The sequence below is a fragment of the Stenotrophomonas sp. YJH_SMC_21 genome (assembly GCF_059369555.1).
The window spans coordinates 1-54,402 of sequence record NZ_JCAFSU010000014.1; the positions used below are offsets into that span (position 1 = coordinate 1).

A 54,402-nucleotide genomic window follows, 5' to 3' on the forward strand; every position below is an offset into this window, starting at 1 on the left:
CCGCTGCCAAGGGATGCCGGTACCGCGCCAGCGTCATGCCCGGTACTGGCCGGCCACCACTAAACGCCGCGCCCGGCAGCTCCGGGCCAGCGGCAACACCGTCAACCAGATCAGCGCCGCGCTGGGTGTCCCGTTCGGGACGGTGCGCAGCTGGGTCTACGAAGGAGCAGCAGCATGACCAGCATCCACGTGAAGCCCGTCTTCAGTGGCGCGACCGACCGCGAAAAGGACCAGGCCCGGCAGAAGCTGGCGAGTGACATCGCACGCTTCAAGGCCGCCGGCGGCAAGGTCGAAATCTCGGGCACAAGCGGCATCGACAAGAGCACGATCAGCCGCAGGCAGGTGGTTGAGGCTCGACACGGTCGCCGCGGTGGTAAGAAGGCAGCAAAGGCATGAGCCGCCACATCGAACGCCGCGCGCCCAAGGAGACGCTGGGCTTCGCTTGGGGCCGGTTCCCAACCGTCGACGGCAGCGCAATCACCTGGCGCCTGTACCGCCGCGACCACCGCCGTGCGCTGCACATGCACGCAGAGACCTTCTTTGCCCAATAAGACCGCGCAGTGATCGCCAGGCACCTGCGCCGCGCGCGCCGCCACCTTCGCGACCAGGTGGATGAGATCGACCTAGTTGCGATGGGGCTGGCAGAGTAAGCAATTTAAGCGACCGGGATTCTTTCCTGTCCCTCGGTGCGCTCGCTTTCGCTGAGAACCTCCTCGCGGAAGCGATCGACCAGATCAGGAGCGATGCTAGCCACGAATTGAAGTTGCTGCCGCAGCACCTCCAAAGCCATCCGCCTGCCGGTGTACGAGACGCTGATACGTGTAGCCATGATCGTCGGTATCGGCTGGTGCTCGTGGATGTGCGCGGCGATGTGGCAGGCAGCCGCGTTGATATCCCTGCTGTGGCTGATCATCGTCGCCAGGTCCGCGCCGAGATCTACGGACAGGTAGTGGATCCGCTCGGCGATGGCTTCCGCGCTGGGCAACAAAGGTTCGGCGAGGCGCTCAACTGCGTTTTTCACGGCGCGCCAATCTTTGACCCTGCTCGGGTCGAGTGTGGGCAATGCGTCAAGTTCAGCCGCGTAGGTCTGGATCTTCTTCGGCACAGCGGTCACTTCGTGAAGCAAAAGGCGTCCAACGATTCGGGCTTGTGCCTTCCACAGAACCTGAGAGTCCAGGTGTTGCCTCGCAGCGATAGTTGCGGCTTGCCGGGATGTGCGCCACGCAAGGAAAGCAACCAGAACAGTCACCAGACCCACGGCTGCGGTGGCGATGGCTCCCCACCCCGCCCAGAACGTCGCGCACTCCGCCTTCATCGAAAGGCATTCACCAAATCCCAGAGCCATCCCATGGTCCCCCTCTCTGTGCTGGAGCCGATTCTGCCATGACCTTCATCCATCGGAACGAGCGGGTCTAAGTGTAGGAACGGCTCTGACGAACTACCGTCGTCTGGAGCGAGACCAGCAACCGCGACATGATCCTGACCGACCGCCGCGGCGCGCGATCATGCGATCCAATCAATGCTGATCGCTGAACCACAGACACTCAACTCCCTTGTTCGTGGCCTCCAAGGTCAATACCGGTGAGCTTCTTTATCGCGAGCAAGACGTTCTGGGCGGCGAGCTCCACGTTGTCAAGAGCCGTCGTGTAATCAGAGAGTCTATGAAAAGGATGATTACCATACATATCAATCTCCTCGCCGGCGTCCAGAAAGGCATTCAGCACATCAAGGCTGGACTGCAAATTGGAGACACCAATAGAGATCATTTCCAGGCCATCAGAGAGGATGACAAATGGAACTTGCCCCTTAACCCTCAGAAGACCTGAGACAGTCTTGGCGTCGGCCCCAGCGGCCAAGGCCTTCGGTATTTCAGGCAGGATCTTGTTCTTAATCGTCTTAGTTTGATCCCGCACGTCGAGGATTTTCGGAAGAAGACGATTGATTTCGATAAACGAGATCTGACGCTCTCGCGTGGCACGCCTCTCGTTATCCACCTTGTAGTTGCGAGCGGGAACGTACACCGCGAGAAATGTGGCAATGGCAGCAGCCCAACCACCGATAGCAGACACGGCCGTCCAGTCAAGTCGACAGGTGGGCGCGAAATTGAAGCAAGGAACCATGACTTCAGCAACGATCATCTGGCCATTTCCATATGGTGGAGACGCCATTCTGCCATGGAGAGCCGCCGTGTCTGACACGGCGCTCAGCGCTAAACCAGATAACGGCGCGCTTTCGGCGACGGGCAACCATCGGAATCTGCACATTGGGGCTGCCCACTGCTCCATCCTGCCTAGTAATCCATTTGCCACGACTGCGCGTCTCTCGGAGATTGCCCATGACTGACCAGCTGCTCACCGCCGCAATGGTCCACGTGTTCGCCCTGGCCGGGTTTGCGGCCGGCATCGCCACCCTGTGGGCGATCAGCCGCGCATGCCTTGCCGCGCGCGCCGGGCTGCGCTGGTGCTGGCGGAGGTGAGCTCATGGCCAATAAGTTTGGAAACGCCGACGGCGGCGGCTTCAACAAGGAAACGTGGCTCACGCCGCCACACATCCTCGCCGCGCTCGGTCCCTTCGACCTCGACCCCTGCGCAGCCCCTTCGCCACGCCCTTGGCCGTCGGCCGCCAGGCACATCGAGTTGCCCGGGGACGGCCTGACGGCGGAGTGGCAAGGTCGGGTGTGGTGCAATCCGCCATATGGGGCCCAAGCCGTTCGCTGGCTTCAGCGGATGGCGGAACATGGGAACGGTGTGGCTCTGGTTTTTGCACGAACCGAGACGACCATGTTCCAGGATCAGGTCTGGCCACGGGCCCACGCAGTTCTGTTCTTGCGCGGCCGCATCGCGTTCTGTTCACCAGACGGCAAACCAGCAATGAGCGACGGGCACCGTCCGTCCTCATAGCCTACGGGGAATCCAACGCGCGGCAGCTGGCCGCCTGTGGGCTCGAAGGGTATTGCATGAAGCTCGAACCGGCATTTCGAAAGAACGATGACCTGTTCGGGGCTGCCGCATGAACGCCCAGCTCTTCCCCCGCGAACCGCGCCGCATGAGGCAGCCGGCCAAGGACGTGCTGCGCGAGCAGCTGGTGGTCGCGGCCGATGAAGTGATCTGCCTTCGCGCAGAGGTTCTGCGCATGCGCGATGCAGCAACCCAGGCCACCGAGCAGCTGCGCGCTGCGCTGGCCGCGAACTGAAGGAGGACTCGATGGGAGCTGCTGAAAAGCTAGACATCGTCGGAAAGGACTGGCTCACCGTGGACGAGGCCGCGCACTACTGCGGGGTTTCACGAAGCCAGTTCGATTCGAACATCGCCGACTACGGCATCGAACCACGAAATTTCATGGGCAAGAAGCTCTACGAGAAGGCTGCCCTCTACTCTGCAATCTACGGCTCCAAGCAATGGTCAAGGTCACAATCTTCTGGCGCGATGTCGCCGCGTACCTCAACTGGCGGGAAGGCGGCAAGCGAAGCCGTGTCGCCATTGGTCGCGTCAGCCCACGCGAGGCTGAGCGCGTACGAGCAGCGAAAGAAGCGGAACTGACCCATGGTGTGCGCATCCTCCCCCGGCTGCCCACTGTCAGGGATTTCCTGGAGGCGTACCTGGACTGGTACAAGGTGGAAGACCCGACTACGCACGGCAAGGCAAAGAGCGAAGTCCGACTGTTCATTGCTCGCCTCGGCCATCGACCGATCGACACCCTGCGCCCGATGGAAATGGAGTCATACAAGACAGATCGCCTGACCAAGGACAAGGTGGCACCAGAGACCGTGGGCAAGGAGGTGCGTAGGCTGCAGGCCGCGTTCCGGCGTGGCGTGAAGTGGAAGGAACTGGACTTCAACCCGCTGGAGGAAACCCAGGCACGCGCGGCGTCCGCAGCGTAGCGGTGCGGTTCTACGACCGGGCCGCGATGCGCAAGCTGTACCGGGCGAACCCGGCCCGGGCACCCCTGTGGCTGTTCATGGCCCACACGGGTCTGCGTCTCGGCGAGGTGGTTGGAATGGGCAAGGATGCGGTGGCCGGGTGCAGGCTCAGGATCGAAAGCGATCCAGACGAAGATGGCCAGGGACGCACGAAGTCGGGCAAGTGGCGCGAGGTGCCGCTGAATCGGTATGCACGCTGGGCGCTTCGCCACCTACCCGATCCGCTGGTGGCCGTGCACAGGGACACGCTGTCCGACTGGTTCGCCTCAGATGCCAAACGTGCGGGAATCGGTGGCAGCCTCCACCGGCTGCGGCACACCTTCTGCGCCCACATGGTGATCGCCGGGGTTCCGTTGCGACGGGTGCAGATTCTGGCCGGGCACGCTGATTACGCCACGACCGAGAAGTTCTACGCTCACCTAACTCCTGAGGGCGACGACGGCGCCGTAGCGAAGCTCAAGTACTGATCCGCGGCGCTGGGACCACTGGGACCAAATCCTGTGGATATGCAGGAAACAGTGGGAAATGCTCGCTACTGAGTCTTCCTAAGTTATTGATTCTGGTGACCCCGGCCCGATTCGAACGGGCGACCTTCCCCTTAGGAGGGGGACGCTCTATCCAGCTGAGCTACGGGGCCATGCAGCCGGGAAGTTTACAGGCAACACACCCTGCCCTCCAAGCATTCGTGCTCCACACGGCGGCGCTGGCGCGTTGCACCATGGCCGGACAGGCCGCTCTGCTACCATCGGCGATTCAGTTCATCGCACCCCCCACCTGCCCGCGATGGCACCAAACAACGTAACGAAACACAGGAGTCTGCATGTCTTCCGAGCTGCTCAAGTCCCTTGGCCTGGACGCGATCAACGCTGGCACGTACCTGGGCAACGGGGAGTGGTCGAGCGCGACCAGCGGTGAGCTGATCACCCCGGTCAACCCGACCACCGGCGAGCCGATCGCGCAGGTCCGCGCGACCACCGAGGCCGAGTACGAGACCGTCGTCGCCCGCGCCCAGGAAGCCTTCAAGATCTGGCGTACCACGCCGGCCCCGCGTCGCGGCGAAGCCGTGCGCCTGTGCGGCGAAGCACTGCGCAAGCACAAGGACGCCCTGGGTTCGCTGGTGGCGCTGGAAATGGGCAAGAGCAAGCCGGAAGGCGACGGCGAAGTGCAGGAGATGATCGACATCGCCGATTTCGCCGTGGGCCAGAGCCGCATGCTGTACGGCTACACCATGCATTCCGAGCGCCCCGGCCACCGCATGTACGAGCAGTACCACCCGCTGGGCCTGGTCGGCATCATCTCTGCCTTCAACTTCCCGGTCGCGGTGTGGAGCTGGAACTCGTTCCTGGCCGCCATCTGTGGCGACGTGTGCATCTGGAAGCCGTCCAACAAGACGCCGCTGACCGCCATCGCCTCGCTGAAGATCTGCAACGACGCCCTGCGCGAAGCCGGTTTCCCGGACATCTTCTTCCTGATCAACGATGCGGGCACCGCGCTGTCGGAAAAGATGGTCGATGACCGTCGCGTGCCGCTGATCAGCTTCACCGGCTCGACCCAGGTCGGCCGCACCGTCAACGAGAAGGTCGCGCGTCGCCTCGGCCGCTGCCTGCTGGAACTGGGCGGCAACAACGCCATCATCCTGGACGAAACCGCCGACCTGAAGCTGGCCGTGCCGGGCATCGTGTTCGGCGCTGTCGGCACCGCCGGCCAGCGCTGCACCACCACCCGCCGCCTGATCGTGCACCGCTCGATCTACGCCGACGTGCTGGCCACCCTGGTCAAGGCCTACAAGCAGGTCGAAGGCAAGATCGGCGACCCGACCGATGCGGCCAACCTGATGGGCCCACTGAACAGCGATGGCGCCGTGCAGCAGTTCCTCGATGCCATCGCCCAGGCCAAGGCGGCCGGCGGCACCATCGAAACCGGCGGCACCCGCATCGACCGCGCCGGCAACTTCGTGCTGCCGGCGATTGTCTCCGGCCTGAAGAACAGCGATGCCGTGGTCCAGCACGAGACCTTCGCGCCGATCCTGTACGTGATGCCGTACGACACCCTCGATGAAGCCATCGACATGCAGAATGGCGTGCCGCAGGGCCTGTCGTCCTCGATCTTCACCCAGAACCTGAAGACTGCCGAGAAGTTCCTGTCGGCCGCTGGCAGCGACTGCGGCATCGCCAACATCAACATCGGCACGTCCGGTGCGGAGATCGGTGGCGCCTTCGGTGGCGAGAAGGACACCGGCGGTGGCCGCGAGTCCGGTTCGGACGCCTGGAAGGTCTACATGCGCCGCCAGACCAACACCATCAACTATTCGGACTCGCTGCCGCTGGCCCAGGGCATCAAGTTCGATCTGTGATGGCAGACGTTTCTGCCATGGCTGCGGGTCAGAGCCCCTCCGGGGATCTGACCCCTGCCCAGGGCCGGATCCCCAATGGGGCTCCGACCCTCGACTTCACCGGTCGCCGCGTGCTGATCGCCGGCGGCAGCAAGGGCATCGGTCGTGAAATGGCGTTGGCATTTGCCGGCGCCGGTGCGCAGGTCTCGGTCTGCGCACGTGGCCAGGCCGGCCTGGATGCCCTGCGTGCCGATGCGCAGGCACAGGGCACCCCACTGCATACCGTCTCCGCCGATCTGGCCGACGCCGGCCAGATCCAGGCCTGGCTGCAGGCCGCTGCCGATGCACTCGGCGGCATCGATGTACTGATCAACAACGCTACCGGCTACGGCATGGCCGACGACGAGGATGGCTGGGCCGCCAGCCTGCAGATCGACCTGATGGCGGCGGTACGGGCCTCGCGCCTGGCACTGCCGTGGCTGCGCGCATCCAGCGATGCCTGCATCCTCAACCTGTCCTCGATTGCCGCACAGCAGCCACGCCCCGGTGGCGCGCCCTACGCCGCCGCAAAGGCCGCGCTGTCGCACTACACCACGTCGCAGGCATTGGCGCTGGCCAAGGACCGGATCCGGGTCAACGCCATCGCCCCCGGTTCGATTGAATTCGATGACGGCCTGTGGGATCGCCGTCGCACCGAAGATCCGGCGCTGTACCACGGCACCCTGGCGAAGATTCCGTTCGGCCGCTTCGGCCATCCGCGCGAAATTGCCGACGCCGCCCTGTTCCTGTGCTCGCCGCTGGCGCGCTGGGTCACCGGCAGCGTGCTCAACGTGGATGGCGGCCAGGTGTTGATGGGCTGATACCGGCACTCCGGTAGCTGCCAACCTTGGTTGGCATGCCTTTACCGGCACTCCGGTAGCTGCCAACCTTGGTTGGCATGCCTTTCGTCGACCAAGGTCGACGCCTACCCTGCTGAAATGGCTTTCGTCGACCAAGGTCGGCGCCTACCAGGGCTGGCACCTCGTTCGCCCACCAGGGTCCACGCCTGCCATCGCATCCGCCGGGCATGGGATTGCCTGGGCAGAGGCACTATCATGTGCACACTGCCAAGGAGGACCCCGATGAGCGTGGCACCCCGACAGACAAGCGCCCTGGCCGTGGTCAGCCTGGTCATGGGCATCGCCAGCTGGACCGTCCTGCCCTTCGTGGCCAGCATCGTGGCCATCATCACCGGCCACATGGCCCGCGCCGAGATCCGCCGCCGCCCGCACGAACTGGAAGGTGATGGCCTGGCCGTTACCGGCCTGGTGCTGGGCTGGGTGATGGTCGGCGCGGTACTTGCCGCCATCCTGGTCTTCATCCTGTTCTTCGGTGGCCTGGCGTGGCTGGCCGCGGTGTCGAACTGACGCCATGACCACCTCCGACAGCACTGAACGCTTCAGCAGCCGCGTCGCCGACTACGTCCGCTACCGGCCCGATTACCCGCCCGCGCTGCTGGAATGGCTGCACGGCCCGATGGATGTCAGTCACCAGGCCCGTGTCGCCGACATCGGGGCTGGCACCGGCATTTCCAGCCGTCAGTTTCTGGCCAGCGGTCATCCGCTGGTGGCGGTCGAGCCGAACGCCGCCATGCGCGCCGCCGCCGAAGAGTGGCTGGCGCCGCAGTATCCGGGCTTTTCCGCCGTCGATGGCCGCGCCGAGGCCACCGGCCTGGACGATGCCAGCATCGATCTGGTCAGCGTCGCGCAGGCGTTCCACTGGTTCGACACCGTGGCAGTGCGCGCCGAGTGGCAGCGCATCCTCTGCCCCGGTGGCCTGGCACTGATCTACTGGAATTCGCGCCTGCTCGATGCCAGTCCATTCCTGATCGGCTATGAACAGCTGCTGCTGGACTACGGCACCGATTACACCGCGGTGGCCGAGCGCTACCAGGACGATGCCACCATGCAGGCCTGGTTCGGCCGCGGCCTGCGCGGCATGGTGGAGTTGCCGAACGTACAGCATCTGGACTTCGACGCCCTGCGCGGGCGCCTGCTGTCCTCCTCCTACGCACCCCAATCCGGTCATCCTCGCCACGCGCCGATGATCGACGCTCTGCAGGACCTGTTCGCCGCCCACGCGGTCGACGGCCAGGTCGCTTTTGAATATCGAACCCGAGCCTTCCTCGGCACGCTGGACTGAACCGACGCATGTATTCGCTTGCCCGCCCCTTCCTGTTCTCGCTCGACGCCGAGCGCGCCCACGGCCTCGGCCTGTCCGCACTGGACCTGGCCTACCGCACCGGCACCACGCCGCTGCTGGCCGCACGCATCGCGCCGATGCCCAGCACGGTGTTCGGGCTGACCTTCCCCAATCCGGTCGGCCTGGCCGCCGGCCTGGACAAGAATGGCGAGCACATCGATGCGCTGTTCGCGCTCGGCTTCGGCTTCGTCGAGATCGGCACCATCACCCCGCGCCCGCAGGCCGGCAACCCGCAGCCGCGCCTGTTCCGCCTGCCGGAACACAACGCGATCATCAACCGCATGGGCTTCAACAATGCGGGCGTGGACGCGCTGGTGCGCAATGTCGAGCGCGCGCGCAACCGCCGCGGCCTGCTCGGCATCAACATCGGCAAGAACAAGGACACCCCGAACGAACAGGCGGTGGACGATTACATCGCCTGCCTGGACAAGGTGTATCCGCTGGCGGACTACATCACCGTCAACATCTCCTCGCCCAACACCGCCGGCCTGCGTGAATTGCAGGAAGAGACCGCGCTGCGCCAGCTGGTCAGCCAGTTGCGTGACCGCCAGGAAGACCTCGCGGCGCGCCACGGCCGCCGCGTGCCGATGCTGGTCAAGGTGGCACCGGACCTGAGTGACCGCGACATCGATGCCGCCGCGCGCGTGCTGGGCGAACTGCAGGTGGACGGCGTGATCGCCACCAACACCACCATCGACCACAGCAAGGTGGCCGGCGATCCGCTGGCCAACGAGGCCGGCGGCCTGTCCGGTGCGCCGGTGCTGGAGCAGTCCACCCTGGTGCTGCGCCGCCTGCGCTCGCGCCTGCCCGAATCGGTACCGCTGGTGGGTGTGGGAGGCATCCTGTCCGGTGCCGATGCGGTGGCCAAGATGGCCGCGGGCGCGGCGCTGGTGCAGTGCTACAGCGGCTTGATCTTCCGTGGCCCGGCGTTGGTCTCCGAATGCGTGGAGGCGATCCGTCGCCGCCGCGAAGCGCCGAGCCGCGGCGCGGTGGCCCCACTGTGAGCGCGCCCATGGATACCGTCGACGGCAACGCCCCGCTGCGCTGGACGCTCACCCGCAATGCGCCACTGCAGGCGCTGAACACCTTCCACGTGCAGGCCAGCGCCGCGCAGCTGCTGGAACTGCACGATGCCGCACTGCTGCCGGAAGTGCTGGCATTGCCCGAAGTGGCCAGCGGCCCCCTGTTGGTACTGGGTGCCGGCAGCAACGTACTGATCGCCGAAGACCTGCTGGGCACCGTGCTGGTGTTCGGCAACCGTGACATCAGTTTCCTGGAACACCGCGCTGACCACGCAGTGATCCGCGCCGGGGCCGGCGTGCCCTGGCATGGCCTGGTGATGTGGTCGCTGCAGGAAGGCTTGTCCGGGCTGGAGAACCTGGCCCTGATTCCCGGCACCGCCGGTGCCGCGCCGATCCAGAACATCGGCGCCTACGGTGCGCAGGTCGGCGAGTTCATTCAGGCGGTCGAGGCCTGGGACTGCCAGGAACAAACCTGGGTACGGCTGGACAACGAGCAGTGTCGCTTCACCTACCGCGACAGCGTGTTCAAGCAGCAGATCGACCGCTACCTGATCACCGCCATCGAACTGAAGTTGCCGCTGCTGCACGACCTGCGCATGGACTATGCCGGCATCCGCGAGGAACTGCAGGCACAGGGCGTGGAGCTGCCGAGCGCAGTGGACGTGGCCAACGCGGTGATCGCGATCCGCCGCCGCAAGCTGCCCGACCCGGATGTGCTGGGCAACGCCGGCAGTTTCTTCAAGAACCCGGTGCTGCCGCTGGAACAGGTCGATGTGCTGCTGCAGCACTTCCCCGACCTGCCCGTGTTCCCGGCCGAGCAGGACGACAAGCGCAAGGTCTCGGCTGCATGGATGATCGAGTCCTGCGGCTGGAAGGGCTTCCGCGAAGGCGATGCAGGCGTGGCCCCCAGCCACGCGCTGGTACTGGTCAACCATGGCAATGCCAGCGGCGCTGAACTGCTGGCGCTGGCGCGACGCATCTCCGCTTCAGTGCTGGAGAAGTTCGGCGTGCCGATCGAACCGGAGCCCCGCCTGCTCGGCGCACAGTGGTGAACACCCCCGCCCTCTCCCCCAGCGCCACCCCGATGCGGGCGGCGCTGCTGATGCTCGGCAGCACGATGGCATTCGGCCTGATGGCCGTCGCCATCCGCTACGCCACCCGGTACGTACCAACCCAGGAAGTGGCGTTCTTTCGCAATGCCTTTGGCCTGCTCGCGTTGCTGCCGATGCTGCTGCGCCCCGGCCATGCACCACTGAAAACGCAGCAGCTGCCGCGTTACTTCGTGCGCAGTGCGATTGGCCTGGGTTCGATGCTGTGCGCGTTCTGGGCACTGGGCCATCTGCCACTGGCGCAGGCGGTTTCCCTCTCGTACTCCACGCCGTTGTTCGTCACCATCGCCGCCGTGCTATGGCTGGGCGAGACCGTGCGTATACGCCGCTGGGCCGCGGTGGTGGTTGGATTCATCGGTGTGCTGGTGATCGTGCGCCCCGGCACCGCCGGCTTCACCGCCGGCAGCCTGGTAGCGGTGGCAGCCGCCGTGCTCAGCTCATTGGTGGCGATCCAGATCAAGCAGCTGACCCGTGTCGACAGCGCTGACACCGTGGTGCTCTACACCTACGTGTTCTGGGTGCCGCTGTCGCTGGTCCCGGCACTGTTCGTCTGGGTCTGGCCCTCCGGCATGGCGTGGCTGTGGCTGCTGGCCACCGGCGTGCTGGGCACCGTCGGCCAGCTGCTGTGGACGCGGGCGTTGCGCCTCGGTGAAGTCTCGGCGCTGACCCCGATCAGCTTCCTGCAGCTGCCGCTGGTAACGCTGCTCGGCTGGCTGCTGTTCAACGAAAGCGTGGATCGCTGGACGCTCATCGGTGCCGGCATCATCCTCGCCGCCAACGCCTACATCGCCCACCGCGAAGCCGTGTTGTCGCGCCGCGCCGCAAGCGCGGCGGCCTCTGCAGCAGCCAAGCCCGCCGAATGAAAACCATCTGCATGGACAAGCCATGGGGCCTGCACGGGCAAGCCACGGGCCGTGCATGGACAGGCCATGGGTAGAGTCGACTGTTAGTCGACTGCTTTTCGTTCGGAGCGGGCGGAAACCGCGCTGCGCGCGATAGTCGACTAACAGTCGACTCTACCCGGGGCGATGCTGGCAACGGCCTGGAACCTGATCCAGCGCGCGATATACCCGCTCCGCCGCATCGAACACATTGCCCGGTGCGAACTGCTCCCCCAGGTAGTGCAGTGACTGCCGGCGCAACTGCGGCGATCGGTCCTCCCCGTCACTGCCCAGCAGCACCTGCTGGAACTCGATCAGGTCCTGCAGAATGCGCCAGTGCCGGTACCAGGCGATCCAGCGCGGGTCACCGCGATCGCTGCCGTAGCCCTCCTCGAACCCCAGTGGATTCTCGCGACCCCAGCGCCCGCCAACAGCGGCACCGATGAACATCAGGTCACGCTCGCGCGGGGCCAGCGACAGACCATCCCAATCGATCAGGTGCAGGCCCCCGTCATTGCCCATCAGCAGGTTGCCGGCATGCAGATCGGTGTGGCACAGATGCAGGTCTACCGGCGCGTCCTGCAACGCCGCTAGCAGCTCCCGTGCCTGCGCATGCAGCGCCGCGATGCGCGCATGCTGCTGGTCCCATACCGAAACGAATGCGCGGCCCAGCCCGTCCTTCGCGGCCGCCAGGCCCTCGCCGGCCAACCATTGCCCGACGGTCTCCAGCGCCGCGGTTTCCAGCCGTACGATCGGCAGTGCCTGCTGCAGTTCCGCCGGCAACTGCGCGCCATGCAGCCGCCGCAGCACCTCCCCCAGCCGTTTCCACTGCGTGCGGCTCAACGCCGCCTCGAATCCGGACTGGCCTTCCACATACGGGAACAGGGTGAACTGCAATCCCCAGCGCTGCACAGACGCACCACCGGTCAACGCCGGCCACGGCGCGACGATCTCATCGATACCCAGCGTGCCGCGCATCCAATGCAGGCTGTCCCACACCGCTGGGGCGACCTGGTAGGTACGGCATTTCAACCACCACTGCCCGTGCCGCGCATCGACGCGATACACGCTGGCATTGGCGTCGGCGCCCACCGGGCGTGGCACCACGGCGGTGGGGGTGATGCCATAGGATTGTTGCAGGACTTCGCCGAGATGCTGCGCCGAAGCGAATGACATGGATGCAAGCGGAAAGTGTTACCTGCCACCACTATCGCAGATGCGTTCGCCGCGGCACAGACATGTCCGTCACAACATCACTTGAGCACGACCAGGGAACTAGCCTGCGATGCGCCGCATCACCGTCTCCAGCGGGCCGCGTGCAAACTGCCACGACCATAGCCAGGCCGCGCCCGTCGCCAGCATCAGGAACAGCAGCGCCCACAGCAGCACCGATGCGAGCGACGCGCTGCCATCGAGCAGGCCCAGGCTTTCCAGCGTGCCCATGCCCAGCAGGATGTGGCCCACATACAGGGTCAGGGTCATGCGTCCGGCCGCGGTGAACGGCTCCAACCAGTCACCCGGTCGCACACGCGCCAGCCACAGGCAGGCGGCGATGACACTGCAGGCCGCACCCGCGCCCGTAAGCACATAAGCCGGTCCCGGCGGCATCGGCTGCGTTCCCAGCCACACCTGCCAGGACGTTCCCTGCGCAAGCTGCTGCACGCCATGTCCAGCCCCGATCAGCAGCAGCCCCAGCACCAGCAATGCATGCTGTACCCGCGGCTGCGACAACTGAAGCCGTGCCAGAAGCATCCCCAGCAGGAAGAAGCACAGCCACGGCATCAACGGGTGGAAGCCATTGAACAGCAGGTTGCGGGCCGCGCCCGGCCATTGCCACAGGCCGGCATATTCCAGCGTCTGCCAGTTCCAGCCTTCGCTGTAATTCAAGTGCAGCAGCGCCCAGAACGAACAGGCGGCAATGGCCACGATGCTGGTCAGCAGCACGCGCGGCGAGGCACGCAGCCACACCACGGCCAGCGCGAAATACACCGCGTAGTAGTGCAGGATGTCGGCCGGGAACAGGGTCAGGTTGAGCAGGCCCAGCGCCAGCAGGAACAGCGCGCGCCTCATGGTCTGCACGCTGGCGGGCCACCACCCTTGCCGCTGCGTGGCCAACACTAGGCCCAAGCCAGCCAGCGTAACGAACGTCGCCGAAGCCTTGCCTTCCAGAAAGTGGAAGAAGCCTGCCAACCATCCGGCGCCCTCTGCCGGCACGGCCATCGCCAGGCGGAAGTTGACCAGCACCATGCCGGCCAAGGCCAGGTAGCGCGCCAGATCAAGGCCGTGCAATCGCCGGTCAACGGCACTCATGCGCGCGCCCCGAGCAGCAGCGCGAGCAGGCCAAGATCCAGCGATGCCTCATCGCCGCCACCGGCTTCGCCCAGCCCCCGACGCAGTGCATCGCTTTCAATGGCATCCAGCAGCACCTGCGCCTGCAATGCGGGGGCCAACACGGGACGCCGGCGTTCGCGCTGTGCCACCTGCTGCAGCGCTTCGGCCAGGACCGCCTGCAACTGCCTGCGATTGGCCGCAAATGCCTCGGCTACGGCCGGATTGCGTGCGCTCTCGGCCAGCACTTCGACGGCGAGCGTCGCCCATTCCGGCTGCCGGCACAGTGCGTGGAAGTCCCGAAGGAAAGCCAGCACCTGTGCGCGCTCGCCTTCGGACGCGGCCAGTCGCTGCAGCAACGGTGCCAGCTCTTCGCTCTCAGCCACCGCCACGGCAAGGATGATCGCCTCCTTGCCCGGGAAGTGGTTGTAGAGATTGCCCAGGCTGACACCGGCCGCCTGCGCGATGTCACGCATGCTGGTCTGGTGGAATCCCTTCTCGAGGAAGCACTGCAGGGCGGCCTGCAGGATCTGCGCGATGCGTTGCTCGTTGCGGTCGGCTCGGCTCATGGCGCGAATAGTGAACGAACGTTCGTCCAATTAAAAGGCGACAACCCGACCACCATCGGGCTTCGTTCAGCCAGCCTTGACCTCAACCGCTGTTGAGGCCCGATGCTGCCCGGCCCGCCCAACGCTCAACCCGGAGTTCCTGCATGCCACGGATGATCGCCACCCTGCTCGACAGCCGCGTGCTGTGGTTCCTCGCCCGGCTGCTGCTGGCCGTTCCTGTCCTCGGGCCTGGCCAAGCTGCTGGCGTGGGACAACAGCGTGGCCGAAATGCAGGCCGCCGGGCTGCAACCGCCTGTGCTGTTCAACCTCGCCAGCGCCGTGGTGCTGCTGGGCGGCGCACTGTGCCTGCTGCTTGATCGCCTGCTCTGGCTGGGCAGCGGCGTGCTGGCAGTGTTCATGCTGCTGACCATCGTTGTCGTGCATACCTTCTGGACCAAGCACGGCGCGGAACAGCAGCTGGCCCTGTTCTTCGCGCTGGAGCACCTGAGCGTGGTGGGCGGCCTGATCTGCGCGGCCATCGCCAGCCACGCGCGGGCTCAGAAGAACTCGTCGAGCAGCCGGTAGAACGCAAGCCGGCGCTCGTCGGCCACCGCGCCGTAGCGCTGGAACAACGGCGCCACCCAACGCGTGTCGCCGAAGTTGTGGACCAGGCTGCGCGCGGCCAGCGCCAGGTCCTGGTAGCGGTCGGCAACACCCAGTCGCCCACAGTCGATGAAACCGCTGAAACGCCCCTCGACCACCATCAGGTTCGGCAGGCAGGCATCGCCATGGCTGACCACCAGGTCTTCATGATCGGGCCGGGTGCTGCACAGTTCGGCGAAGACCTGCTGCGGACTCTGGCCCAGGCGCTCATCATCGAAATCATCGGCATCCACCAAGCCCGCTTCGACGCGGGCCTGCGCGGCCTGCAGGCGCGAGGCCAGTCGCTGGTCAAACGGACAGGCTGCCAGCGGCAACGCATGCAGCCCGCGCAGCGCGTCGGCCAGCAGTTCCACCAGCTGCTGCGGCGCGAGTTCCGGCGACGAAGCCAGGTCGCGGCCGGGCAGCGCGCTCATCAGCAACCAGCGCCGGCCCGCTTCTTCGGCGGTGGCAATTACCGTTGGTGCCGGTTGTCCCTGTTCCTGCAGCCAGCGCAGGCGCGCGATCTCATCACCGAGCTCACTGAAGGCGTCGATCACTTCCGACTTCACGAAGGCATCGGCCTGCCCCGGCCGTTGCACACGGGCTACATCCGCGCGCGACACGCCGATCGACTGCCGCTCGATGCGCGCATCGGCCAACGCTTCCTGCCATGCCCACGGTAGCGGCATGCCATCAGTGAAGGGATTGGGTGCTTCCATGCCGGGGTGTTCCTGTTGCCGGTGACCCCGCCGATTCTCGCTCATGTTGCACGAACCGCGGCCAACAGCAGCGCGGAAAGGTACATGCCCACGCCGAACACGCTGTGCGCCACCAGGCTGCGCAGGCGTGCCTTGCCCGGCGCCGGGGTCTTCGAAGCGGCAATGCCTGCACCCATGCCCGGCTGCAGGATGAAGAACGGCGCGGCAACACTGAGAATGCCGAAGGCCAGCGCCGGCCACAGGATGGGTGCATGCACCCAATCGCTCCCTGCCACGGCCAGCAACAACGCCGCGAAAACCACCCCGATCACGTAATGCGCGGTCCAGCCCAGCGCGCGCTCGCCACCGACCGCTGCCGCGCGGCCGATGCCGTCGTGGCGGAAGCGCCCGCGTGGCAGGTGCCCCAGCCAACGCCCGACCATCGCAAAATCCAACGAGGGAATGCCGAACAGCCGCCGCTGCACCACCGCCCACAGGTCCATTACTGCGGTCGCTCCCACGCCGACTACCACAGCATCCATCACGAATGTCGCCTGGCCAGACATATCGCACACCTTCAATTATTTGCTTGAATGATAGAGCGATGCTAGCGTGCCCCGCATGAACGCTGCAACAGAGCCACCACCCTCACCGCTGGAGGCCTTGGCCGAGATCGCCCGCACGCTCGGCCATGCCCATCGCCTGGCCCTGCTGGAGCACATCGCCCAGGGCGAGCGCGCCGTGGAACGCCTGGCTGAACTGACCGGCCTGTCGGTGGCCAATACCTCCCAGCACCTGCAGCAGCTGCGCCGTGCCGGCCTGGTACAGACCCGCCGTGACGGCAAGCGCATCCTCTACCGCAGCGGTGATGGCCCGCTGGGCAACCTGCTGGCCGCACTGCGCGACTATGCCGACCACCAACGCAGCGAAATGCACGGCGTGATCCACGACAGCCTGCAGCGCCGCGATGCGCTGGAAGGACTGACCGTGGAGCAGCTGCTGGAACAACGCAGCAGCGTGGTGCTGCTGGATGTGCGGCCGCGCGAGGAATTCGATCTGGGCCACCTGCCCGGCGCGCTGAACATTCCCGTTACGGAACTGCGTGCACGGATGGACGAACTGCCGCGTGCCGTCCACATTGTCGCGTACTGCCGCGGCCCCTACTGCGTGCTGTCCAACGATGCGGTGGCGATGCTGCGCGAGGCCGGACTGACCGCGCAGCGGCTCGCCGCCGGTTACCCCGAATGGAAGGCCGCCGGCCTGCAGGTGGACCTGCCCCGGCACTGAGCGAGACACCGGTCATGGATGATGTGTTTGCCCCGTTGATCGATGCGACCTGGCGCGGCGTGTTCTCCGGGCAGCGCACGCTGCGGGATGATCCACAGCTGCAGTTGGCGTGCAGCGATGATTTCGATGAGGGCGAGGACGGCATGCTGCTGCAGCCGGTCGTGGGCCCCGCTCGCGCACTGTTGCGCCCTGCCCTGGCGGCTCGCCTGCACCTGCACGCGCAACCGCACTGGACGCTGGCACAGCTGCAACAGCGCCTGCAGCAGCTCGGCCAGCGCACGCATGGTGCGGATCGTGTCTTCTACTTCCCTGCCGCAGAACTTGCGGCCCTGGCCGCGCGCCCTGCACCACCACTTATCCGCCGTCTCGACCCGGCCGACGCAGCCGCGTTTGAGGTGTTCCAGGCCAACGCCAGCGAAGAGGATCTCGATGCCGCCTGGGTCGAGCTGGACCACTGGCAGGTGTTCGGCGCCTTCGATGGCGAGCGGCTGGTTGCCGCGGGAAGCATGTACCCGTGGAGCCTGGATCCAGCCCTGGCCGACATGGGCGTGCTGACCCTGCCCGAGGCCCGCGGTCGCGGGCACGCGCGCCAGCTGGTACACGCCATGGCCGTGTCCGCGCAGGCGGCCGGGCTGCAGCCTCAGTACCGTTGCCAGCTCGACAACACTGCCTCGATCATTACCGCCGAGCGCAGCGGCCTGCGCGCGTTCGCCGACTGGGACACCATTCTGGCTGCCGACTGAGGCCGCCGCAGTACAACAAGGAAGCAACATGAAATTGATGGTCATCGGCGCCAGCAGGGGCCTGGGTCGGGCGTTCGTGGAAGGCCTGTGCAGTGCGGGCGACACCGTCATCGGCGTTTCGCGCAGCCGTCCGCGCGACCTTGAATGCCCCGAGGGTGTCACCCTGCAGTGGATCGAGGCCGATCTGTCCCAACCCACCCTGGCTGCCAATCACATCGCAGCGCAGGCACCGGCCGATCTGGATGTGCTGATCCACAATCTGGGCATCTGGGAAGAGACCGCCTTCAGCGACGAGTACGCCTTCCTCGACGAGAGCGATGCCGCGCTCACCCAGCTGGTCGACGTCAACATCACCGCGACCCTGGTGCTGCTGCAGCGCCTGCTGCCGCGGGTGCTGGGCGCGCCACGCCCGCAGCTGGTGCTGACCGGCTCGACCTCGGCACTGCCGCGCAGCGGCCGCCCGGAAGTGGCGTTCGGTGCATCCAAGTTCGCACTCAACGGCATCGCCGATGCACTGCGCGAGGGTTTCCGCGATCGCCGCCTGGCGGTGACCAGCCTGCAGCTGGGCTACCTCAACACCGACGATGCGCTGTCGGTTCCGGTGGCAGAGGCCGCAGCGCGCGGCGACGGCGAGCTGGTGCCGGTGCACGACGTCGTTGCGATGGTGCGCGCGCTGCTGCAGTTGTCACCGTCCGGCTTCGTGCGCGAACTGGTGCTGCCGGCCATCGCCGACCCGCGCTACTGACTGCCCCTGCTCAGGCCAGGCTCGACCTCTTCGCGCAACAGGTACCCAAGCACGATGGCGGTCAGCACGGTCGCCATCGCCAGGACAAACAGCTGGCCACGGACGGCCTCCATGTATGCCTGGGCAAGCGCCGTTCTCGAAACGCCGGGCAATGCCTCCACCGCTCCGCCAAGGTCGCCCATGGACAGCCTGTGCACGGCGGCACGGGCCACGACGCCGGCCTCCAGCATCATGTTCCCGCCAATCCGGGCCGAGAGCATGATGCCGACAAGCGCGAGGGCAATGGAATCGCCTGCCAGTCGCATCGCATTGAAGATGCCAGCGGCCATGCCGGCCTGCTCCTTGCCGACCACGCTGACCGCCAGGCCATCCATGATCCCCCAGGGAAGGCCGATGCCGATTCCGATGACCAGCATCGGCATCCAGCGCACCGACGGGAACTGGAACACCTGCGCCAGCCATGCCAGCCCAAGAGCACCGATCAGCAGGCCCGCACAGCACAGCGTCCGCGCCGGAATCCAGCGCAGCAGGTAGCCGGCAACCAGGGGAACAACCAGCAAGGGTGCAGACAGCGCTGCCATCGCCAGTCCAGCCTCGGTGGGTCGCAGTCCTTCAACACCGATGAAGCCAGCCGGCAGCACGACCAGAAGGACGACGTAGGAGAACGCAGGGGCAGCGGCCAGAATCTGCACGCCAACAAAACGCCGGTTGCGGAACAGCCCGAGATCCAGCAGCGGTGTTCGATGGGAGCGTTCAACGGCAATGAACACGCCCAGCAGCACCACCGAGAGCGCCAGCAGTACCAGCGTCTGCGGATGCAGCAGGCCACGTTCCGGCAGCACGATCATGGCGTAGGTGAGTGAGCCCAGCGCCAGCATGAAGGTGATGGCCCCCAGCCAATCCAGGCGTGGCGAACCGGCGTTTCTTGATTCGGCGGATGACAGGGCGACCAGCGGTACGGTCAGGGCCGCCAGCAACGCAGGCAGGAAGAACACCCATTCCCAGCCCAGCGCATCGATCAACCCGCCCGCCAACAGCGGACCGCCTGCGGCCCCTGCACCAAAAGTGGTGCCGATCAGGCTGAACACCCTTGCCCGCGCCTGGCCGTCGAACACCTGCGCCAGCGACGCCATCGCGCCGGCAAACGCTGCCGACGCCGCCATCCCCTGAAGCAGTCTCAGGACATTGATCCACGCCACATCGGGCATCAAGGGAATCAGGCCGGTGACGAGTGCAAACAACGCGCCGCCCATAATCCAGATCCGGCGCCTGCCATGCAGATCGGCCAGTCCACCGGCCACCAGCGTGGTGCAGCCGTAGGTCAACAGGTAGGCGTTGATGATCCAGGACAACGCCGCAGGAGAACCGCCCAGCGCGTCCCGGATGGCAGGAATGCCCACGGCAGGGCTGGCAATGCTCAAGGGAATGGTGAGCGCCGTCAGACAGCCTGCCAGCACCACGCCAAAGCGTGATGATCCGGCCGTCTCAGCAGAGGCAACAGACATGTCGATGAAACTCGAGCGTGGCCAAGCGCCACCGCATTGATGCTATGGACGACGCTATTGCGTAAGAATCCGTCATTCGCTCCATGCTTTAATGACACAAACGTCATCAATGGCCACGTCATGGACAGCTTTGCCGGTCTCAGCCTCTTCGTTCTGGTCGCCGAGGCACGCAGCTTCGCGGCCGCAGCACGACAGCGTGGCATCACCCCTTCGGCCGCAAGCAAGACCATCGCCCGGCTGGAAGAGCGCCTGGGCGCCCGCCTGCTGAATCGCAATACCCGCAGCGTCAGCCTGACTGCCGAAGGCGAGCAGTTCCTTGAACGCTGCCGCCGCATCATGATCGAGGTCGCTGCGGCAGAACGCGAACTGACCGATGCCCAGGCCGCGCCCAGCGGTCGCCTGAAGGTCAGTCTTCCACTCGCCAGCGGTCTGATGCTGCCGGTGCTTTCGGCGTTTGCGCAGCGCTTCCCCGCCATCGAACTCGACCTGCACTTCAGCGACCGCCTGGTCGATGTCATCGAGGAGGGCTTCGATGCCGTCGTCCGCACAGGCAGCCCCGCCGACTCCCGGCTGCACGGCCGCAACCTCGGCAGTACCCGCCTGCTGTGCGTGGGCGCCCCTGCGTACTTCGCCCAGCGCGGCACGCCGCAGCACCCGGACGAGCTGAGCGGCCACGCATGCCTTCTCCATCGCTTTCCCGGCACCGGCCTGATCGAACGCTGGCCACTGCCCGCACGTGAGGGAGGCGCTGAAACCCGGCTGACTGCCGCAATGACCGCCAATCATCTTGAGACGATCCTGCACATGGCCATCGATGGCCATGGCATTGCGTGCCTGCCCGACTTCGCCACGCGTGATGCGCTGGACCGCGGTTCGCTCGTCAGCGTTCTGGACCCATGGAGCACCGAGCGAAGCACCTTCTGGGCCCTCTGGCCAAGCCATCGCCATCAGCAGCCGCGTGTTCGGGTGTTTGTCGATTTCATGGCCGAACACCTCCTTCCCGGAAACGACCGCTGCAATTGAACCTGCGCGCTGCTGCGACTACGCTGCTCGTCACCGGCCGTCGGTCACAGGCGGGAACCTGCTATGGATGCGCTTTCACGGGTCTCGGCCCAGGTCCTGGACAGCGCCCTGCCCGGCCTGCCGCTGTACCTGCTGCAGGCCACGGCGGTGATCGGCATGATCGGCGTGCTGCTGATCGCCACCCGCCGCGCCGGCCACGCCATTGAAGGCCGCCGCCTGTATGTGGGCGTGGCGCTGGGCCTGATCTACCTGTTCAATTCCTGGTTCGTGGCCCGCTACAGCCAGGGCGTGGTCAAGCTCCACCTGGGTTTCGACATCCTGCTGGTCAGCGGCCTGCTCGGCGGCTGGCGCGGTGGCCTGGCCTGCCTGGGCGCCAGCCTGCTGGCCCGCTACCAGTTCGCCGGCATCCAGTATTTCCTGCCTGCCGGCCTCGAGGCCACGCTGCAGATGCTGGCCGGCGTCTGGCTGCGCAGGCGCCTGCACCCGCGCATGCTCAATGAACTCTCGCTGCGCCTGATCCTGCAGGCCTGGGGCGTTCGTATCGTCGTCACTGCGTTGGGCCTGGCACTGGGGGTAGCAATCATCGGCGCCCATCAGCTACCCGTGGAGGAGTTGGCAATCCAGCGCCTGCTGGCACTGCCACTATCACTGCTGATGCTCGGCGCGGTGTTCGCACTGGTCTACAACGATGCGCAGATTGATGCACAACGCCAGCGCGAACAGGCCTGGCTGCGCATCGATCCGATCAGTGGCCTGCCCAACATGCGTGCGCTCGGCGAACGCCTGCAGCACTACTGGCGCGACAACGACGGCATCGGCAAGGCCTGCCTGATCGTGGCCGAGATGGGCAACCTGCGCGATCTGCGCCTGCGCTATGGTCCGCTGCAGGACAACGGTATCTGGCAGCGCGACAGCACCGAAGAAGTACATCGGCTGCTGCCCTCGCTGCCGTCCGCGCAACTGGAGATCTACCAGTTCGGCGATGCCACGCTGGCGATCCTGGTGCGCGACCTGACCTTGTCCGAACTGCGCACGCAGCCCCAGATCACCGAGCTGGCCAGCAACCTGGCCGAGCAGGTCGGCCGCGATTGGCCCGGTTTCCGGCCGCTGTTCCGCTGTGCAGTAGTCGAATTGAAGCCCCCCGTAGATGCCGACGAAGGACATCTTCCGTTCCGTGCGATCACCGTTGCACTGAGTGCGATCGAATCCGGCGTCGTGTTCTTCGACGACCCGATCCAGCGCGACAGCGAGATCGACGCCCTGATCGAAGTCGCTCTCGAACGTTGGCTGCAGCAGGGCGACGCACCGCTGTGCTACCAGCCCAAGCATCGCCTGCAGGATCGCCAACTGGTCGGCGCCGAAGCACTGCTGCGCATGCGCGATACCGAGGGCAGGATGATCGCACCGATGCGCGTGATCTCCCTGCTGCGTCGGCATGGGCGGTTGGCCGAACTGGAATGGGCCACGCTGCAGTCGGCCATCCACTTCCTGCAGCAGTGCCGACGCGATGGCTGGCAGCTGAAGATCGCAGTGAACGTTTCGGCCGAGTCACTGCGCCTGCCCGACTTCGGCCTGCGCCTGCAGGAACTGCTGCAGCTGCATGATGTGCCCGGTGCGATGCTGCGCCTTGAGATTGTCGAATGGACCGAGATCGTCGAGCGCGACGCGGTCGATGCCAACATCGCACAGCTGCTGGCGGCAGAGGTCACCCTGTCGCTGGATGATTTCGGCGCTGGCTATTCAACCCTGATCCTGCTCTCGCAGCTGGCCATCGCCGAGGTCAAGATCGAACAGGCGCTGATCGCCACACTGTCCGACGCCAAGTCGCAGTCGATCGTGCGCTTCATCGTCGAGGTTGCGCACCGCTGCGGCGCGATCGTGGTGGCCGAAGGTACCGAAACCCTGGCGCAGGAGCAGAAGCTGCGGGCCCTGGGCGTGGATGTCGGCCAAGGCTATCTGTACTCGGCGGCGCTGCCGGCCGACGAGTTCCTCCGCTTCGCCGCCAGCTAGACCGCGTAGAAACCCAGGAACATCGCCACCGCCGATTCGGCCACGCGTGCACGCTCCTCTGCGTTCAACGGCGCCTGCCCCATCGTCACCTGTGGCCAGAACGCAAAGCTCTTCACCAGCCCGTGCAGCTGGTGGCCGGCGAACTCCGGATCGACCTCGCGCAGCCGGCCGTCAGCGATGGCCGCGCGGATCCACGCACTCTCGCCACTTTCCTTCTCGCCCATGCGGCAGACGATGGCCTGCGCACGCTCCGGTGAGTGGATGATCTCGGCCATCGCCACCCGCGCCAGATCGATGAAGTTGGCATCACTGAGCAGTTCCAGCTTCTGCCCCAGCAACTGCAGCAACTGCGCCTGCAGCGGCTGGTCGGCGCGGTACGGCAATGTGTCGCTGGCCACGCTGCGTTCCCACAGCTCCTCCAGGATCATCGAAAACAGCGCTTCCTTGCTCGGGAAGTGGTTGTAGACGGTGCGCTTGGAGACCCCGGCCACCTCGGCGATGCGGTCCATGCTGGTCGCCTCGTAGCCCGATGCACGGAACTCCTCCACCGCCGCGCGCACGATGGCCTCGCGTTTGCGGTCGGTCAGGCGTTGTGGGGCACGGGGCATGGCAGAAACCGGATAACTGAACGGATGCCTCCATTTTACACTTGGTAGTGTACTTTTGGAAAACCCGAAACTACACTGTGCAGTGTACTCAGCGGACGTCACCCATGAAGCGCCTGCTCCTTGTCCTCCTGCTTGGAATCCTCGCCGTGACCGCCTACACCTTCTGCAAGTCCTGGTCCCTCCCCGACTTCCCCGAGTCTCCGCAGTACCGTGATGGCAAGTTCCGCAATGCCCTGCCCCGTCCAGCGATGGGCCTGCGCGACGGCCTGGAGATCTGGTGGACGTTCCTCTTCAACAAACCCAAGGGCACCGTGCCCGCGCACCCGATTCCAGTGCAGCCGCTGGACCGCGCCACACTGGATGCTGCACCGGACCGCAGCCTGTTCCGGCTGGGGCACTCCACGATCCTGCTGAAGCTGCGCGGCCAGTACTGGCTGACCGACCCGGTGTTCTCCGAGCGCGCCTCGCCGGTGCAGTGGATGGGCCCGGCCCGCTTCCATGCGCCGCCGATCAGCATCGACGATCTGCCGCCGATCGCCGGCGTGATCCTCTCGCACAACCACTACGACCACCTCGACCACGCAGCGGTGATGCAGCTGGCCGGCAAGACCGCGCGCTTCATTGCACCGCTCGGCGTCGGCGACCAGCTGATCGCCTGGGGCGTGGATGCCAGCAAGGTCGAACAGCTGGACTGGTGGCAATCCACCGAAGCCAGCGGCCTGCGCCTGACCGCCACCCCGGGCCAGCATTTTTCCGGCCGCGGGCTGGGCGACAGCGACCGCAGCCTGTGGGCGTCATGGGTGATCCAGGACGGCGACTTCCGCATCTTCTTCAGCGGCGATACCGGTTACTTCGACGGCTTCAAGGCCATCGGCGAAAAGTACGGTCCGTTCGACCTGACCATGATCGAAACCGGTGCGTACGACCCACGCTGGGCGTTCGTGCACATGCAGCCGGAACAGACGCTGCAGGCGCACCTGGACCTGCGCGGCAAGTGGCTGCTGCCGATCCATAACGGCACCTTCGATCTGGCCTTGCACGCATGGCAGCAGCCGTTCGAACGCATCACGGCATTGGCGGCCGCGAAGAACGTGCCGGTGGCCACGCCGATGATGGGCGAAGCACTGGACATGCAGGCGCCGCAGGCGGGTACGCGATGGTGGGAGACGGTGGAGCTGTAATGCGATGGGCTCCGATTCTGGCCGCTGCTACGTCTTCGGGTGAAGCCTGCGCCCTTCCCGGGCCAGATTGATCTGCAGCGCAGCGGCGGCGAGCTCGGTCATTTCCGTCGTGACTTTCCCGCTGCCGCGCGCTCGCAGCCAACCGAGAATGTCGACCAGATGCCAGATCGAGGTCGAGCCGTCATGCACGGGGGACGGAAACGACTGCGGGTTGGCCAGCATGAGCTTCCGCATGTTCTGGCGCGACATTCCGAGCAGGTCTGCGACGTCAGTGAGCCCCACCAGATCGGGGCTCACTTCAACCAGTTCGGCACCGGGCACGGCCCGCTGCACATCGTCCAGCGCCGAACGCAGGGCAGCCCCTGCGCTGTCTGCTTCGCGGCAGAACGCCAGGGCCAGCCGTCCCGGCAGCCCAAGGCCCACAAGCGCGTCGTCACAGCCGCCTTCGGCCAGGCGCTGCTCGAGGACGCCGATTTCATTGCCTGTGTCCGGCAAGCGGTACTTCAGGGTGAAGTTGAATTCCATGATTGACCCCTTCGCTTCTGACGAAGCCTGATCTCATTGCTCACGACTGCAGTTCTCGACCACACGCCGCAAGGCCCTTGCATGATGGCTGCCGCTTCGCGGCGTGCTCCAGACGCTCACGATGCAGAACTCCCCGCATCGGCAATCGGTGTCGTTGTAAGGGCAATACATCCGGCCCCACGCATGGCCGCACGCCATACGGAGCCTCCACCCACGGTCCTCCGCGAACTGCAACGCCGCTTCGATGTCCTTGTCTGGATGACGCGCTCGAGACATTCCTTGTTCTCCATAGTCTGCACACGGCTCACGTAAGTTGTCAAATGACAACCAAACTAAAAGACTTGCGATGTGACCCTAGCCAATCCGCGCTACACGTCCAGAGCCACATCCGTCAGCCCTCCCGTGATGGCGGGGCCAGCGTCCAGCGGCGCTGCAGTGCGTCATGTAACCGATTACATCCCTTGCTAGCGTAGCGCTCGCCCGATTCCGGTCGAACCTGCGAGGCTGTCCGTAATGACGTTGCGCGCCGAACGCTCCAAGGTCTCCACCCCGCTTTTCCCGTTGCGCCTTGCCGCGGCCCTGCTGTTGGCCGCCCTGGTCTCCAGCGCACAGGCACAGACTCTCACCCCGCGCAGCCAATGGCAGGCCAGCAGTTCATCGCAACAGGTACCGGCGATGGCGATCGGCCACCTGATCGACGGCGACCCGAAGACCGTGACCGGCGGCGCCTTCAGCCCCGGCCACTGGTTCCAGATCGACCTGGGCGCGCCCACCCTGCTGTCCGGCGCGCGCCTCACCTGGGATGTCTCCAATCCGGAAGGCTATTCGCTACAGACCTCACTGGATGGCACGCAGTGGCAGACCGCGTACACGATGGCCGATTCACTGGGCGATGTGGAAACGCTGTACTTCGCGCCGCGGCAGGCGCGCTATCTGCGGCTGGCCAGTCCGCAGCGCACTTCCGACTGGGGCGTGTCGATCTTCGAGATGGAGCCGCTGGACAGCACGCTCAGCGCACGCATCAGCGGTATCGATGCAACGCAGGCAGCAGCGCTCTGGCAAGGCGGCGGCACCGTCCCGATTCCGGCCGGGACAAATGGATCCCATGCGTTAGAGATCACGCTGCCGCAGGCTCAATCGACGGCTGGTCTGGTGGTCGACTGGGCTGATGGCAGCCGCGGCCCTGCCCGATTGCAGGTTCAGGATGCACAGGGCCGGTGGCAGGACCTCGCGCACGATGCGCAGGCGGCCAGCCACCGCCAGAGCTGGCTGGCCGCCAATGCCGCACAGGCCGTGCGTGCATTCCGCCTGAGCGTGGATGGATCTGCACCAAAGGTGGCACGCCTGCGCCTGCTCGGCCCAAAAGCCGTGATGACACCGATGAAGCAGTATCAGATCGCCGCCAGCGGCGCGGAGCGCCCGTTGTTCCCAGCCTCACTGCAGATGCAGCAGACTTACTGGACCGCCGTCGGCGTGCATGCCGGGCGACAGAAATCGATCTTCGACGAGTACGGCAATCTGGAAGCATTCAAGGGCGCGCCGCTGGTGCAGCCAATCTGGCGCAGCGCCGATGGGAGCACTGCGGGTGCGGCCGGGCAGAACGTGCAGCATGCATTGCGGGACGGCTGGAAGCCGATGCCCTCCGCTACCTGGTCACCGCAACCTGGCCTGGAGCTGCGTAGTGAAGCGTTCGCCATCGAGCGCAATGGCCAGCCGGTGACCTTCCTGCGTCATCGCCTGCACAACACCGGCGGCACCCGGATCGACGGCACGCTCAGCCTGGTCGTGCGCCCGATGCAGATGAATCCACCGTGGCAGAACGGCGGCCTGTCACCCATCCGCGATGTGGCGATCGATGGACAGGCCGTGCGCATCAATGGTCGCACGCTGCTGCAGTCGCTCACGCCGGTGACTGCGTCCGGCGCGGCGCCATTTGGCAGGGATGGCGCAACGGAAATCACCGCGATCCTCGCTGCCGGCCAGCTGCCCTCCACGCAACAGGCGCGTGATGACCAGGGTCTTGCCGCCGCCGCGCTCAACTACCGTGTATCACTGGCACCGGGCGCCAGCGATGCCATCGTGGTCGCGTTCCCGCTGGGTACTGCCGCCGCCGATAGCAAGGGCGCACTGCCCGAGGCGCCTGCGCTCGATCTGGCCACGCTGCCCCGCGATGCCAATACGGCGTTCGATTCCTTGGCCACGCAGGCCTCCGCGGACTGGCAGGCACGGCTGGGCCAGGTCGGGCTGCGCCTGCCCGATCCTTCGCTGGTCGACATGCTGCGCGCGCAGGCCGCCTACATGCTGATCAACCAGACCGGCCCGGCCATGCAGCCCGGGCCCCGCAACTACAACCGCTCTTTCATCCGCGACGGCATGGCCACCTCGGCGGTGCTGCTGCGCATGGGCGAAGCACGCGTCGCGCGCGACTACCTGGCCTGGTACAGCGAACACGGCGTGCATGCCAACGGCCTGGTCTCGCCGATCCTCAACGACGATGGCAGTGTCAACACCGGCTTTGGTTCGGACATCGAGTACGACAGCCAGGGCCAGTACGTCGCGTTGGTGGCCGATGTCGCGCGCCTCGATGGCGGGCCAGAAACAGTGCGCGCCTATCTGCCGAAAGTGAAAGCGGCGCTGCGCTTTCTGCAGGAACTGCGCGAGCGCACGCTGGTGCCCGGCTACAAGGCCGACCAGCCGGCACCGGAACGCTTCGCGGGCATCCTTGCGCCGTCGATCAGCCACGAGGGCTACCCCTCGCCCACCCACAGCTACTGGGATGACTACTGGGGACTGAAGGGCTGGCACGACGGCGCGTGGCTGGCCGAGGCACTGGGCGACCACGAGACTGCTGCCTGGGCGCGCGAGCAATACAAGCTGCTCTACGACGCGCTGCACGCCTCTATCCAGGCGACGATGGCGTGGAAGGGCATCGACTTCATTCCCTCCTCGGCCGACCTGGGCGATGGCGACCCCACCGGGGTATCGATCGCACTGGACCCGACCGGCACGCAGAGCGTGCTGCCCGCCGAGGCGTTGAAGACCACCTTCGCGCGTTACCTGGAGGACGTCCGCAAGCGCAACCAGCCCGGTGCGCTGTACGCCTACACGCCGTACGAAATCCGCAACGTACTGAGCTATGTGCACCTGGGCCAGCCGCAGGCAGCCGATGAGCTGCTGCAGGGTCTGTTGCATGATCGGCGCCCGCTTGAGTGGCAGGTACTGGCCGAGGTCGTGCACTCGCGGCTGCGTTTCCCCCGCTACCTGGGCGACATGCCGCATACTTGGATTGGTGCCGAGTATGGCCGCACGCTGTTCGGCATGCTGATGCGCGAAGACGATGATGCATTGTCATTGCTGCCGGGCACGCCGCTGTCGTGGGTGGCGGGCGATGGGTTGGCGGTGGAGCGGCTGCCGACCGCGTATGGCACGTTGCAGATGCAGGCGCGGCAGCGCGACGGCACGCTGACGGTCACGCTGGGCAAGGGGTTGCGCAGCGGGACGGCAGTGAAAGTCTGGTGGCCGGCGCGCACCATGCCGAAGACGGTGCGTGTGGATGGGCATAGCGTTTCCGACTTCGATGCCGAGGGTGTGCGGCTGGCGAAACCGTTCAAAACGCTGGAGGCGCGCTGGTAAAGCAGCCGAGCAAGGCTTGGCTCTACAAAGCGGGGGGTCACCCGGGCCACGCCCGGTGTCATTGCAACGTTGGCAACCCCGGCGGATTGGTCTGCGACTGCGGCACGGCTTCCTCGGCCACGTTCCATCGCTTCAGCGCCTGCGCATAGGTACCACTGGCAATCTGCGTGTTCAGCGCCTGCGTCACCGCATCAGCCAGGCCGCTGCCCTTGCGGGTGGTCACCGAGATCGCCGCAGCGTTCGGCCAGCCGCCGGGGAACAGGCCCACGCGCCGCACCTTGCCGTCGCGTGCCGAGTACGCGCCGGTGGCATTGGGCTCGAACGAGACATCGGCCCGCCCGGTGATCACCGCCAACCGGCCGACCACCGCGTCATCGAAGTACTGGTACTCCACCGGCTTCAAGCCGGCAGCGATGTTCTGCTGGTCCCACTGCCGCAGGATCTGGTCCTGGTTGGTGCTGGCACCGACCATCACCTTCAGCCCGGCAACGTCGGCCGGCTTTTCGATCTTCTGGATCGGCCCATCAGTGCGCGTGTAGATGCCCAGCAGGTCGTAACGGTAGCTGGAGAAATCGAACTTCTTCTTTCGCTCCTCGGTGACCGTCACGTTCGACAGCACCGCATCGTACTTGCCCGATTCCAGCCCCAGCGGCCAGTCGGCCCAGGCCACCGGCACGATCACCAGCTTCAGGCCCAACGCATCCGCGATCAGCCGCGCGATGTCCGGCTCGATGCCGACCACGTCCTTGCTGTCGGCGCCGTAGTCGGCCAGCGGCAGCTGCCCCGGGTGGGTCGCCACGGTGAACGTACCGGGGGTGACGAAGCGATAGTCGGCCGGGATCAAGGCCTGCGCCTTCGCGTCGAGCGTGCCCTTCAGGATGGCGGTGTTCGCGCCGGCCAGGCTGGTCGCGGCCACGGCGCCGGCATCCGGGGCCTGGCGCACGCGCGAGTAGACGATGCCGGCGATGCCGATGACCAGCACCCCTGCGATCAACAGGGTGCTGCGCGAGGGACGACGCGGTGCTGCAGGGCTCATGGTGTTCCTTCCGGGGTTACAGGGTCTTGGCGAGGAAATCGGCGGTGCGTTGCTGGCGCGGGCGCTCGAACAGGGCCTCGGGCGTGCCCTGCTCGATCACCCGGCCTTGGTCCATCATCACCACGTGGTCGGCCACGCGGCGGGCGAAGCTCAGCTCATGGGTGACGATCACCAGCGTGGTGCCGGAGCGGGCCAGTTCTTCGATCACGCTCAGCACTTCGGCTACCAGCTCCGGGTCCAGCGCCGAGGTCGGTTCGTCGAACAGCAGCACCTTCGGCTGCAGCGCCAGCGCGCGGGCAATCGCGATGCGCTGCTGCTGGCCACCGGACAACTGGCGCGGGAAGGCATCGGCCTTGTCGGCCAGGCCGACCCGCTCCAGCAGCGTGCGCGCCTGCTGCTCGGCCTGCGCGCGCGGCACACCGCGCACCGCGATTGGCGCCTCGATGATGTTCTCCAATGCGGTCAGGTGCGGGAACAGGTTGAAGCCCTGGAACACCATGCCCACTTCGGCACGACGGCGGCGGATCTCACGCTCGGGCAGTTCGTACAGGGTGTCACCCTCGCGGCGGTAGCCGATCAGCTGGCCGCCCACGGTCACATAGCCGCTGTCGGCGCGTTCCAGGTGGTTGATCAGCCGCAGCAACGTGGACTTGCCGGCACCGGACGGGCCGATCAGAACCGTCACGCTTCCAGCGCGCAGCTCCAGGTTCACGTCTTCCAGCACCGGCAGATCGCCGAACGCCTTGCCCACGCCATGCAGCGACACGGATGCGCCCTCGCCCGCTTCAACCTGCGTGGCGATGCGCGGGCGATTGACTACGCGCGGTGCGGCATCACTGGATGTCCGCACCGGTGACGACACCCGCGACACCGAACGCTCGCGCTGCAGTTGGCCGCGCGCGAAGCGCTGCTCCACGCGCCGCTGCAGCAGCGACAACACGGTCAGGATCACCAGGTACCAGACCGTGGCCACCATCAGCAGCGGCACCACTTCCAGGTTGCGGCGGTAGATCACCTGCACGGTGTAGAACAGCTCCGGCAGCGCCAGCACGTAGACCACCGAGGTGCTCTTGGCCAGGCCGATCACATCGTTGAACGCGGCCGGCAGGATCGAACGCATTGCCTGCGGCAGGATGATGCGGCGCACCTGGCGACCGCGCGGCAGGCCGAGTGCGGCCGCGGCCTCGTACTGGCCGTGGTCGACCGAGAGGATGCCACCGCGGATCACCTCGGCCGAGAACGCGGCCTGGTTCAGGGTCAGGCCCAGCACCGCGGCGGTGAACACACCGATCAGCTGCGTGGTCGGGTACGAGAACAGGCTGATGCCGGTGAACGGCACGCCCAGCTCGATGGTGCTGTACAGGTAGCCCAGGTTGTTCAGCAGCAGCAACAGCACCAGCAGCGGGATCGAGCGGAACAACCACACGTAGCCCCACGACACCGCCGACAGCAGCGGCGAACCAGAGACGCGGGCCAGCGCAAGCAGGGTGCCCAGTGCGAAACCGAGACCGGTACCGAGCGCGGTCAGCAGCAGCGTGCGGCCCAGGCCCTCGAGCACCGGGCGTGCGAAGAACCACTCAGCGAAGGTGCCCCAGCCCCAGCGCGGATTACCCAGTACGGACTGCAGCCCGATCAGGATCAGCGCCAGTGCCAGTACTGTGCCGAACACCTGCAGCGGATGCCGGGCCGGCACGATCTTCAACGCGGGCGCTGGCGCGGGCCGGGTTGCAATGCCATCCAGCGCGGTCGAAGGCGTGCTCACGCGTGGGCTCCTTGCAGCTGGGTCTGCGCAGGCACGATGACGGGCGTCGCTGCCCGCAGGTGCTTTTCGAACGGCAGGTGCGCAATGGTTTCGGGATCCGCATCCAGATCGAACAGCGCGGTGTAACCATGGCTGAGGTACAGGCCAACCGCTTCAGGCTGGCGGAAGCCGGTGGTCAGGAACACCCGCCGGTATCCTTGCCGCGCCGCCTGGTCTTCCAGCTCCTGCAGCACGCGCCGCGCGATGCCCTGGCGACGCAGCCCGGGCAACGTCCAGATCCGCTTGAACTCGGCGGTATCCGGATCGCGGTGCGGCATGAACGCGCCGCCGGAGATCGCCACCCCGTCGCGCAGCAGCAGCACGAAGGCACCGACCGGGGCCGCAAAGGCCTGCGCCGGGTAGCGCTGCAGCTCCTCGCGGGCGCTGCCACCGATGCGTCGGCGCACGTCGGCATAGCGGCTGTCGTACTCCTGTTCCAGGCCATCGAACAGAGGCCGTGCCAGCGGATCATCCACCGAGGTGTAGAAGAAGCGTTCGTTGCTGCTCATGCCACGTCCTTCACCAGATAGTCTTCGGCCAGCCGTGCCCACAGGCTGGCGGCGGGTGCGATTGCGGCGTCGTTGAACACGTAGCGCGGGCTGTGCAGCGGCGCGCTGTCGCCGTTGCCGACGAACACGAAACTGCCCGGCCGCGCCTGCAGCAGGAAGGCGAAATCCTCGCTGGCGGTGCGCGGCGCGAATTCGGGCACTACGTGTTCACTGCCGAAGCCCTGCAGCGCCACCTCGCGGATGTAGGCAGTCTGCTGCGGGTGGTTGATCACGCTGGGGAAACCGCGCGGGAACTCGATCTCGGCGCGCGCACCGAACGCGGCAGCGGTCTGCTCGGCAATCCCGGTGACCCGGCGCCGCAGGGTGTCGCGTACCTTCGGCAGGTAAGCGCGCACGGTCAGTTTCAGCTCGACCACGTCCGGAATCACATTGGCGGCCTGCCCGCCGTGGATCGAGCCGACGGTGACCACGCCCATCTGCCGCGGATCGACATTGCGCGACACCACGCTCTGCAGCGCAGTGATGATGTGCGCGGCGACCAGGATCGGATCCACGCTGCCCTGCGGCTCAGCACCGTGGCCACCCTTTCCGATCACCTTCAGCCGTGCCCAGTCCACCGACGCCATCGCCGGGCCATCGACAAAGCCGAAGTGGCCCACCGGCACGCCCGGCCAGTTGTGCAGGCCATAGATCGCGTCCACCGGGAAGCGCTCGAACAGGCCGTCGGCAATCATCTTCGACGCGCCCGAACCGGTCTCCTCGGCCGGCTGGAACACCAGCTGCAGGGTGCCGTCGATATTGCCGTGATGGGCCAGGTAATGCGCCGCAGACAGCAGGATGGCGGTATGCCCATCGTGGCCGCAGGCATGCATCAACCCCTCGGTCTGGCTGGCATAGGCCAGGCCGGAGTCCTCGTGGATCGGCAATGCATCGATGTCGGCGCGCAGGCCGAGGCGACGGCCGCCCTGCCCGCGCTGCAGCGTGCCGACAACGCCTGTGCCACCGAGCCCGGTGGTGACCTCATAGCCCCACTGTTGCAGCAGCTCGGCCACACGGGCGCTGGTGCGGTGCTCCTCGAAGGCCAGCTCCGGGTGGCGGTGCAGGTCATGGCGGATCGCGATGGCCGCCTCGGCGCGTGCCGCGATTTCGGGCAGCACGCCGATGGACGTGGGGTCTCGCCGGGCATGGCCGGGCGCTACCGAATTCTCTCCGCTCATCGCCCTACCCCGCCTTCCGCGCCGGTTCGGCGTCGGCCGCGTACCGGCTGGCCTTGTACGGCAGCCCCAGATGCTCACGCAGGGTCTGCCCCTGCAGCTCACGCTGGTGGTAGCCGCGGGCCTGCAGGATCGGCAGCACCTGGGTCACGAAATCCTCGAGGCCTTCGCGCTGTGCGGCGAATCCAAGGATGAAGCCGTCGCTGGCACCGGCGTCGAACCAACGGATCAGCTCATCGGCCACCTGCTCCGGCGTACCGATGAAGTTCGGTCGCGGGCTCACGGCTTCCAATGCCACCTGGCGCAGGCTCAAGCCCTTCTCACGCGCATCCTGCTTGATGCGGTCGGTGGTGGAGCGGAACGAGTTGCTGCCGATGTCACCCAGCTCCGGGAACGGTGCATCCGGGTCGTACTGGCTGAAATCGTGGTGGTCGAAGAAGCGGCCGAGATAGGCCAGCGCATCCTCCAGCGTGGCCAGTGCAGCGATCGCCTGGTATTTGGCTTCGGCCTCCTCGGCCGTGCGGCCGACGATGGGGCCGATACCCGGGAAGATCTTCACGTCATTGCCGCTGCGGCCGTGGGCGATCGCCGAGTTCTTCACCTTCTGGGTGAACGCGCGGGTCTCCTCCAGCGATGGCGAATGGGTGAACACCGCATCGGCGTACTTGCCGGCCAACGCGATGCCATCATCGGAAGAACCCGCCTGGAAAATCACCGGCTGTCCCTGCGGCGAGCGCTGGATGTTGAGTGGGCCTTCCACCTGGAAGAAGCGGCCCTTGTGGTCGAGCCGGCGGAACTTTTCCGGCGCGAAGAACGCGCCGCTGTCACGCTCGCGCACGAAGGCATCGTCATCCCACGAATCCCACAGCCCCTGCACCACCTCCAGATACTCGTCGGCGATCTGGTAGCGCAGCGCATGCTCCGGGTGCGGCCGGCCATAGTTGCGACCCGAACCTTCCAACGGGGAGGTCACCACGTTCCAGCCAGCACGGCCGCCGCTGAGCAGATCCAGCGAGGCAAACTGGCGAGCCACCGTGAACGGGTCGCTGTAGGAGGTGGACAGCGTACCGGCCAAGCCGATCTTCTTCGTTGCCGTGGCCAGCGCCGACAGCAACGAGATCGGCTCGAAGCGGTTGAGGAAGTGCGGGATCGACTTCTCGTTGATGTACAGGCCGTCGGCCACGAAGCCGAAGGCGATGCCGTTGTCCTCGGCAGTGCGCGCGATGTCGATGTAGAACTGCAGGTTGACGCTGGCGTCGGCCGGGTTGGATGGATGCTTCCAGGCATGCATGTGGCTGCCTGGGCCCTGCAGCATGATGCCGAACGGAATGTGGCGCGGGGTCGTGCTCATGGGAATCGCTCCTGCAGGTCAGGCCACCGCCGCGCGCGGCGCGGGCGACAGCAGTTCAAGGGATGTCAGGCGCGCGTCGAGGTCGGCCACCGGCGCATCGAGAATGAACTCGCCCACGCCGAAGCGCCGATGCAGCGCGTCCAGTTCGTCACGCACGTGCTGCGCATCGCCAGACAACACGCTCGGGCGTGTTTCCTCGATGCGGTAGTCGGCCACCCCCACCTGGCGCGCATACTCGGCAGCCGCCTCTGGGCTGGGCAGGTTCACCGTCTGCCCGGGACCGAGGTGCAGCTTGTAGACGCGCAGCGCACCGATATGACGCGCTGCGGCTTCGGCAGTCGGCGCGGCGAAGGCCACCGTAGCCAGCAGCGGTGGCTGCGAGGAGACGTTGCGGTAGGCGTCGAACGCGGCCTCGATGTGCTTAGGGTCGCCGTCGAAGTGCGCGGCGTAGACGAAACGCCAGCCCAGCTCGGCCGCCTGCCGTGCACTCTGCGGGCTGGCACCGAGCAGAAAGCGCTCCGGCGCCTGCTGCGGAATCGGCCGCGCCAGCACATCGGCGTCGGCGCCGGACAGATAGCCCTCAAGATCGCGCAGTTGCTGGTCGAAGTCGGCGAACGCCGGGCGCCCCGCTGCCAATGCAGCGGTAGAGGCCGGCAGGCCGCCGGGCGCCTTGCCCACGCCCAGGTCAACACGACCTGGCGCCAGCGCCGCCAGCAGGTTGAAGTTCTCCGCCACCTTGTACGGCGCGTAGTGGCGCAGCATGACCCCACCACTGCCGATGCGGATGCGCCGGGTCTGCGCCAGCACCCAGGCCGCCAGAACTTCCGGTGCGGGGCTGGCCAACGTCGGCGCGGCGTGGTGCTCGGCAAACCAGTAGCGGTGATAGCCCAGCTGTTCGGCGCGCTGCGCCAGCTGCAGGCTGTTGCGCAGCGCCTGCTCCGGCGAGGCGCCTTCGGCCACCGGGCTCTTGTCCAACACGCTGATCTGATAGCTCATGGTCGCGTCCTCGCTCAGGGATGGGCCACGGGGATGCCGAGCAACCCGTTCAGCGCGGCCAGGATCGGTTCGGCACCGGAGATGTACTGGCGGTCCTGGTGCACGCCACTCGCGAGGTCACTGCGCACGCCCTGCGGCAGCACCAGCTTCGGCAGCGACTGGTCCTGCTCGCCGATTTCGGCGATCACCTCCCGGCGCGGCCGTGCGAAACCGATGCGGCGCACGTCCAGCTGCGCGTCCAGGCCGTCGATGCTCGACAGCGCACCTTCCAGCAACAGGCTGTGCCGGCAGAAGAAGCGCTGGCCGGGAATCTGTCCGTCCTCGAACTCACGGTCGAGCAGGAACAGGATGGGCTTGTCGGTTGCGTCCAGACTCACGGGGTCGTCCTCATCGGGGGGCGGCAATGCGATGCCGCTTCGATATCGATGCTAGAGATGACGGCGGTCGGCACGGCGATGCCAGGCGACAATCGGCGGTCAGATCCGGCCATGCAGATGCGCCTTGGCCATAAGCAAAGCGCCGCCGGTTATGCCGTCAGGCGATCCTTCGCAGCGGCGCCGGTACCGCCAGCGCCTGCGAAGCCAGATGCCCTGCCGCGCGCTCGGCCGCCAGTGCGATGCGCGCCTGCAAGGCTGCACTGTTGATGTGCTCGCCATCGAAGTCGGCAGGCGTGGCATACACCCCGATCGGCAGCGTGTGCGCCTGCAGGAAACTGAACAACGGCCGCAACTGGTGGTCGATCACCAACGCATGGCGCTCGCTGCCACCGGTCGCCGCCAGCAGCACCGGCGTATCCACCAGCGCTTCCAGCCCGATGAAATCGACCAGGTGCTTGAACAGCCCGGGATAGGAACCGCGATACACCGGCGTCGCCACCACCAGCAGACCGGCCGCCTCGATTGCCTGCAGTGCCTGCTCTACGGCTGGCTCCGCTTCATCGCGCGACAGCGACTGCCCCAGCGAACGCGCGATCGGCGCCAGCTCCACCAGCTCCACGCTGGCATGCACCCGCTGCTGCAACGACGCCAACAAGTGCCGCACCAGCAGCAACGTGCGCGACGTCGCCGAGCTGGTCGGTGACCCCACCACTGCCACCACCTTCAATGCAGAAGACATGAAATGCTCCTCGATGATGCCGAACCACGTCCGGCCGCCTTTGGCGTGAACCTCAAAACCGGTAACTGACCCGCCCGTACCAGTACGCGCCGACGTTGCTCAACACGTCGCCGTTGTCCCAGGTCGTCTCGATGCTCGCCACATCGGTGGCACTGCGCGCGTACTCCGGCACCTTGCGCGTGCGCTTGTCGAACACGTTGTTGATACCCAGAGCCGCGCTCCAGCCCGCACCCAGCTCCACGCCACCGGACAGGTTGGTCACCAGCACCGGCGGCTGCCTGTACTCCACGCCGTTGTTCAGGCGCTTGATCGGGCCGTAGTAGGTGAAGTCCACATTCGAGCGCCAGCGCCCGTTCTGCCAGCCCAGCCCAGCCACCTGGGTGTAGCTGGGCGTACGGAAGCGCAGCGCGTACTCGCTGCTCTTGGTCAACAGGTTGATGTTCGGCAGCCCCTGCAGCGCCGCCGGAATGTCGCTGACCTTCTGGATGGTGGTGCGACCCACGTTGGCCGCATAGCTCCAGCGCAGCTTGCCCCACGCGGCTTCCTGGTTGGCCTCCAAGGTCAGCTCGACACCGCGCGTGCGGGTGTTGCCCACGTTGGTGAAGTAGCTGGCGTAGAACGCATCACCCGGCAGGATGCTGATGCCGGCCGAACCCAGCAGCGCATCGATGGTGTTCTTCTGCGCCGCGCTCAGCACCGTGCCGCTGTTGTCGGTGACGCGTGCAGGATCCTGCGCGTTGTAGCCAATCTGGCTGGACTGGCCGAGCTGGCCGCGGATGTCGATCTGGTAGGCATCCACGGCCAAGTGGAACGCCGGGCTCGGGTCCCAGGTCACGCCCAGGCTGTAGTTGGTGGCTTTCTCGGGCTTCAGCGGCGTAGCACCCAGCGCAACGGCCGCCGGTGAAGACACCTGCGCCACCAGCGTGGTCCCGCACGGGCAACTGCCCGTGGCCTGGTAGAACTGTGCGCCCAGGCTGGGCGCATGGAAGCCGTTGCTGACCGTCGCGCGTACACCCAACGCGTCGGTGAAGTCGAAGCGCGTGGTCAGGCGGCCAGTGGAGACACTGCCGAAGTCGGAATGGTCTTCCCAGCGCGCGGCCGCATCCAGATACCAGCGCGAGGTGATGTTGCTGGCCGCGCCCACATAGACCGCCTTGCTGTTGCGCGTCGCCTTCACCGCATCGGCGGTGGAGTAGCCCACGAACGCCGCGGCACCGAAGCCGGTGTACGACTCCCACTGCCCGGCCCCGCGTTCGTACTGTTCGTGCTGGTACTCGGCGCCTGCGCTCACTTCCAGCGGCGACGCAAAGGCGGCCACCTCGAAGCCACGGCGCAGGTCGAGGTTGGCGATCCCCTGCTGGTAGTCCAGCTTGCCGTCATAGAAGTCAGTGGGCGAACCGGGATACGGCAGCGAGTAGTTCACCGAATTGCGGGTATAGGTGCGCACCGTGCTGCGGTTGCCGGTCAGGCTGGCGTCGTAGTCCCAGCCTGCCACCTGCCCTCTCACGCCCGCAGTGCCGGTGTACTGCTTCTCCTTGGTTTCCAGCACGGGCAGGAAGCCATCGGGAAACACGCTCAGCACCCCGGGCGCCTTGTAGGTGGTGAAGATGGTCGCCGGCAGGCGGAAGTTCTGGATTGCCTGCGCGGTGCGATCGCTGGCCGTGGCGTTGGCGTAGAACTGCGCGCTCTCGCCCAGGCCATGGCCCACGTTCACCGCGAACGCCTTCAGCGCATACGACGGGGAGCTGAGGATGGTGTTGGCCTCGGCATTGCGGCTGGCTTCGGCCGGGTTCGGCGATGCGCCGGCCGGCAACCGGTTGTTCGGGCGCAGTGCGACCAGATTGCCGCTACCATCCACCGCCGGGTAGCTCAGATAGCCATCGATGTAGCGGCGGGTGCGGATCGCATGATGCTGGCGGGTGGTCTCGCCGGAGAGGTTGACGAAGCCATCGGCACCCCACGGCAGGCCAACGTTGGCACGCACGCTGGTGCGCGAGCCATCACCGTCGATGCTCTGCCCGCTTTCCACGGCGAGCTCGCCACCGTGCGCCTGCGACTTCAGGATCACGTTGACCACGCCGGTGATCGCGTCCGAACCATAGATGGCCGACGCACCATCGCGCAGCACCTCCACGTGGTCGATGGCCGAGACCGGAATCAACGCCAGGTCGGCCCAGGCGTGGCCCGGAAAGCCACCACCGTTTGCGCCACTCACGTAAGCGCTGGCATTGCGGCGCTTGCCGTTCACCAGCACCAGCGTGTAGCCGGGCGACAGGTTGCGCAGCTGGTAGCCACGGATCAGGCTCTCCTGGTCGCTCTGGTAGCCACCAATCTGGCTGAGCGACGGCAGTGCGCGCTGCAGTGCTTCCAGCAGGTTGGCCTGGCCGGTAGCGGTGAGGTCTTCGGCGGAGATCACGTCAATCGGCGTGGAACTGTTCTTCACCGTACGCGTACTGGTGCGCGAGCCGGTCACCACCACCGCATCCAGCGTGGACGCGGCCACGTTGGCCGTCGCAGCGGCGGCAGCAGGATCCGCATCGGCTTCAGCGGCATGGCTGGGCGAAGCGGCGAGGATGGCTGTGATCAGAACAGCGAGAGTGCTAAGGACAGGGGCGTGGGCGGCAGGCATGGGGGCTCGTGGAGGTGGGCCGGAAACACGCTTCCATTCAAGGGCCTGTCCGCCCACCGCGACAGGCGCGATCGCGTCACCCAGCCGTAACATCCGGCCACCCACATGACTGCTGGTAATGACGTTAGGCGGCCCTGCGCACCACGCCCATGGGACGGCGAGCGGCGGGTGGCAGGTGGTGGGCGACAAACGACGGGGTAGAGTCGACTGTTAGTCGACTGCTGTTGGCGATACCGCCTGGAAGCCCGCGCTGCGCGCGATAGTCGACTAACAGTCGACTCTACCCCGTCGGGTGCCCAAGCCAGACGAATGCCCCCGTGCACATGCTCCGCAGGCATCACCTCATGCCCGCGCAGCATTCTGCGGCGCACATCTGCACCCGTAGCATCAAGCCATGCCCAGCCCACCCGCCGATCCCAGCGCACCGCTCGTCGCCATCGTTGCCTGCCACGGCCAAGGGCTGTTCGAGTTCGGCTGTGCGGTTGGCCTGTTCGCGCCGGTGCGGCCGGAACTCGGCGTGGCCTGGTATCGCACCCAGCTGTGCGCGGGTGAACCCGGTGCGCTGCGCATGCTCGGCGGAACGCAGGTCCAACTCCCCTACGATCTCAGCAGCGTTGATGACGCCGACATCATCGTCATTCCCGGTTGGCGCGAGCCCAGCGAGCGCCCACCGCAGGCACTGCTCGATGCACTGGTCCGTGCCCACGCACGCGGCGCGCGCATCGCCTCGATCTGCTCCGGTGCCTTCGTGCTGGCCTGGGCCGGGCTGCTCGATGGCCGCCAGGCCACCACCCACTGGCGCCTCACCGAAGCGCTGGCACGCGAGTTCCCACACATCGATGTGCGGGAGGATGCGCTGTACGTGGATACCGGCAGCATCATCACTTCGGCCGGCTCGGCCACCGGCATGGACATGATGCTGCATATGGTGCGCAAGGATTACGGCGCGCGCGTGGCCAACCTGGTGGCCGAGCGACTGGTACTGGCGCCATGGCGTGATGCCGAACGCAGCCAGCGCGTCAGCCGCGCCATTCCCCATGGCGAGCCCACGCGCTTGGCAAAGCTGATGGAATGGATGCGCCGCAACCTGCGCGAGCCACACTCACTGGGCAGCCTCGCCGAGCATGCGGCCCTCAGCCAGCGCACCCTGCAGCGGCAGTTCCTGGAGGCCACCGGCCTGTCGCCTATCGACTGGCTGATCCGCGAGCGCGTGGCCTACGCCCGTGAGCTGCTGGAAACCACCGACCGGCCGCTGCAGTGGATCGCAGAACAGGCTGGCTTTGGTTCGCAGGAATCGTTCCGTCGTCACTTCCGTGGCCAGGTCGATGCGAGCCCTACCGAGTACCGCAACCAGCACCGCAGCGGTCTCGGTGCCGACCGCCTGGTGGGCTGTTGACCCAGTGCGCGGTGCCAGGCGTGGCGTGAGCAAAGCCTCACGACGGTGCGAGCTTGCGTGCGTATAGTGACGTGCGTCACACGAAGCCCCTTCCATGCTCCACGCATTTGCTTACTCCAGCCACATGTCGGCTGGGCTTTCCGATGAAACCCTCCGCCAGATCGTCTCGGGCTCTGCCGCGTTCAATCGCCGGGTGGACGTTACCGGAGCGCTGCTCGTCGACGGGCAGCGGTTTTTCCAGTACATCGAAGGCCCGCCCGACGGCCTGGAGGCGGTCAGGCGCCGCATCCAGGACAGTCGTTCGCACGCCGCCGTCACCCCGGTACTGGACATGGCAATCGGCGCACGCGCCGTACCCTACTGGGCGATGACCCGCATCGAGACCGGGCAGATCGTCGTGTCCGGGCTGGTCAATGCGCGATGGGACGAATTTGGCCATTCCGTTCCAGGCATGGATCAGCTCGTTGGCCTGCTGCGTCCGCATTTCCCACGCATCGGCACCGTCGAGCCGCCACGCGCCCCCGCCTGATACAGACTGAACCGACGCCTTGCGTGCGCCTGCCGACGCGGCCGTGCGCTACGTTCGGGCGTCATCATCAGGATCCTCCTTCCCGCTGTCTTCGCCAAGCCCATCGCATGCCAGTACCCGCCCCACCTGCAATGGAAAAACGCGCATCGCCCGCCGACCTGTTCGAGATCGTGATCGTGCGTGCAGGCACCGCCCTGTTCGCGATTGACATCCAGGCTGCCGTCGAAATTCGCGGCCTGGAGGCATTCGGCCCTGCAGACCGCAACGGCAGGCCGACCCTGGAAGTCCGTGGGCAGCCATTACCCGTGGTCGACCTGCGCCGCATGAGCGGCCAAGCGGCATTCGACGGTGGCAGCCCGGCCATGCTGTTGATCAATGCCGGTACCGCAACGCTGGCGCTGGCCGTGGATGAGGTGCTGGAGATTGAGACACCGGACGCGAGCGCACGCGTCCCCGAGCGTGCCGCAGGCCGATCGTTCGGCTTCTGCAGCCGGCACATTCAACTTGACCCGGCGCGCTCGGCTGCACTGATCGAACCGGTGGCACTGCTGGGCGCACTTGCCGCGCCGGAGTGACCGGCGGCGTCTCAGGATCGTCCTGCCAAGGCACGGTTTCGCAGCCTCCAGCACTGCGCGGCCACGCCGATCACGAACACCACCAGGCAGACCAGCAGCGTGTGCAGCACCACCGGGGCCATCGGCGCGGCAGCAATCGGATGCGCTGCCGGCACGCGGGTCAGCGTTTCGTTGACGCCGGGCACCAACGACAGCAGGAAGCTGAAAGACAGCGCAAACGTCGATGCATAAGGTGCTGCGCGCCCCAGCCAGCGCAGCCGCGCGGCCAGCACGCCGCCGAATGCCACCAGCAGCACGATCACCCCGAATGCGTGGCCGGGGTTGATCCCGCCCGTGCTGGACACGGTGAACGAGGTGGCCACCGACAGCACCAGCCCCACCAGGTACAGCTTGCCCGCGCGCGTGGCGGGATCGATTGCGCGATGGCGAATGAAGGCATACAGGCCACTCAACACCGGGATCAGGCTGACAGCGGTATGGATCACGCCAAGCGTGGACAGAGGGTGGGACATGGGACATCTCCAGGGATAGAATGAACCTACTAGTAGGCAGGCATTGGACTCAAAAAGAAGGCCCGCGTCGCCGCAGGCCCACCACACATCTCTCAGAGCGCCGCACTCACCCGCGCGATCGCCAACCGTGCCAGTGCCGCGAAGGTCGCCGCGTCACCAAAACCGCGCGCGGCCAGCATCGCGCCGTGCACCGAGGACATGAACGCCCTGGCCTCGTCCGCAGGGGAACCCTGCAGGCGCAACTGGCCCAGCGCCGCGCCCTTCTCCAGCGTCACCGTCAGCCACCCGCTTAGATCCTCGAAATGCCCGCGCACTTCATCGGCAATCTCCGCAGGGATCATCGGCGCCTCCGCTGCCAGCATCGCGCAGATGCAGAACGACGACGTCCCCCCTGCAATGCAGCTGGACCAGTACTCCACATAGGCGTTGAGCTCCTGCAGCGGGTCGTCCAGCTGCCGGTCCAGCAGCGCCAGGCCTTCGCGCGCCTCGGCCCGGTACAGTTCAACCACCGTGCGCACCAGGTCGGCCTTGCTGGGGAAGTGGTGATGGATGCTGGCCTTGCTGATGTTCACCCGCGCGGACACGTCGGCGTAGCTGAAGCCGTTGTAGCCACCGGCCTCCAGCAGCGAACGGGCATGGGCCAGGATCTCCTGGGCCTTGGGCGAGAGCGACTCTTTCATGTCGCCAACCTACTAGTAGGTTGAAACGCTGTCAACTACCCGCTGCCGGGCTCGCCGGGCATGGCCCGGCGCTACCCACGCCCCGCTCAGTCCTCCTGCACCAGCTTGAACTCGCGCAGCAGACCACCGATCTGGGTCTTGTCCAGCTTGTTCATCAGCAGGTTGCGCAGGAACGCTGGCCCGGGAATGTCCAGTTCCTTGCCATCACGCAGGCGCCCGGTCGCGGCCAGCAGCGAGCGCACGTCATACGTGGAATTGAACACCTCCGGCACGCCACGCTCGATCCCCAGCAAGGTGTACACCGCCTCCATCGGCGTGCGCACCGAGTACTCGGTGGTGAAGATGCAGTCGCGCTGCTTCGATTCGGCGAACTGGCCGATGAAAGCGAAGTTCACCGCACCTTCCGGCACCACGTCCGGGCGGTCACCTGCCTGGCGTGGCATGAAGAACGCCGTGATGTACGGCATCATCACCGGCACTGTCTTCGCGCCGGTCGCGGCCAGCTCATCGATCTCTTCCACCGGCACGCCCAGGTGATACAGCCATTCACGCGTGATCTCCTCGCCGGTGCAGTCCTGCATCGGCTTCTTCACGTAGTCGCCGGGCGTATCCACGAACAACGAATACACCCAGACCACGATCTGGTCCTTGGGCTGGTTCCTGAAATGTGGCTGGCGATTCACCGTCCAGCTCATCAGCCAGCGCGAGTCGCGCACGCTGACGATGCCGCCGGTCACCACTTTGCCGCTGAAGGGATCGCGCTTGGCGATCTTCTGGATGTAGGCCGGAATGCGCGCATCCAGCGTGGTCACCGTTGCCGATTCCCACTTGGTTTCTGGAATGTGCGCGCCGAACACATCCGGACGCCCGAACGCGTCATCCTTCGCGGCAATGCGGCGCCACAGGTCCCAGGCAGGCGCCGGGCCTTCGTTCAGGCGTGCCGCAGTGTGGTGGTCGCCACTATCCGAGTTCTCGGTCAGCGAACCGATGGTCATGAACAGCAGATCATCCGCGCCGAGATCCACGCCACCGGCTACACCGTCATGCATCCAATGGATGCGCGTGGCCTGCTTGCGGTCCGGCTGCAGATCAAAGTCGACGTCGGTCACCTCGGTACCGTACTGGAACACCACGCCCTGGTCCTGCAACCACTTCACCAGCGGCAGCACCAGCGATTCGTACTGGTTGTACTTCGTGAACTTCAGCGCCGAGAAATCCGGCAGGCCGCCGATATGGTGGATGAAGCGATGCAGGTACAGCTTCATCTCCAGCGCCGAATGCCACTCTTCGAACGCGAACATGGTTCGCCAGTACAGCCAGAAGTTGCTGTCCAGGAAATCACGGCCCAGTACTTCGTTGATGCGCTTGTTCTCCATCTCCTGACGGGTGGCCAGGAACAGCGCGATGATGTCCTTCTGTGCCTGCTCGGTGAGTGTGAACAGACCGTCGGTGTGCGCATCTTCGCCGCGATTGATGGTGGCGCGCCGCAGCGAATAGTTCGGGTCGTCCTTGTTCAACCAGTAGAACTCGTCCAGCACGCTGGCATCCTCGATCTCCAGCGACGGAATCGAGCGGAACAGATCCCACAGGCACTCGAAATGATCTTCCATCTCGCGGCCACCACGGATCACGAAACCCTTTTCCGGCACCTTCAGGCCATCCAGCGCACCGCCAGGAATCTGCTGCTGTTCAAGAATGGTGATGCGTTCACCGGCCATGCGCCCATCGCGCACCAGGAACGCGGCGCCGGCCAGCGAGGCCAGCCCCGACCCCACAAACCAGGCGCGCTTGCCATCGACACCGGCTGGCTTGCGCGGGCGCGCGAAGGCTTCGTAGTTGCCACTGCTGTAGTACATGCGCTGCTCCTTCCTGGAGGGGGTGACCCCACTCTAGCGCCGAACCGATGTACCGATTCCTGCATGCATGCTGCGACCGAATGACGCAGCGGCGTCAGAGCTGGCGGCCCAGCAGCATGCCTGGCCAGCCGTCCACGTTGAACGGCGCAATTCGCGTGTAGCCGCAGGACTCGTAGAAGCGCACCAGATCACCGCTGCCTCCGCCATAGCAGTCCACGCGCAGATGGTCGAGGCCGGCAGCGCGCGCCTGCTCATCGGCAAACGCCATCAGGCGACGGCCAATGCCGCGCACGCGCGCATCACGCGAGGCCACCAATACCCGCACGTACAGCTCCGGCCCATCGGGCGCCGGCACATAGGGCATCGACTCGCCCAGCGCCAGGAACGCACGCACCTCACCCTGCTCGTTCTGGGCCACCCATGCGCCAGGCAGCGCGCACGCATCGGTCACCTGGGTGACCCGGCGCGGCACCGTGGACCACGGCTCGCTGCCCCATTGCTGCAGATTGCCAATGGACACGAACCATTCAATCACCTCATCGAACAGCGCCAGCACCGCAGGGGCATCTGCCGCACTGGCGCGGCGGATGGTCAAGGTGTCCTCTCCTGTTTCAGTCATGCACGTACTCCTGTCAACGCGTCAATCAGCTGTCACGAGGATGCCGGCCAGCGGCCGGCACTACCAGGGTCGGAAGTCCCTGGGCCGGATTTGACATGCAGGCATTTACCTGCATATAGTCCATCCCAAGGGCGGCGCCTGCCGGCCCATCGCGAGGAACCTGCAATGGTGGATATCGCACACAGGGTCGGCATCAAGGCCCCCGCAAGCCAGGTGTACCAAGCCCTGGCCACCCCCGAAGGCGTCGCCGCCTGGTGGGCCGAAGACACCCACGGCGACCGCGAGACCGGCGGCACGGTCAAGGTCCGTTTCACCAACAACGGCCAGGAGATCGGCGCCATGGAAATGAAGCTGGAACAGCTCATTCCAGGCGAGCTCGTGCTCTGGCGGTTCATCGCCGGTCCCGCCGAATGGATCGGCACCCACGCGCGCTTCGTGCTGAAGCAGGAAGGCGATTACTGCATCGTCCTGTTCACCCATGAAGGCTGGAAGGAGCGCGTCGAGTTCACCTCCCACTGCAGCACCAAGTGGGCGGTGTTCCTGATGAGCCTGAAGGCCCTGCTGGAGACCGGCAAGGGCCAGCCCAACCCACACGACGTCAGGATCGACAACTGGAATTGAAGACATCCCCATGGTGGTAGACAACGTGCGCGACGCAGACAAGGTCTTCAAGGCACTGGCCGATCCCACGCGCCGGACGCTGCTGGACCTGCTCTGCGAACACAACGGCCAGACCCTGGGCCAGCTGTGCGAGCACCTGGACATGGCCCGGCAATCGGTCACCCAGCACCTGGGTCTTCTGGAAGACGCCAACCTGATCAGCACTGTGCGCCGTGGCCGCGAGAAGCTGCACTTCATCAACCCGGTACCGCTGCATGAAGTCTACGAGCGCTGGGTACGCAAGTTCGAGCAGCAGCGCCTGAGCCTGCTGCATGACCTGAAACGCGAACTGGAAGGAGAATGACGATGTCTGCAGAGTCAACCCGCTTCATCCACGTGATCTACATCGCGTCCACGCCACAGAAGGTGTTCGAGGCCATCACCCGCCCCGAGATCGCCAGCCGCTATTGGGGCCACGAGAACGTATCGGACTGGAAGCCCGGCTCGCGCTGGCAGCACGTGCGCGCCAACGAAACACGATCGGTCGAGCTGGTCGGCGAAGTGGTGGAAAGCACCCCGCCCTCGCGACTGGTCATCACCTGGGCCGCCGCCTCGCAGGCCGACAACCCGGATGCCTACAGCCGCGTCACCTTCGACATCGTGCCCTACCAGGACATGGTGCGGCTGACGGTTACCCATGAGGAGCTGGAACCGGGCAGCGGCATGGATACCGGCATCCGCCAGGGCTGGCCGATCGTGCTGTCGAGCCTGAAGTCGCTGCTGGAGACGGGCAAGGGGTTGGATGTGTTCGCGAAGCCGAGTTGACGCGGTGCTGGCGCGTGGCCACCCACGCGCCTACAGCGCCACGCTGCCAATCAAGCGGCACAGGAACGCCGTCGCGGCAAACGCGGCCGCAAACGAAAACAGCCAGTGGCTCTCCGCTGAAAGCAGCCGCTTGCCCACCACGTCCAGCAACCCGGCATCGCGGAGCCGGAACTGGCGGCGAAGCAGCAGCATGCACACCCCCATCAGCGTGAGCAGCGGCAGCCACGCGAATACCAGCATGGTCAAACTGCCCGCAGACGCGCGGCCCGCACTGTAACGGCCGATGAAGGCACTGAAAGCCGCCTGGTTGTCGTGCGGCAGGAAGACGAGCAGCAACGTCGCAATACCCAGCACGTACAGCACCGCATGCCGCAGCCGCCAGGACCATGGCCACTTGATGGCCGGTACCGGCGCTGCATCCTCCGCTCCGAACCGGAAGGCCAACCGATCGCGCCCCTGCGCGCTACTTCGGAAGCCGCGCAGGAAGCCATAGTGCAGCGCCGGCAGCAGTACCAACGACAGCAGCAGCACGAAGGCGGCATTCAACGCCATCGCAGCGCCATCCTCGTTGTCGCCCAGCAGCATTGCCAAGCCGAACCAACCGGCGAAGAACACACCCAACCCGGTCACCAAAAGCACGCCGGCAACCAGCCAGCGGCGCCAAGGGGCCACCGCCATCCATGTGTGCAATGAAGCAAGCGGCTCGGGCCTATCTTCCATTCCCTTCCTTCATTCACCGTGGCGCTCTGCAGGCGTACACCCTACCCACTATTCGCTCTCTCTGCGCGCGCGCCCATAGCCCCCGTGCACGTCCTGCTTGATCCAATCGGCCAGCAGGCGCAGGTAGCCGTCGGTGATCCGCGTCGACACCCGGTTGCCCTCGGCATCGGTGCGGAACTCGACCATGCCGTGGTCGGTATCCGGGAACAGGTAGGTGTCGATCGGTTGCCCCGACGCGCGCAGGCGCGACAGGATCGAACGCGTGGCGGCAATCGGCGCGGCGCGGTCCTGCTCGGCCAGCACCCACAGCAACGGCACCTTCAGGCGGCGCAGCGCGGCCTCGGCGTCGTAGTCCCAGATCAGCTCCAGGTTGTCGAATCGCGCGCGACCGATCCGGCGCAGGTCAGCGTCACTCATGCGCAGCATGTCGCCGCTGTACTCGCCGTTGATCGTCTTTGCCCACGGCGCGGCACCGATCTGGCTACGCACCCTGGCCAGCGCTTCGAACCCTTCAGTGAAATGCGTGCGCATCAACTGCGCGGTTGCGTCTGAAAGCTGCCCAACCTGCGCCAACGCCGCCGCATCCAGCTGCATGCGCCGTGCCTCATCGAACAACTGCTCGCGGTCCTCCTCAATGGGCGACACCACCAGCCCGAAACCGATCGCCACGAAATCGGCCTGCGAGCGCGTTGCCGCCAGCGGCGCGATCCACCCACCCTGGCTGCCACCGAAGTAGCCGGCGCGGCCGAATCGGCCCCTCGCCAGTTCGCGCGCCTTGGCAAGCGCCGCCGCTGCATCGTCAGCCAGCAGCTCGAAGTTCTGGGTGTACTCGCCTTCCGAATCGCCGGTGCCACGCTTCTGGTAGGCGAACACCGAAATGCCCTGGGCCACCAGCATGCGCTGGTAGATCGCCGCCACCGCCATCGTGCGTTCCGAGCCGTGCACCAACACCACCAGCGGCCGCGTCGGGTCGGCCGGCCCTGCCGGCTCGATCAACTGCCCGACCAGCTTGGTTCCGGCACTGATGAACGTTGCATCGGTATCGCGGGTCGGCAGTCGCTGCCAAAGCTGCGTGGCTCCCGCAGGCGTCCTGAAGCTGACCACGTCGCCGCTGCAGCTCACCGGTGCGCCGGCATCGCCTGTGGCGCCACGTCGCCCGTCCAGCATCAGATAGCGCTGGCCCGTGGCCGGTGCCGCAGCGGGTGCGCCGAGCACCACGATGTTGCCCTGCTCGTCAACGTAGGCACTGGCCGTGCACAGCTCGGCGGCCGCGGCCGGCAGACCCGAACACACCAGCACCGCCATCAACAACGAACGTCCTTTCCACCCTGCCATGCCCTTTCCCGGTATCGTGAACCCGCCTCGTGCGGGCGCCCGGCGCAGCCTAGCGCGTTCGTTCGCCAGATTCATGCTGCATCTGCTTACTGTCGGCCTCTCCCATGGCCATACTGGGCGGACGATACGAACTTCAGAGCGCACGATGCACACACATGTCGAACAGATCGGCAGCACCCGCGTCCTGCGCAGCGCCGATACAGGCCCGCTTCTGGATGGCAACGCCCTGCGCGACCTGGTCGGCGATGCCCTTGGGCACCAGGCCGAGTGGATCGCCGTGCCGGTGCAGCGCCTATCGGCAGACTTCTTCGAGCTGCGCTCCGGCATGGCCGGGCAATGGCTGCAGATGCTGGTGAACTACCGCCTGCACTTCGCCGTCCTGGGCGATGTCAGCGGCTACCGCGCACAGAGCGAATCGCTGGACGCGTGGATCACCGAGTGCAACCGTGGGCACAACGGCTGCTTCGTGGCCGACTGGGACGCCCTGCTGGCACGCCTGCCGGCCCCCGCCAGCACCGGCTGAACGCCGCCCCCACGCTCGCCCTCGCCAAACCTGGTTCCGACTGCACTCCGACGCCGCCCGGCACAGCATCACCCCCGGGCTCCCCAGGCGACGTTCGATGCGCGCTTCAGACGCAGATTCCCTGCACAGCAAAGTGGCGGCGGTCACCCTCGGCTTCTGGGTGATGAAGATCGCCGCCACCACGCTCGGCGAGACCGCGGGTGACCTGCTGTCGATGACGCTCAACCTGGGCTACGTGGCCAGCTCGGCCATCCTGCTGGCGATCTTCGCCGGCCTGCTGGCCCTGCAGCTGTCGGCGCGGCGCTTCCACCCGGTGCTGTTCTGGTCGGTGGTGCTGGCGACCAGCACCGCCGGCACGACCATGTCGGACCTGATCGACCGCACCCTGGGGCTGGGCTACGCCACCGGCGCCAGCCTGCTGGCCGGCTGCTTGGCGCTGGTGCTGCTGGCCTGGCGCATGTCGGAAAAGTCGATCTCGGTCAGCAACATCGCATCGCGCCGCGCCGAAGGCTTCTACTGGACCGCCGTGCTGTTCTCCAACACGCTCGGCACCGCGCTGGGCGATTTCCTCGCCGACGACTCCGGGCTCGGCTTCACCGGTGGCGCGCTGCTGATCGGCAGCCTCATCGCGTTCACCGCACTGGCCAGCCGCATCAAGGGCATCGACCGGGTCATCCTGTTCTGGATCGCCTTCGTACTCACCCGCCCGTTTGGCGCCACCTTCGGCGACCTGCTCACCAAGCCGCTGGAAAAGGGCGGCCTGGGCTTCGGCACAGTCGGCTCGTCGCTGGTGCTGTTCACCATCCTGGCCACGCTGGTAGCGCTGCCGATGATGCAGCGCAAGGCACAGCCAGCCAGCTAGCGCGCGGTCCAGCCCCCATCCACCGGCAGCGCCGTGCCGGTAATCTGCGCCGCCGCGTCCGAAGCCAGGAACACCACCATCTCGCCCAGCTGCTCAGGCGTCACGAACTGCAACGACGGCTGCTTTTCAGCCAGCAGCGCACGCGCGGCGGACTCCTGATCCGTGCCTTCGCGCTCGGCCAACGCGGTGATCTGCTGCTCGACCAGCGCCGTCCGCACCCAGCCCGGGCAGATCGCATTGGCGGTAATGCCGCTGCCCGCATTCTCCAGCGCGGTCACCTTGGTGAACCCCACCACGCCATGCTTGGCCGCCACGTAGGCCGACTTGTTCACCGAGCCCACCAGCCCATGCACCGACGCGATGTTGATGATGCGGCCGGCGCCCTGCTGCTTCATGTGGGGCAAGGCCGCCGCCGTTGCATGGAATACGGCCGAGAGATTCAGGGCCAGGATCGCATCCCACTTCTCGACGGGGAACTCCTCGATCGACGCCGTGTGCTGGATGCCCGCGTTGTTTACCAGGATGTCGATGCGGCCCATCGTCGCGACGGCAAGCTCAATCATCCAGCGCACTGCCTCGCCACGGGAAAGATCGGCGCCGTCATGCGCCACGCGCACGCCGAACTCGGCTTCCAGTTTGGAACGGATGCGTTCGATTTCCGCCGCGTCGCCGAAGCCATTCAGCACGATATCGGCACCTTGCCGCGCCAGCGCGGTGGCAATGCCAAGACCGATACCACTGGTGGAGCCGGTGACTACTGCAACCTTTCCACTGAACATGGGCGAGCTTCCGTCGGGCACAGGCGGCCAGTGTAGCGTCACCGGCTCGCCGCTTTAACTGACACCCTCAAGTCGGCCCACAGCTAGAAGCGGATGCCTGCCCGATCAACGGTCGCCAACGGGTTGGCCTTCCGCACCGCCTCCAGGAACAGCAGGAAGTCGCGGTTGAACAGCGTCAGGTTGTTGGTGAACGTCACGCACTTTCTGCCCGACGCTTTGCTGAAGCACACCTGCCAGACATAACGTCCGTAGATGACATCGGACGTTCGCGTGACTGAGGTGATCTGCGAGAGCGGAACCGCCGTAGGCACCGGGCCACGCCGCAGGTAGAAGGACTCCGCATCAAAGAAGTAGTGCTCCCGATCCTCTTTTCCATCCACCATCACCAGGGTCATGGACTTACCGGAAATCCGGCGAGGGGGATTCAAACGCAACCCTGATCCCAATGCAGAACGTGCGGTCGCTGACATTCGCCGCAGGATGAACCAAAGGATCAGCAACGGAAGTGCTGCGAGGACAATGAAGCCTGCAGTCTTCAAAACAGTTTCCAGCGTGCTTGGCACACAGATCTCCAGGATGAATGTTCAGGCACTGACGAGGCCCGGGCAGATCCACGCCACGCGTGGATGCTCTGGCTTCAACGCCTTTTCACTTCCAATGATCCGGCCCCAGGAACGGCAGGCTCAACACAAACACCGGAACCGCCACCGGCACCAACGCTGCACCCAGCACCTTTCCGGCCGCCGTCCCAACCCCAGGCTTATCCGTATCGTCCGGCCGGATACGCTCAGCACGCGCGGTAATCGACTGCGGCAGCTTCGCCTTCGCGGCCAGCGCCGCAGCGTCCGGCAGCTTCACCCGCTCGCCATCACTCTCGAACAGCGCGCTGTAATAGCTGCCGCCCTGCCTGGAAAGATTGCAGTCCGGGTTGGCCGCCAGCTCGTAGCGGCTTCGGGCTTCAAGGATGTACGGCTGGCGCGTCAACGCAGCGATGGCCTTGGCCACCCGCGGGCTGATCTCCAACCGCTCCAGCTTGAACTGCGCCGCCTGTTCGGGCGTCACCTGCTCCGGCCGCAGCAGCAGCGCGTAGCTGCCATGCACCTTGCTCCGGTCGGCCGGCACGCGCCAGTCCTCACGGAAGTAGAGCTGCGCGCAGACCACGGCCTCGCGCAGCGGGCTGTCCATCAGGGCGCGGTAATCACGGAACGGCGCCGCATCAAAGCGCATCGGCTCGTCATAGACCGGCAGCAGGTACAGCTTGCCGTCGTCGGCCACGAATGCGCTGGTGATCTCGCGATTGGAATGATGGTAATCCGGTCCGCTGGCGCAACCAGACAGCAAGGTCAGGCACAGGACGGAGAGAGTGAAGAGAATGGACGTTCGCATGTCGTATTGAAGGGCTTCCCTGGAAAACCAACCTCGCCCATAAGGACGAGGCCAGTCCGCCATGGTGCCACGGCGCCGCATGCGATGCAGACCCCGCCTTACTTCAACCGCTCCACCAACCGCTGCCCCACCTCCAGCGCCGACGCCGGGTTCTGCCCGGTAATCAGCTCGCGGTCCACCACCACGTGCCCGGTCCACGGCGTGGCATTGCTGCTGAACTTCGCACCCGCCCGCTGCAATGCAGTCTGCGGGTAGAACTTCATCTCACCGCCGCCCAGCAGCGGCTTGGCCTGTTCTTCTTCCTGGTTGCTGATCACCGTCATCTGGTAGCCGCTGTAGATCCACTTCGGCGTAGCCGGCATCGCACCCGCGTCCAGCGTTGCCACGAAACCCGCAGCATCCGGCAGCGTGGACAGCAGCGCGATCGGCCCGTGGCAGACCAGCGCGGTGGTCTTGTTGCGCTGGTGGAAGTCGGCCAGCAGCCGGCCCAGCGCCGGGCTCTTCAGCAGGTCCTGCATCGGCGCGTGGCCACCGGGAATGTAGACCGCATCGAAACGCGCATAGCCCTGCTGCTCGACGCGCGCCAGGCTGACCACCGGCGAGGCCGTCGGCGAGGTCAGCGCCAGCTTCTCCAGCAACTCCTTGTGCAGCGTCAGCTGCGCGGCATCGTTGCCGAAGTACGCCGGCGTCACCGAGGACGCATCCACCGTTGGCGCCCGCCCATGCGGCGTGGCGAAGGTCACCTCGTGGCCCGCGTCCAGCAGTAGCTTGACCGGCTGCATCAGCTCGTTGAGATAGAAGCCGGTGGACAGCACCTTGCCGTCCTTCAGGTCCAGGTGGTTTTCGTCGGACAGCACCACCAGCACGTTGGCGGCATGCGCGCCGGTGGCGGCCAGGGTCAGGGCCAGCGCTGCGGCCAGCCGGGTCATCAGGTTCATGGGGGAGCTCCTATCGGGGAATGGCCCCCACTTTATTCATCGCCCCAGCGGCGATAAATTGGCCCCATCGCAAAACATCTGTTCCCCGGAGAGTCAAATGAGCCGCAAGTTCGACTACCTGGGCGATGTGGAGGTGTTCCTGGCGGTGGTCGAGCACGGCTCGTTCACGGCCGGTGCGGTGGCGCTGTCCACCACGCCCTCGGTGCTGAGCCGCGCGGCCACCCGCCTGGAAGCGCGGCTGGGCCGGCAGCTGCTGCAGCGGACCACCCGCCGCGTGGGCCTGACCGACGCCGGGCGACTCTACCTGGAACAGGTGCGCACCGCCTTCGGCCTGCTCGACGACGCCGAGCGCGACGTACTGGCCCAGGACGGTGCGCTGGCCGGCCGCGTGCGCCTGAGCGTGCCCACCACCTATGGCCACTACCGGCTGCCGCCCGTGCTGGCGCGCTTTGCGCAGCAGTACCCCCAGGTGCAGGTGGAACTGAACATCACCAACCGCAACGTGGACCTGGTGGCCGAAGGCTTCGACCTCGCCATCCGCCTGGGCCAGCTGCCGGACAGCGGGCTGGTGGGGCGGAAGCTGGAAGACGCGCCTTTGGTGCTGGTGGCTTCGCCGGACTACCTGCTGCGCCGGG

60 protein-coding genes, 1 tRNA gene and 1 pseudogene (1 of these 62 only partly in view) are annotated in these 54,402 nt (G+C 66.1%); 32 read left to right on the top strand and 30 right to left on the bottom strand.

What is annotated here, in order from left to right:
• Positions 1–174: 174 nt before the first annotated feature.
• Together AC5P67_RS15900 and AC5P67_RS15905 are read left to right on the top strand one after the other, a co-directional pair.
• Positions 175–396 (top strand): hypothetical protein, encoded by a 222-nt coding sequence (locus AC5P67_RS15900; protein ID WP_049431011.1) that lies wholly within the window; start codon positions 175–177, stop codon positions 394–396.
• The gene (locus AC5P67_RS15905) at positions 393–551 is read left to right on the top strand and encodes a hypothetical protein (protein ID WP_329754707.1); all 159 of its coding nucleotides are present in this window, start codon (positions 393–395) and stop codon (positions 549–551) included. Before AC5P67_RS15900 ends, AC5P67_RS15905 begins: the two co-directional genes overlap by 4 nt.
• Before the next feature lie 104 nt (positions 552–655).
• Here AC5P67_RS15905 and AC5P67_RS15910 read toward each other — a convergent pair whose 3' ends face one another.
• Both AC5P67_RS15910 and AC5P67_RS15915 read right to left on the bottom strand, forming a co-directional pair.
• Entirely contained in the window at positions 656–1,345 is a 690-nt protein-coding gene (locus tag AC5P67_RS15910) for a hypothetical protein (RefSeq protein ID WP_100443549.1), read from the bottom strand.
• Between the two features lie 199 nt (positions 1,346–1,544).
• On the bottom strand, positions 1,545–2,138 hold the full coding sequence (locus AC5P67_RS15915; protein ID WP_049431021.1) for a hypothetical protein: 594 nt from the start codon (positions 2,136–2,138) through the stop codon (positions 1,545–1,547).
• A gap of 197 nt (positions 2,139–2,335) precedes the next feature.
• Here AC5P67_RS15915 and AC5P67_RS15920 point away from each other — a divergent pair, with 197 nt between their 5' ends.
• From AC5P67_RS15920 to AC5P67_RS15945, 6 genes are all read left to right on the top strand, one after another.
• Positions 2,336–2,476 carry a hypothetical protein gene (locus AC5P67_RS15920; protein ID WP_171968965.1) on the top strand — a complete coding sequence of 47 codons (141 nt, stop codon included), beginning with the start codon at positions 2,336–2,338 and terminating at the stop codon, positions 2,474–2,476.
• 4 nt (positions 2,477–2,480) lie between these two features.
• Positions 2,481–2,900 (top strand): DNA N-6-adenine-methyltransferase, encoded by a 420-nt coding sequence (locus AC5P67_RS15925; protein ID WP_196757850.1) that lies wholly within the window; start codon positions 2,481–2,483, stop codon positions 2,898–2,900.
• A 109-nt stretch (positions 2,901–3,009) separates the two neighbouring features.
• Positions 3,010–3,192 carry a hypothetical protein gene (locus AC5P67_RS15930; protein WP_062605956.1) on the top strand — a complete coding sequence of 61 codons (183 nt, stop codon included), beginning with the start codon at positions 3,010–3,012 and terminating at the stop codon, positions 3,190–3,192.
• A gap of 11 nt (positions 3,193–3,203) precedes the next feature.
• Positions 3,204–3,539, top strand: coding sequence for a hypothetical protein (locus AC5P67_RS15935; protein WP_227415225.1), 336 nt, complete (start codon positions 3,204–3,206; stop codon positions 3,537–3,539).
• An 8-nt stretch (positions 3,540–3,547) separates the two neighbouring features.
• Positions 3,548–3,880, top strand: a complete 333-nt coding sequence (locus tag AC5P67_RS15940; RefSeq protein WP_227415226.1) for a site-specific integrase — start codon at positions 3,548–3,550, stop codon at positions 3,878–3,880.
• A gap of 26 nt (positions 3,881–3,906) precedes the next feature.
• Positions 3,907–4,386: a tyrosine-type recombinase/integrase gene (locus AC5P67_RS15945; RefSeq protein WP_329754709.1), complete on the top strand. Its 480-nt coding sequence runs from the start codon at positions 3,907–3,909 to the stop codon at positions 4,384–4,386.
• A gap of 93 nt (positions 4,387–4,479) precedes the next feature.
• Here the strand turns inward: AC5P67_RS15945 and AC5P67_RS15950 are convergent.
• Positions 4,480–4,556 (bottom strand) — tRNA-Arg (locus AC5P67_RS15950).
• A gap of 183 nt (positions 4,557–4,739) precedes the next feature.
• Here AC5P67_RS15950 and amaB point away from each other — a divergent pair.
• The 7 genes from amaB to AC5P67_RS15985 all read left to right on the top strand — a co-directional run bounded on the left by amaB (position 4,740) and on the right by AC5P67_RS15985 (position 11,486).
• Positions 4,740–6,272: an L-piperidine-6-carboxylate dehydrogenase gene (amaB, locus tag AC5P67_RS15955; protein ID WP_012480007.1), complete on the top strand. Its 1,533-nt coding sequence runs from the start codon at positions 4,740–4,742 to the stop codon at positions 6,270–6,272.
• Positions 6,272–7,111 (top strand): SDR family NAD(P)-dependent oxidoreductase, encoded by an 840-nt coding sequence (locus AC5P67_RS15960; protein ID WP_076738965.1) that lies wholly within the window; start codon positions 6,272–6,274, stop codon positions 7,109–7,111. Before amaB ends, AC5P67_RS15960 begins: the two co-directional genes overlap by 1 nt.
• Positions 7,112–7,372: 261 nt before the next feature.
• Complete coding sequence (locus tag AC5P67_RS15965; protein WP_005413144.1) at positions 7,373–7,657, top strand: DUF4190 domain-containing protein; 285 nt, start codon at positions 7,373–7,375, stop codon at positions 7,655–7,657.
• Positions 7,658–7,661: 4 nt separating this feature from the next.
• Positions 7,662–8,432 (top strand): class I SAM-dependent methyltransferase, encoded by a 771-nt coding sequence (locus AC5P67_RS15970; protein ID WP_049396305.1) that lies wholly within the window; start codon positions 7,662–7,664, stop codon positions 8,430–8,432.
• A gap of 8 nt (positions 8,433–8,440) precedes the next feature.
• Positions 8,441–9,496, top strand: coding sequence for a quinone-dependent dihydroorotate dehydrogenase (locus AC5P67_RS15975; RefSeq protein ID WP_005409365.1), 1,056 nt, complete (start codon positions 8,441–8,443; stop codon positions 9,494–9,496).
• Between the two features lie 8 nt (positions 9,497–9,504).
• Complete coding sequence (gene murB / locus AC5P67_RS15980) at positions 9,505–10,566, top strand: UDP-N-acetylmuramate dehydrogenase (RefSeq protein ID WP_076739012.1); 1,062 nt, start codon at positions 9,505–9,507, stop codon at positions 10,564–10,566.
• A gap of 32 nt (positions 10,567–10,598) precedes the next feature.
• Positions 10,599–11,486: a DMT family transporter gene (locus tag AC5P67_RS15985; RefSeq protein WP_032966688.1), complete on the top strand. Its 888-nt coding sequence runs from the start codon at positions 10,599–10,601 to the stop codon at positions 11,484–11,486.
• A gap of 153 nt (positions 11,487–11,639) precedes the next feature.
• Here AC5P67_RS15985 and AC5P67_RS15990 read toward each other — a convergent pair whose 3' ends face one another.
• From AC5P67_RS15990 to AC5P67_RS16000, 3 genes are all read right to left on the bottom strand, one after another.
• Positions 11,640–12,680 (bottom strand): aminoglycoside phosphotransferase family protein, encoded by a 1,041-nt coding sequence (locus tag AC5P67_RS15990; protein ID WP_076738963.1) that lies wholly within the window; start codon positions 12,678–12,680, stop codon positions 11,640–11,642.
• A gap of 99 nt (positions 12,681–12,779) precedes the next feature.
• Positions 12,780–13,814 (bottom strand): DUF418 domain-containing protein, encoded by a 1,035-nt coding sequence (locus AC5P67_RS15995; RefSeq protein WP_329754688.1) that lies wholly within the window; start codon positions 13,812–13,814, stop codon positions 12,780–12,782.
• Positions 13,811–14,401, bottom strand: a complete 591-nt coding sequence (locus AC5P67_RS16000; protein WP_049449614.1) for a TetR/AcrR family transcriptional regulator — start codon at positions 14,399–14,401, stop codon at positions 13,811–13,813. The genes AC5P67_RS15995 and AC5P67_RS16000 overlap by 4 nt, the downstream gene beginning before the upstream one ends.
• A 143-nt stretch (positions 14,402–14,544) precedes the next feature.
• Here AC5P67_RS16000 and AC5P67_RS16005 point away from each other — a divergent pair.
• Positions 14,545–14,965, top strand: a pseudogene (locus AC5P67_RS16005) (DoxX family membrane protein).
• On the opposite strand, the gene AC5P67_RS16010 reads toward AC5P67_RS16005, so the two are convergent.
• Positions 14,938–15,741, bottom strand: coding sequence for an APH(3')-II family aminoglycoside O-phosphotransferase (locus AC5P67_RS16010; RefSeq protein WP_111189369.1), 804 nt, complete (start codon positions 15,739–15,741; stop codon positions 14,938–14,940). The pseudogene AC5P67_RS16005 and the gene AC5P67_RS16010 sit on opposite strands and share 28 nt — an antisense overlap.
• Positions 15,742–15,782: 41 nt before the next feature.
• The gene (locus tag AC5P67_RS16015; RefSeq protein WP_329754689.1) at positions 15,783–16,286 is read right to left on the bottom strand and encodes a DUF2938 domain-containing protein; all 504 of its coding nucleotides are present in this window, start codon (positions 16,284–16,286) and stop codon (positions 15,783–15,785) included.
• Positions 16,287–16,341: 55 nt separating this feature from the next.
• Here AC5P67_RS16015 and AC5P67_RS16020 point away from each other — a divergent pair, with 55 nt between their 5' ends.
• The 3 genes from AC5P67_RS16020 to AC5P67_RS16030 are packed head-to-tail and all read left to right on the top strand — an operon-like array spanning position 16,342 to position 18,495.
• Positions 16,342–17,007: an ArsR/SmtB family transcription factor gene (locus AC5P67_RS16020; RefSeq protein WP_005409356.1), complete on the top strand. Its 666-nt coding sequence runs from the start codon at positions 16,342–16,344 to the stop codon at positions 17,005–17,007.
• 14 nt (positions 17,008–17,021) lie between these two features.
• Positions 17,022–17,750: a GNAT family N-acetyltransferase gene (locus AC5P67_RS16025; protein WP_049449621.1), complete on the top strand. Its 729-nt coding sequence runs from the start codon at positions 17,022–17,024 to the stop codon at positions 17,748–17,750.
• A 28-nt stretch (positions 17,751–17,778) separates the two neighbouring features.
• Entirely contained in the window at positions 17,779–18,495 is a 717-nt protein-coding gene (locus tag AC5P67_RS16030; RefSeq protein ID WP_005413133.1) for an SDR family NAD(P)-dependent oxidoreductase, read from the top strand.
• Here the strand turns inward: AC5P67_RS16030 and AC5P67_RS16035 are convergent.
• Positions 18,489–20,000 (bottom strand): MFS transporter, encoded by a 1,512-nt coding sequence (locus AC5P67_RS16035; RefSeq protein ID WP_329754690.1) that lies wholly within the window; start codon positions 19,998–20,000, stop codon positions 18,489–18,491. The two genes, AC5P67_RS16030 and AC5P67_RS16035, sit on opposite strands and share 7 nt — an antisense overlap.
• Before the next feature lie 57 nt (positions 20,001–20,057).
• On the opposite strand from AC5P67_RS16035, the gene AC5P67_RS16040 reads away from it, so the two are divergent.
• Both AC5P67_RS16040 and AC5P67_RS16045 read left to right on the top strand, forming a co-directional pair.
• Positions 20,058–21,023 (top strand): LysR substrate-binding domain-containing protein, encoded by a 966-nt coding sequence (locus tag AC5P67_RS16040; RefSeq protein ID WP_370487950.1) that lies wholly within the window; start codon positions 20,058–20,060, stop codon positions 21,021–21,023.
• A gap of 63 nt (positions 21,024–21,086) precedes the next feature.
• Positions 21,087–23,033: an EAL domain-containing protein gene (locus AC5P67_RS16045; RefSeq protein WP_495214908.1), complete on the top strand. Its 1,947-nt coding sequence runs from the start codon at positions 21,087–21,089 to the stop codon at positions 23,031–23,033.
• On the opposite strand, the gene AC5P67_RS16050 is transcribed toward AC5P67_RS16045, so the two are convergent.
• Positions 23,030–23,641, bottom strand: a complete 612-nt coding sequence (locus AC5P67_RS16050) for a TetR/AcrR family transcriptional regulator (RefSeq protein ID WP_076738955.1) — start codon at positions 23,639–23,641, stop codon at positions 23,030–23,032. The two genes, AC5P67_RS16045 and AC5P67_RS16050, sit on opposite strands and share 4 nt — an antisense overlap.
• A 104-nt stretch (positions 23,642–23,745) precedes the next feature.
• Here AC5P67_RS16050 and AC5P67_RS16055 point away from each other — a divergent pair, with 104 nt between their 5' ends.
• A complete protein-coding gene (locus AC5P67_RS16055) occupies positions 23,746–24,822 on the top strand; it encodes an MBL fold metallo-hydrolase (protein WP_076738954.1) in 1,077 nt (358 codons plus the stop codon).
• 27 nt (positions 24,823–24,849) lie between these two features.
• On the opposite strand, the gene AC5P67_RS16060 is transcribed toward AC5P67_RS16055, so the two are convergent.
• Positions 24,850–25,347, bottom strand: a complete 498-nt coding sequence (locus tag AC5P67_RS16060; RefSeq protein ID WP_012479990.1) for a helix-turn-helix transcriptional regulator — start codon at positions 25,345–25,347, stop codon at positions 24,850–24,852.
• A gap of 513 nt (positions 25,348–25,860) precedes the next feature.
• Between AC5P67_RS16060 and AC5P67_RS16065 the strand changes: the two genes are divergently transcribed.
• Positions 25,861–28,980: a discoidin domain-containing protein gene (locus AC5P67_RS16065; protein ID WP_188246256.1), complete on the top strand. Its 3,120-nt coding sequence runs from the start codon at positions 25,861–25,863 to the stop codon at positions 28,978–28,980.
• A 58-nt stretch (positions 28,981–29,038) separates the two neighbouring features.
• Here AC5P67_RS16065 and AC5P67_RS16070 read toward each other — a convergent pair whose 3' ends face one another.
• The 9 genes from AC5P67_RS16070 to AC5P67_RS16110 form a co-directional block, all read right to left on the bottom strand.
• Positions 29,039–30,016 (bottom strand): ABC transporter substrate-binding protein, encoded by a 978-nt coding sequence (locus AC5P67_RS16070; RefSeq protein WP_329754692.1) that lies wholly within the window; start codon positions 30,014–30,016, stop codon positions 29,039–29,041.
• Between the two features lie 16 nt (positions 30,017–30,032).
• On the bottom strand, positions 30,033–31,778 hold the full coding sequence (locus tag AC5P67_RS16075) for an amino acid ABC transporter permease/ATP-binding protein (RefSeq protein WP_099527000.1): 1,746 nt from the start codon (positions 31,776–31,778) through the stop codon (positions 30,033–30,035).
• Positions 31,775–32,326, bottom strand: coding sequence for a GNAT family N-acetyltransferase (locus AC5P67_RS16080; protein WP_043035039.1), 552 nt, complete (start codon positions 32,324–32,326; stop codon positions 31,775–31,777). The genes AC5P67_RS16075 and AC5P67_RS16080 overlap by 4 nt, the downstream gene beginning before the upstream one ends.
• The gene (locus AC5P67_RS16085) at positions 32,323–33,543 is read right to left on the bottom strand and encodes a M20 aminoacylase family protein (protein WP_099526999.1); all 1,221 of its coding nucleotides are present in this window, start codon (positions 33,541–33,543) and stop codon (positions 32,323–32,325) included. The genes AC5P67_RS16080 and AC5P67_RS16085 overlap by 4 nt, the downstream gene beginning before the upstream one ends.
• A 4-nt stretch (positions 33,544–33,547) precedes the next feature.
• Positions 33,548–34,891, bottom strand: a complete 1,344-nt coding sequence (locus AC5P67_RS16090; RefSeq protein ID WP_099526998.1) for an LLM class flavin-dependent oxidoreductase — start codon at positions 34,889–34,891, stop codon at positions 33,548–33,550.
• An 18-nt stretch (positions 34,892–34,909) separates the two neighbouring features.
• On the bottom strand, positions 34,910–35,887 hold the full coding sequence (locus AC5P67_RS16095) for an MsnO8 family LLM class oxidoreductase (protein ID WP_099526997.1): 978 nt from the start codon (positions 35,885–35,887) through the stop codon (positions 34,910–34,912).
• Between the two features lie 14 nt (positions 35,888–35,901).
• On the bottom strand, positions 35,902–36,264 hold the full coding sequence (locus AC5P67_RS16100; RefSeq protein ID WP_005409341.1) for a DUF3088 family protein: 363 nt from the start codon (positions 36,262–36,264) through the stop codon (positions 35,902–35,904).
• A 157-nt stretch (positions 36,265–36,421) separates the two neighbouring features.
• Positions 36,422–37,003 carry an FMN reductase gene (gene msuE, locus AC5P67_RS16105; protein WP_012479981.1) on the bottom strand — a complete coding sequence of 194 codons (582 nt, stop codon included), beginning with the start codon at positions 37,001–37,003 and terminating at the stop codon, positions 36,422–36,424.
• 52 nt (positions 37,004–37,055) lie between these two features.
• Entirely contained in the window at positions 37,056–39,632 is a 2,577-nt protein-coding gene (locus AC5P67_RS16110) for a TonB-dependent receptor plug domain-containing protein (protein ID WP_329754694.1), read from the bottom strand.
• A 394-nt stretch (positions 39,633–40,026) separates the two neighbouring features.
• On the opposite strand from AC5P67_RS16110, the gene ftrA reads away from it, so the two are divergent.
• From ftrA to AC5P67_RS16125, 3 genes are all read left to right on the top strand, one after another.
• Positions 40,027–41,028 (top strand): transcriptional regulator FtrA, encoded by a 1,002-nt coding sequence (ftrA, locus tag AC5P67_RS16115; protein WP_111687164.1) that lies wholly within the window; start codon positions 40,027–40,029, stop codon positions 41,026–41,028.
• A 94-nt stretch (positions 41,029–41,122) separates the two neighbouring features.
• A complete protein-coding gene (locus tag AC5P67_RS16120; protein ID WP_012479978.1) occupies positions 41,123–41,557 on the top strand; it encodes a BLUF domain-containing protein in 435 nt (144 codons plus the stop codon).
• 23 nt (positions 41,558–41,580) lie between these two features.
• Positions 41,581–42,132, top strand: coding sequence for a chemotaxis protein CheW (locus tag AC5P67_RS16125; protein ID WP_495214912.1), 552 nt, complete (start codon positions 41,581–41,583; stop codon positions 42,130–42,132).
• 11 nt (positions 42,133–42,143) lie between these two features.
• On the opposite strand, the gene AC5P67_RS16130 is transcribed toward AC5P67_RS16125, so the two are convergent.
• The 4 genes from AC5P67_RS16130 to AC5P67_RS16145 all read right to left on the bottom strand — a co-directional run bounded on the left by AC5P67_RS16130 (position 42,144) and on the right by AC5P67_RS16145 (position 45,799).
• A complete protein-coding gene (locus tag AC5P67_RS16130; RefSeq protein ID WP_005413048.1) occupies positions 42,144–42,644 on the bottom strand; it encodes a hypothetical protein in 501 nt (166 codons plus the stop codon).
• 92 nt (positions 42,645–42,736) lie between these two features.
• Positions 42,737–43,324 carry a TetR/AcrR family transcriptional regulator gene (locus tag AC5P67_RS16135; protein WP_099529756.1) on the bottom strand — a complete coding sequence of 196 codons (588 nt, stop codon included), beginning with the start codon at positions 43,322–43,324 and terminating at the stop codon, positions 42,737–42,739.
• An 86-nt stretch (positions 43,325–43,410) separates the two neighbouring features.
• A complete protein-coding gene (locus AC5P67_RS16140; protein ID WP_329754695.1) occupies positions 43,411–45,180 on the bottom strand; it encodes an oleate hydratase in 1,770 nt (589 codons plus the stop codon).
• A 94-nt stretch (positions 45,181–45,274) separates the two neighbouring features.
• Positions 45,275–45,799 (bottom strand): GNAT family N-acetyltransferase, encoded by a 525-nt coding sequence (locus AC5P67_RS16145; RefSeq protein WP_033834651.1) that lies wholly within the window; start codon positions 45,797–45,799, stop codon positions 45,275–45,277.
• 165 nt (positions 45,800–45,964) lie between these two features.
• Here AC5P67_RS16145 and AC5P67_RS16150 point away from each other — a divergent pair, with 165 nt between their 5' ends.
• Genes AC5P67_RS16150 through AC5P67_RS16160 form a run of 3 tightly spaced genes read left to right on the top strand, consistent with a single transcriptional unit; the run spans position 45,965 to position 47,224 of the window.
• Positions 45,965–46,420 (top strand): SRPBCC family protein, encoded by a 456-nt coding sequence (locus tag AC5P67_RS16150; RefSeq protein ID WP_495214914.1) that lies wholly within the window; start codon positions 45,965–45,967, stop codon positions 46,418–46,420.
• A 10-nt stretch (positions 46,421–46,430) separates the two neighbouring features.
• The gene (locus AC5P67_RS16155) at positions 46,431–46,763 is read left to right on the top strand and encodes an ArsR/SmtB family transcription factor (RefSeq protein ID WP_049449666.1); all 333 of its coding nucleotides are present in this window, start codon (positions 46,431–46,433) and stop codon (positions 46,761–46,763) included.
• A 2-nt stretch (positions 46,764–46,765) separates the two neighbouring features.
• Positions 46,766–47,224: an SRPBCC family protein gene (locus tag AC5P67_RS16160; protein WP_088430615.1), complete on the top strand. Its 459-nt coding sequence runs from the start codon at positions 46,766–46,768 to the stop codon at positions 47,222–47,224.
• 30 nt (positions 47,225–47,254) lie between these two features.
• On the opposite strand, the gene AC5P67_RS16165 is transcribed toward AC5P67_RS16160, so the two are convergent.
• Positions 47,255–47,809, bottom strand: coding sequence for a hypothetical protein (locus AC5P67_RS16165; protein WP_227860341.1), 555 nt, complete (start codon positions 47,807–47,809; stop codon positions 47,255–47,257).
• A gap of 183 nt (positions 47,810–47,992) precedes the next feature.
• Complete coding sequence (locus AC5P67_RS16170; RefSeq protein ID WP_495214916.1) at positions 47,993–49,279, bottom strand: alpha/beta hydrolase family protein; 1,287 nt, start codon at positions 49,277–49,279, stop codon at positions 47,993–47,995.
• A 145-nt stretch (positions 49,280–49,424) separates the two neighbouring features.
• On the opposite strand from AC5P67_RS16170, the gene AC5P67_RS16175 reads away from it, so the two are divergent.
• Together AC5P67_RS16175 and AC5P67_RS16180 are read left to right on the top strand one after the other, a co-directional pair.
• Positions 49,425–49,802 (top strand): DUF4180 domain-containing protein, encoded by a 378-nt coding sequence (locus tag AC5P67_RS16175; protein WP_049403163.1) that lies wholly within the window; start codon positions 49,425–49,427, stop codon positions 49,800–49,802.
• 97 nt (positions 49,803–49,899) lie between these two features.
• A complete protein-coding gene (locus AC5P67_RS16180) occupies positions 49,900–50,664 on the top strand; it encodes a COG4705 family protein (protein ID WP_495214917.1) in 765 nt (254 codons plus the stop codon).
• Here AC5P67_RS16180 and AC5P67_RS16185 read toward each other — a convergent pair.
• From AC5P67_RS16185 to AC5P67_RS16200, 4 genes are all read right to left on the bottom strand, one after another.
• A complete protein-coding gene (locus tag AC5P67_RS16185) occupies positions 50,661–51,443 on the bottom strand; it encodes a 3-hydroxybutyrate dehydrogenase (RefSeq protein ID WP_329754697.1) in 783 nt (260 codons plus the stop codon). The genes AC5P67_RS16180 and AC5P67_RS16185 overlap by 4 nt on opposite strands.
• An 83-nt stretch (positions 51,444–51,526) precedes the next feature.
• Positions 51,527–52,006 carry a transmembrane protein gene (locus AC5P67_RS16190; protein ID WP_012479966.1) on the bottom strand — a complete coding sequence of 160 codons (480 nt, stop codon included), beginning with the start codon at positions 52,004–52,006 and terminating at the stop codon, positions 51,527–51,529.
• 85 nt (positions 52,007–52,091) lie between these two features.
• The gene (locus tag AC5P67_RS16195) at positions 52,092–52,829 is read right to left on the bottom strand and encodes a hypothetical protein (RefSeq protein WP_044570004.1); all 738 of its coding nucleotides are present in this window, start codon (positions 52,827–52,829) and stop codon (positions 52,092–52,094) included.
• Between the two features lie 98 nt (positions 52,830–52,927).
• The gene (locus tag AC5P67_RS16200; RefSeq protein ID WP_329754698.1) at positions 52,928–53,767 is read right to left on the bottom strand and encodes a type 1 glutamine amidotransferase domain-containing protein; all 840 of its coding nucleotides are present in this window, start codon (positions 53,765–53,767) and stop codon (positions 52,928–52,930) included.
• Between the two features lie 97 nt (positions 53,768–53,864).
• On the opposite strand from AC5P67_RS16200, the gene AC5P67_RS16205 reads away from it, so the two are divergent.
• A protein-coding gene (locus AC5P67_RS16205) for a LysR family transcriptional regulator (RefSeq protein ID WP_329754699.1) crosses the window boundary here: on the top strand, positions 53,865–54,402 show its 5' portion. It continues 380 nt past the right edge of the window; only the first 538 of its 918 coding nucleotides appear in the window; it begins with the start codon at positions 53,865–53,867; its stop codon lies off the right edge, out of view.

Coding starts and splice junctions, on each gene's coding strand:
- AC5P67_RS15900 (WP_049431011.1), top strand. CDS start 175: ATGACCAGCATCCACGTGAAGCCCGTCTTCAGTGGCGCGACCGACCGC.
- AC5P67_RS15905 (WP_329754707.1), top strand. CDS start 393: ATGAGCCGCCACATCGAACGCCGCGCGCCCAAGGAGACGCTGGGCTTC.
- AC5P67_RS15910 (WP_100443549.1), bottom strand. CDS start 1,345: ATGGCTCTGGGATTTGGTGAATGCCTTTCGATGAAGGCGGAGTGCGCG.
- AC5P67_RS15915 (WP_049431021.1), bottom strand. CDS start 2,138: ATGATCGTTGCTGAAGTCATGGTTCCTTGCTTCAATTTCGCGCCCACC.
- AC5P67_RS15920 (WP_171968965.1), top strand. CDS start 2,336: ATGACTGACCAGCTGCTCACCGCCGCAATGGTCCACGTGTTCGCCCTG.
- AC5P67_RS15925 (WP_196757850.1), top strand. CDS start 2,481: ATGGCCAATAAGTTTGGAAACGCCGACGGCGGCGGCTTCAACAAGGAA.
- AC5P67_RS15930 (WP_062605956.1), top strand. CDS start 3,010: ATGAACGCCCAGCTCTTCCCCCGCGAACCGCGCCGCATGAGGCAGCCG.
- AC5P67_RS15935 (WP_227415225.1), top strand. CDS start 3,204: ATGGGAGCTGCTGAAAAGCTAGACATCGTCGGAAAGGACTGGCTCACC.
- AC5P67_RS15945 (WP_329754709.1), top strand. CDS start 3,907: ATGCGCAAGCTGTACCGGGCGAACCCGGCCCGGGCACCCCTGTGGCTG.
- amaB (WP_012480007.1), top strand. CDS start 4,740: ATGTCTTCCGAGCTGCTCAAGTCCCTTGGCCTGGACGCGATCAACGCT.
- AC5P67_RS15960 (WP_076738965.1), top strand. CDS start 6,272: ATGGCAGACGTTTCTGCCATGGCTGCGGGTCAGAGCCCCTCCGGGGAT.
- AC5P67_RS15965 (WP_005413144.1), top strand. CDS start 7,373: ATGAGCGTGGCACCCCGACAGACAAGCGCCCTGGCCGTGGTCAGCCTG.
- AC5P67_RS15970 (WP_049396305.1), top strand. CDS start 7,662: ATGACCACCTCCGACAGCACTGAACGCTTCAGCAGCCGCGTCGCCGAC.
- AC5P67_RS15975 (WP_005409365.1), top strand. CDS start 8,441: ATGTATTCGCTTGCCCGCCCCTTCCTGTTCTCGCTCGACGCCGAGCGC.
- murB (WP_076739012.1), top strand. CDS start 9,505: ATGGATACCGTCGACGGCAACGCCCCGCTGCGCTGGACGCTCACCCGC.
- AC5P67_RS15985 (WP_032966688.1), top strand. CDS start 10,599: ATGCGGGCGGCGCTGCTGATGCTCGGCAGCACGATGGCATTCGGCCTG.
- AC5P67_RS15990 (WP_076738963.1), bottom strand. CDS start 12,680: ATGTCATTCGCTTCGGCGCAGCATCTCGGCGAAGTCCTGCAACAATCC.
- AC5P67_RS15995 (WP_329754688.1), bottom strand. CDS start 13,814: ATGAGTGCCGTTGACCGGCGATTGCACGGCCTTGATCTGGCGCGCTAC.
- AC5P67_RS16000 (WP_049449614.1), bottom strand. CDS start 14,401: ATGAGCCGAGCCGACCGCAACGAGCAACGCATCGCGCAGATCCTGCAG.
- AC5P67_RS16010 (WP_111189369.1), bottom strand. CDS start 15,741: ATGGAAGCACCCAATCCCTTCACTGATGGCATGCCGCTACCGTGGGCA.
- AC5P67_RS16015 (WP_329754689.1), bottom strand. CDS start 16,286: ATGTCTGGCCAGGCGACATTCGTGATGGATGCTGTGGTAGTCGGCGTG.
- AC5P67_RS16020 (WP_005409356.1), top strand. CDS start 16,342: ATGAACGCTGCAACAGAGCCACCACCCTCACCGCTGGAGGCCTTGGCC.
- AC5P67_RS16025 (WP_049449621.1), top strand. CDS start 17,022: ATGGATGATGTGTTTGCCCCGTTGATCGATGCGACCTGGCGCGGCGTG.
- AC5P67_RS16030 (WP_005413133.1), top strand. CDS start 17,779: ATGAAATTGATGGTCATCGGCGCCAGCAGGGGCCTGGGTCGGGCGTTC.
- AC5P67_RS16035 (WP_329754690.1), bottom strand. CDS start 20,000: ATGTCTGTTGCCTCTGCTGAGACGGCCGGATCATCACGCTTTGGCGTG.
- AC5P67_RS16045 (WP_495214908.1), top strand. CDS start 21,087: ATGGATGCGCTTTCACGGGTCTCGGCCCAGGTCCTGGACAGCGCCCTG.
- AC5P67_RS16050 (WP_076738955.1), bottom strand. CDS start 23,641: ATGCCCCGTGCCCCACAACGCCTGACCGACCGCAAACGCGAGGCCATC.
- AC5P67_RS16055 (WP_076738954.1), top strand. CDS start 23,746: ATGAAGCGCCTGCTCCTTGTCCTCCTGCTTGGAATCCTCGCCGTGACC.
- AC5P67_RS16060 (WP_012479990.1), bottom strand. CDS start 25,347: ATGGAATTCAACTTCACCCTGAAGTACCGCTTGCCGGACACAGGCAAT.
- AC5P67_RS16065 (WP_188246256.1), top strand. CDS start 25,861: ATGACGTTGCGCGCCGAACGCTCCAAGGTCTCCACCCCGCTTTTCCCG.
- AC5P67_RS16070 (WP_329754692.1), bottom strand. CDS start 30,016: ATGAGCCCTGCAGCACCGCGTCGTCCCTCGCGCAGCACCCTGTTGATC.
- AC5P67_RS16080 (WP_043035039.1), bottom strand. CDS start 32,326: ATGAGCAGCAACGAACGCTTCTTCTACACCTCGGTGGATGATCCGCTG.
- AC5P67_RS16085 (WP_099526999.1), bottom strand. CDS start 33,543: ATGAGCGGAGAGAATTCGGTAGCGCCCGGCCATGCCCGGCGAGACCCC.
- AC5P67_RS16090 (WP_099526998.1), bottom strand. CDS start 34,891: ATGAGCACGACCCCGCGCCACATTCCGTTCGGCATCATGCTGCAGGGC.
- AC5P67_RS16095 (WP_099526997.1), bottom strand. CDS start 35,887: ATGAGCTATCAGATCAGCGTGTTGGACAAGAGCCCGGTGGCCGAAGGC.
- msuE (WP_012479981.1), bottom strand. CDS start 37,003: ATGTCTTCTGCATTGAAGGTGGTGGCAGTGGTGGGGTCACCGACCAGC.
- AC5P67_RS16110 (WP_329754694.1), bottom strand. CDS start 39,632: ATGCCTGCCGCCCACGCCCCTGTCCTTAGCACTCTCGCTGTTCTGATC.
- ftrA (WP_111687164.1), top strand. CDS start 40,027: ATGCCCAGCCCACCCGCCGATCCCAGCGCACCGCTCGTCGCCATCGTT.
- AC5P67_RS16120 (WP_012479978.1), top strand. CDS start 41,123: ATGCTCCACGCATTTGCTTACTCCAGCCACATGTCGGCTGGGCTTTCC.
- AC5P67_RS16130 (WP_005413048.1), bottom strand. CDS start 42,644: ATGTCCCACCCTCTGTCCACGCTTGGCGTGATCCATACCGCTGTCAGC.
- AC5P67_RS16135 (WP_099529756.1), bottom strand. CDS start 43,324: ATGAAAGAGTCGCTCTCGCCCAAGGCCCAGGAGATCCTGGCCCATGCC.
- AC5P67_RS16140 (WP_329754695.1), bottom strand. CDS start 45,180: ATGTACTACAGCAGTGGCAACTACGAAGCCTTCGCGCGCCCGCGCAAG.
- AC5P67_RS16145 (WP_033834651.1), bottom strand. CDS start 45,799: ATGACTGAAACAGGAGAGGACACCTTGACCATCCGCCGCGCCAGTGCG.
- AC5P67_RS16150 (WP_495214914.1), top strand. CDS start 45,965: ATGGTGGATATCGCACACAGGGTCGGCATCAAGGCCCCCGCAAGCCAG.
- AC5P67_RS16155 (WP_049449666.1), top strand. CDS start 46,431: ATGGTGGTAGACAACGTGCGCGACGCAGACAAGGTCTTCAAGGCACTG.
- AC5P67_RS16160 (WP_088430615.1), top strand. CDS start 46,766: ATGTCTGCAGAGTCAACCCGCTTCATCCACGTGATCTACATCGCGTCC.
- AC5P67_RS16165 (WP_227860341.1), bottom strand. CDS start 47,809: ATGCTGCTGGGCGACAACGAGGATGGCGCTGCGATGGCGTTGAATGCC.
- AC5P67_RS16170 (WP_495214916.1), bottom strand. CDS start 49,279: ATGGCAGGGTGGAAAGGACGTTCGTTGTTGATGGCGGTGCTGGTGTGT.
- AC5P67_RS16175 (WP_049403163.1), top strand. CDS start 49,425: ATGCACACACATGTCGAACAGATCGGCAGCACCCGCGTCCTGCGCAGC.
- AC5P67_RS16180 (WP_495214917.1), top strand. CDS start 49,900: ATGCGCGCTTCAGACGCAGATTCCCTGCACAGCAAAGTGGCGGCGGTC.
- AC5P67_RS16185 (WP_329754697.1), bottom strand. CDS start 51,443: ATGTTCAGTGGAAAGGTTGCAGTAGTCACCGGCTCCACCAGTGGTATC.
- AC5P67_RS16195 (WP_044570004.1), bottom strand. CDS start 52,829: ATGCGAACGTCCATTCTCTTCACTCTCTCCGTCCTGTGCCTGACCTTG.
- AC5P67_RS16200 (WP_329754698.1), bottom strand. CDS start 53,767: ATGAACCTGATGACCCGGCTGGCCGCAGCGCTGGCCCTGACCCTGGCC.